Source organism: Clostridium sp. KNHs214, from assembly GCF_000744935.1.
Classification (GTDB): Bacteria; Bacillota; Clostridia; order Clostridiales; family Clostridiaceae; genus Haloimpatiens.
In genome coordinates this window covers 1,384,116-1,441,786 of the sequence record NZ_JQMW01000011.1, presented here as the reverse complement: position 1 = coordinate 1,441,786, position 57,671 = coordinate 1,384,116, and the positions used below count along the sequence as shown (strand labels likewise).

Genomic DNA, 57,671 nt, shown 5'->3' with positions numbered 1-57,671 from the left:
TAAAATCTGGAGACACTTTGTTTAGTATTTCTAGAAAGTACATGCCCTATATAGATACATCTAAAGCTATAAATACTCTAAAGGAATTAAATAAAATAGATGAAAATTGTCTTTTAATAACCGGCAAAACTATCAATATTCCAACTTATGACTCTCCTGAAGCACAAAATCCAAACATAACAAATAAGCTAGACACTTTAACCTATACAGTAAAACCTGGAGACACATTATTTAAAATTGCACGAGAATATATGAGTTGGTGCGATTCCCGAGATGGTGTAATAGAAATTATAAAATTAAATAATCTTAAGGAATCTAGTGTAATTAGAACAGGCCAACAGATATCAATACCTTGCAACACACAAAAAAGTACGAAATAAGATAAACTATTTATAATAAAAAATTTATCACCAACCTGTCAGCTCTAAAGCTTCAATTTATATAGGCTGAACTTCAGCTCCATTGCTGCACTAGATAACAAGTTCTAAGTTTCAAATAACAACACTAAGCTTGAAACTTAGAACTTTGCTTTATACCTGCATTTAATTTTCTATCTCAATTCCACATGACTAAATAATTTCTCACTCAAATACAATATAAGCATGACAAATATAAATCCTAAAACGCCCATGGATAGAAGTGAAATATATATCATTTTAGTTGCAAAATAAATAAGAATGCCAATTATAACTGGTACTAAAAATACAATATACTGAATTATTGCCTCTATTACTCCCCCACTGCCTTTATCATCTACTGGTATAAAAAAGTGAACCACTATCTTAGATAACCCTTTAGCTAAATTAACCATTAGCAATGCCACAATATATAAAAATGCTGTTAAAATATTTATCCTAGCCATAACTGCTAAAGGAATCATTACACTTACTAAAGTCATAATACATCTAATATAATCGTGAGAAATTATATATATTATTTTCTTCTTAACACTTCCAGGCATTAAATATATATAAGTCTTTGTTAATTCATATTTTATGCTAGAAACAGGATTAACACCCATAGAAACAGACATGCCCATTAAAGCTATTATTAACTGAAGCTCTTCTTTCTTAGGAAAGTTTCTAAGAGTATATCCTATCCCACCAAATATAACCGCTAAAATTAAATATGTCATTGTCCTTTTTCTTAAGGAACTTTTTCTACTAAACAATAAAGAATTTTTGTATAAAAAGGCTCCCTCTCCTGTTACTCTATGAAGAAAATTCTCCTCTACCTCTTTCACCTTTTTTTCATCTATATTTACAGATTCCTCTAAAGCCATTTTATCTATATTTATTTCTTCAACATTAATGTTATTTAATTCCACATTCTCACTTACAGCTTCATAATAATCTACTGCTAGAATAACAGACCCTACAAACAATAAAACTGTAATGATGGATACTAAAATAAATTGCGTTACAGGGAATCCATAAGTAGTTAATGGATAAATTATTATATCTTTCATCCATGATAATATAGGCACACCTGAACTTATGATGCTAACAGTTTGTAAAAAAGATTTATTTCCATAAAACCAAAATACCAAAATTACATATAAAAATATCCCTACCACAAGCAACTTGGATATTATTTTTACTATTTTTTCCGCATTGTACCTAACCTTAATGGAGTAAAGCATGAAATTTAAACTTTTAAAAAATAAATGTATTACTCCCACGGCCAATGAACTAATGACTAGCTTTAATAAGCTCACTTTTATAGATTTTAAAAATATCACCCATATAACTATTGCAATGAAAAAATAACTTACTATAAATCCTAACGCTCCAAATAGTATAGAAAAAATCCACAAGGATTTTTCACTTATAGGTGATGGAAATAAATAATGTACATCCTGTATACTAAAGTTTAAAGGTTTGTAATCCTGAGATGCTTTAAATAAAATATATAAAACTATTAAAAGCAATATTACTATAATAAATATTCCTATAAAATCTTTACCCACATCTTTAATGTATCTAATAGGTTTTCTTTTGCTTTTATTCCCCAATAAACTTATAAAAATAAAAATAAAGGGAAATATAAAAGCGCCAAATTCTCTAATAGCCGTTATAGGATTAGCCAAAGCATTTTTAACTCTATTTTTAAATTGCGCAAAATTCATAAATAATAGGGTTTTAAAGTCTCGAATCATTTTAAAGCCTCCCCATAAATTCCATATTTACTTTTGTTAATTATTTTTATATGAATGTACCTTACTCTTATTAACTATATTTATCAATTTTTCAAATATATAAATTCCTAAATTTTCACATACTCACAACAAGGTTTCTTCACTACTCTGAAATCTTTAAGAATATATCCTCTAGTGACATTTGCTCTTCTGCTCCAATTGCATCCTGCAACTCCTGTTTGCTTCCGTCAGCTATAATTTTTCCCTTCTTCATTATAATAATTCTATCATTTAGTTTATCCACTGAAGAGAGTATATGTGTACTTATAAGTATTGTTTTACCATCGTCTCTTAATAACTTTAAAATATCCTTAAAATCTTTAATTCCCTTAGGATCTAAACCTACAAATGGTTCGTCTATTAAAAATATATCTGGATTATGTAAAAGTCCCATACAAATAGATACCTTTTGTTTCATTCCTTTAGATAAATTTTTGCTTATTTGATTCTTCTTATCCCAAATGCCAAATAATTTTAGCATCTCCTCTGCTTTTTCTTCCCAACTACCTAATTTATAAGCTAAAGCTATAAATTTCAAATGCTCCCATACTGTAAGATATGGGTATATATCTGGCGTCTCCGGCATATAAGCTAACTTTTCTCTTATATTTTTATCCTTAATGCTCTTGCCACATATAAAAACTTCCCCTTCGTTTTTTCTTAAAAGAGATAATATACACTTTATAGTTGTGGTTTTTCCTGCTCCATTTGGACCTGCAAGAACTGTAATCTCGCCTGCATTTAACTTAAATGAAATTCCACTGACTGCCTTCTCTTTGCCATAATTTTTTGTTAGGTTTTTAACTTCCATTGAAACCATGCTTTTTACCCTCCTCCATCAACATATTTTATCCACATATTTTACTACTTGAAATTTTAATATTCTGCATTAAAAAAAATATTTATTTTATCTTCAGCATTGTGTTTCAGTAGATAACTTATCTCCTATTTTGTAATAAAACAATATCCACATATACATAGTTCAATAACTCTATCCTATATTGCCTTACACAACATTTTATTATAGCATTTAATTTATAGTCAATGTTTACATTTAATTTACAGCAATTATTTTGTAAATATTAATATAATACTACTTGACATTACATAGTAGTAGATATATTATATAATTTATAAAAGCTATTATGCAATACAAAGTAGGTGATTATGTGGCAAATACAACCCAAATATTAAAAGGTTTATTAGAAGGATGCATTTTAAAAATAGTTAGCAATAAAGAAACCTATGGTTATGCCATATGTGAATGTTTAACAAATTATGGCTTCAGTGAAATCTCAGAAGGCAGCGTGTATCCTATACTTATACGTTTAGAGAAAAAAAACTTATTATACTCCATTATGAAAAAGTCTCCCCTAGGCCCTATGAGAAAATATTATTATCTTACAGAAGCTGGAGAGAGCGAATTGCATGACTTCATGCTTTCTTGGAAAGAAATAAAAAGAAATGTTGAAACTGTATTGGAGGGGTAACCATGATATTAACATTGAAATTATTAAAATTAAGACTGGAACAAGAAAAAAAGCTAAATGCTGAAAATTTAGCTCTATATAAATCTATAACCACTTGCATCAAAAACAGCAATTTATCAGTTATAGAAAAAGAGGAAGTATTACAAGAAATTATATCTCTAATACTTGAAGCTCAGCTTGAAAATAAACCTATGAATTTATTTATAGGAAAAGATTATGAAAAATTTTGCATGTCCATAATAAACGAGTATAATGGAAATAAAAGCATCTACTTAAAAATACTAAATTTTATACAAAAATATTTATTAACACTTATTATACTTTCATTATTTATGGCTATAGTAAATAAACTTGTATATAAATATTCTTCATTTGGAATTACGGTTGATAATTTTATATTAGCTAATGCCATTTCATTAATACTTTATCCTATAAGTAGAAAAATTCGACAAAGAAATTCTTCCTATACTTTTTATCAAAGTATTTTTGCAAATAAAGAAAATACCTATGGCGAAATGGTTGCACTAGTTTTTTACGTAATTTTTATATTTCTTTCAAGATTTATTGTTGGCAAAATATTCGGTAAGGAAGTCTTTGATTATTTATTAAATCTAAACAATTGTATTTACTATTTAATATTAATATCTTTTATAGTAATCACTATTGAGTTTTTTAACTCAACTTTGGTTAAAATAAGAAATTTTAAGTAATAAATTTTATGTATAAATATATATGTGAGGTTCATTATGAAATTTGATATTGTTAATATAATTCAGTTCATGCTGCTTTTCATATTCTTAGCAAATTTATTTTATATAATGGTGGCATTTACCCAATGTAGGAAAAATTTTAATCTCTCATTGGTTAAAAATGTCCATATAGAAGCATTGGATTATGGAAAAAACTTAACTATAAAAAACTATCTATGTTATGAAAAGTATGACATTTGGAGGTATTGCGAACTTTTTTAATTAAAAATGATATTTATAAACTCAATAGTTAAAATGAAGTATTGTATGGTGGGATACACCATCAATAAAAAGGAGAGATTTGTATGAATATCATTTTTAATGCACTTAATTATATATTAAATTACATTTTCAATATTACTGGTGACTTAGGTATTGCCATAATTTTAATAACGATACTAGTAAGGATTTGTCTTATCCCTATATCAATAAAACAAAAAAAGAGCATGTACCATCAGCAATGCATGTCTAAAAAAATTGAAGATATAAAAAATAAGTATGGAAATAATAAAGCTAAACTCCAGCAAGAACTTCAAAAATGCTACACTGAAAATGCTAAATCTATGTTAGGTTGTTTAATAAGTTTATTGCAATTACCTATAATATCTTCATTATATTTTGTAATTATGAAAATGCCTATAAGTGTGGGTAGTATTCTTGTTCCTTGGGTATGCAGTATTAAACTTCCAGACCCCCACTTTATAATTCCAACTATATATTTATTCGTTTCAATTTGTCCAAATTTACTTTCATATATACCTTATCTAAATTATTTGAAATCTCCTTTGAAAAATGAAAGTGTTAAATTAAGCCTTTTAACCACAAGCATATTTAGCCTAGTCTTAACAGTAAAAGCACCTATTGCTTTAGGAATTTACTTTATTACTACTGGATTATTTTCATTATTTGAAGAAATAATTTATAGAATATATATGCGAAAAAAAGCTTTAATTAAATTCTCCTGTTAATTATTTAGAAGCTATTTGGAAAATATAAATTTATATTTTCCAAATAGCTCTTTTAGTTATCCTTAAATCCTAGTTATGTTTAAGCTGTTATTTATTTTAATTATTTCTTATTACCTATAATACTTATTCACATTTCATGTTGTAATTATACAATATATCCACATATATTAACTATATTCTATTATATTTATCATTAAAATATTCATAGCGTTAATAACAAAAATACCATAGATATCTATCATTAATATATTTTAGATTTGTTTGTTAATTATCCTTTTTATATGCTAAAAAATATGCTCCACCCACTAAAACTGCTCCCCCAAAAATATTGCCAAGAGTTACAGGTATTAAATTATTTATAAACGCTTTCCCTCCAACAAGAGCTAACTTATCTGCTCCAATTCCAGAAGCTTGTACATAAAGTGCATTAGTCTTAGCAAACATACCTATAGTTAAGTAATACATATTAGCTACACAGTGTTCAAAGCCACAAACAACGAATGCCATTATAGGAAACCAAGGCATTATTATCTTACCTATAACATCTTTGGCTGCATAAGATGACCAAACCGCAAGACATACTAAAATATTACATATTATCCCACTAGCAAAAGCTGTACTAAAGCTTAACCCTGATTTTTTAGCCGCCATTTTAATTAGTGTGGCTCCTACTTTTCCACCATTAATATCAAGCATCCCTGAATAAAAAATTAAAAATGCTATAATTGTGGCACCTATAAAATTAGATATATATATTATTACCCAATTTCTAAGCATATCTTTAAATTTTATTCTTCCTTCTAAGGCAGCTATAATCATAAGATTGTTTCCAGTAAATAACTCTGCTCCACAAATTAATACTAACATGAGCCCTACTGGGAATATTATTCCACTTACAAGCTTCGATAACCCTATGTTATTAACACTATGCGATGCCACAGCCGCTGCCGCTCCACCTATAGCTATAAAAGCACCTGCTAGGATACCTAAAATAATTCCACTCCCTAGTTTTATCTCTGCTTTTTCTTCTGCACTTTTTATGGTTGCCTCTCTTATTTCTACTGGTTTTAATATATTGCTGCTCATAATAATACTCCTTTTTTTACTATTTCGACATATATTAAACCATAGTTTTACCATATATGCAATACTAATGTTAATTCCTTTATTTCGAAAATCATATTTTTTATTGCCACACATACCCCTAATCAACAATTATACATTTTTAATTAACAAATAAAAAAACGTACCTCTAAAAGAGATACGTTTTTTGGTGATCTACCGGGGAATCGAACCCCGGACACCATGATTAAAAGTCATGTGCTCTACCGACTGAGCTAGTAGATCAAAATAAATAACCTGGCGACGACCTACTCTCCCACAGGGCTTCCCCTGCAGTACCATCGGCGCTTTGAAGCTTAACCGTCCTGTTCGGAATGGGAAGGGGTGTTACCTTCAAGCCATAATCACCAGATGCTATAGTTCTTAGGGCTTTAGACCTTAGACATATAGTACTCCTCAGCTTTGCTGAGCGAGTTTCCTTTAAAAGAACTTTATTGTTCTTTCAAAATTGCACAGTGTGGAAAATCTTTTAATTGTCAACTGTCAATCACTAATTGTCAGTTATATTTTGATCAAGCCCTCGACTTATTAGTATCGGTCAGCTGAACATGTTACCATGCTTACACCTCCGACCTATCAACCTGGTAGTCTTCCAGGAGTCTTACTAGCTTACGCTATGGGAAATCTAATCTTGAGGTGGACTTCACGCTTAGATGCTTTCAGCGTTTATTCCTTCCCAACATAGCTACCCAGCTATGCCACTGGCGTGACAACTGGTGCACCAGAGGTTGGTCCATCCCGGTCCTCTCGTACTAAGGACAGCTCCTCTCAAATTTCCTACGCCCGCGACGGAAAGGGACCGAACTGTCTCACGACGTTCTGAACCCAGCTCGCGTGCCGCTTTAATGGGCGAACAGCCCAACCCTTGGGACCGACTTCAGCCCCAGGATGCGACGAGCCGACATCGAGGTGCCAAACCTCCCCGTCGATGTGGACTCTTGGGGGAGATCAGCCTGTTATCCCCGAGGTAGCTTTTATCCGTTGAGCGATGGCCCTCCCACGAGGAACCACCGGATCACTAAGCCCGACTTTCGTCCCTGCTCCACCTGTATGTGTCGCAGTCAAGCTCCCTTCTGCCTTTACACTCTGCGCGCAATTTCCGACTGCGCTGAGGGAACCTTTGGGCGCCTCCGTTACTTTTTAGGAGGCGACCGCCCCAGTCAAACTGCCCACCTAACAATGTCCCGTGACCAGATTCATGGCCTCCGGTTAGAATTTCAATACTGTCAGGGTGGTATCCCAAGGATGACTCCACAGAAGCTGACGCCCCTGCTTCTAAGTCTCCCACCTATCCTGTACAGACAATACCGAAATTCAATGCTAAGCTACAGTAAAGCTCTACGGGGTCTTTCCGTCCAATCGCGGGTAGAAGGCATCTTCACCTCCAATTCAATTTCACCGGATTTGTTGTCGAGACAGTGCCCAAATCATTACGCCATTCGTGCGGGTCGGAACTTACCCGACAAGGAATTTCGCTACCTTAGGACCGTTATAGTTACGGCCGCCGTTTACTGGGGCTTAAGTTCAAGGCTTCGCTTACGCTAACCAATCCCCTTAACCTTCCAGCACCGGGCAGGCGTCAGCCCCTATACATCAGCTTTCGCTTTAGCAGAGACCTGTGTTTTTGCTAAACAGTTGCTTGGGCCTATTCACTGCGGCCTACTCTCGTAGGCACCCCTTCTCCCGAAGTTACGGGGTTAATTTGCCGAGTTCCTTGACAACAATTCTTCCGCTGGCCTTAGGATTCTCTCCTCATCTACCTGTGTCGGTTTGCGGTACGGGCACCATTTTCCTCGATAGAGGCTTTTCTTGGCAGTGTGGAATCGGATACTTCGCTACTAAAATTTCACTCCCCATCACACCTCAGACTTAAGACTGAACGGATTTGCCTGTTCAATCATCCTAAGTGCTTAGACGCACATCCATCAGTGCGCACATCCTATCCTACTGCGTCACCCCATTTCTCAAACGGATCATGGTGGTATAGGAATATCAACCGATTGTCCATCACCTACGCCTTTCGGCCTCGGCTTAGGTCCCGACTAACCCTGAGCGGACGAGCCTTCCTCAGGAAACCTTAGATTTTCGGCCAATGAGATTCTCACTCATTTCTCGCTACTTATGCCAGCATTCTCACTTCTGTACAGTCCACCGCTCCTTACGGTACGACTTCAACCCGTACAGAAAGCTCCCCTACCATATACATTGTATATCCATAGCTTCGGTGGTAAGTTTGAGCCCCGGACATCTTCGGCGCAGGATCTCTTGACTAGTGAGCTATTACGCACTCTTTAAATGAGTGGCTGCTTCTAAGCCAACATCCTAGTTGTCTTAGAAATCCCACATCCTTTACCACTTAACTTACACTTTGGGACCTTAGCTGATGGTCTGGGCTGTTTCCCTTTTGACCACGGATCTTATCATTCGTAGTCTGACTGCCAGGATAAAAGTAAATGGCATTCGGAGTTTGATAAGGTTCGGTAAGCTATATGCCCCCTAGCCTATTCAGTGCTCTACCTCCATTACTCATTACCTGACGCTAGCCCTAAAGCTATTTCGGGGAGAACCAGCTATCTCCGAGTTCGATTGGAATTTCTCCGCTATCCACAGCTCATCCCATGGTTTTTCAACACCAACGCGGTTCGGTCCTCCGCGGAATTTTACTTCCGTTTCAACCTGGCCATGGATAGGTCACTCGGTTTCGGGTCTACAGCATGCAACTAATCGCCCTATTCAGACTCGGTTTCCCTGCGGCTCCGCACCAAAAGTGCTTAACCTTGCTACATACCATAACTCGCTGGCTCGTTCTACAAAAAGCACGCCGTCACACATGTAAAGTGCTTCGACAGTTTGTAGGCACACGGTTTCAGGTTCTATTTCACTCCCCTCCCGGGGTTCTTTTCACCTTTCCCTCACGGTACTTCTTCACTATCGGTCACTAGGTAGTATTTAGCCTTGGGAGGTGGTCCTCCCAGCTTCCCACAAGGTTTCACGTGTCTCGTGGTACTCTGGAGTAGATCTTACTTATATTTCTTTTACCTACAGGACTATTACCTTCTGTGGTGGAGCGTTCCAGCTCTCTTCGATTAGAAAATCTAAGACATTATGATCTATCCTCAACCCCTAAATCCGAAGACTTAGGTTTGGGCTCTTTCCCGTTCGCTCGCCGCTACTTAGGAAATCGATTTTTCTTTCTCTTCCTCCGGGTACTTAGATGTTTCAGTTCCCCGGGTTTGCCTCTGTATACCTATGAATTCAGCATACAGTACTCAGCGTAGCTGAGCAGGTTGCCCCATTCGGAAATCTGTGGCTCACAGGCTATTTGCGCCTACCCACAGCTTATCGCAGCTTATCACGTCCTTCGTCGGCTCCTAGTGCCAAGGCATCCGCCATGCGCCCTTTGTAGCTTGACCTTTCGTTAGTTTGCTAGTTGGCCAGTGTGCTAGCGTGCTAGTGTTTAGCTTGCTAGTTTTAGTAACCTTCTAGAAACTACTTTTTATCAGTTTTCTAGTGTGCTAGTTGTCTAGCGACTAGTACTGATTGTTTATTTTAATTGATTCTCCAGTGAAATCATCACAATTGTAATAATTTCTACTTTTCTTCACTGTGCAATTTTCAAAGAACAAGTTTTTCAGTTGGCTAGTGTGCTAGCCTTCTAGCGTCTAGCTACTGATGAGAGATTTAATTCTACAACCAATCACTTAACTGATCATTACTAATTAATCATTGTTAATTGACCATTGTATCTGGTCTCTCAAAATTAAACAGAGATATCAGTGAACTTGTCATAATTTACGAAAAGGTGACTTCCTTTTCATGTTCTCCTTAGAAAGGAGGTGATCCAGCCGCAGGTTCTCCTACGGCTACCTTGTTACGACTTCACCCCAATCACTAATCCCACCTTCGGCCGCTGGCTCCTTACGGTTACCTCACGGACTTCGGGTGTTACCAGCTCTCATGGTGTGACGGGCGGTGTGTACAAGGCCCGGGAACGTATTCACCGCGACATTCTGATTCGCGATTACTAGCAACTCCAGCTTCATGTAGGCGAGTTGCAGCCTACAATCCGAACTGAGATCGGTTTTTGAGATTTGCTCCACCTCACGGTCTTGCGTCTCTTTGTACCGACCATTGTAGCACGTGTGTAGCCCTAGACATAAGGGGCATGATGATTTGACGTCATCCCCACCTTCCTCCTGGTTAACCCAGGCAGTCTTGCTAGAGTGCTCAACTTAATGGTAGCAACTAACAATAGGGGTTGCGCTCGTTGCGGGACTTAACCCAACATCTCACGACACGAGCTGACGACAACCATGCACCACCTGTCTCCAAGTTCCCCGAAGGGCACTACCGTGTTTCCACAGTATTCTTGGGATGTCAAGTCTAGGTAAGGTTCTTCGCGTTGCTTCGAATTAAACCACATGCTCCGCTGCTTGTGCGGGCCCCCGTCAATTCCTTTGAGTTTTAATCTTGCGACCGTACTCCCCAGGCGGGGTACTTAATGTGTTTACTGCGGCACCGAGGTTGGACCCCCGACACCTAGTACCCATCGTTTACGGCGTGGACTACCAGGGTATCTAATCCTGTTTGCTCCCCACGCTTTCGTGCCTCAGCGTCAGTTACAGTCCAGAAAGCCGCCTTCGCCACTGGTGTTCTTCCTAATCTCTACGCATTTCACCGCTACACTAGGAATTCCGCTTTCCTCTCCTGCACTCTAGATGCCCAGTTTGAAATGCAGCACCCAAGTTGAGCTCGGGTATTTCACATCTCACTTAAACATCCGCCTACGCACTCTTTACGCCCAGTAAATCCGGACAACGCTCGCCACCTACGTATTACCGCGGCTGCTGGCACGTAGTTAGCCGTGGCTTCCTCCTCTGGTACCGTCATTATCGTCCCAGATAACAGAGCTTTACAACCCTAAGGCCTTCATCACTCACGCGGCGTTGCTGCGTCAGGGTTTCCCCCATTGCGCAATATTCCCCACTGCTGCCTCCCGTAGGAGTCTAGACCGTGTCTCAGTTCCAATGTGGCCGATCACCCTCTCAGGTCGGCTACGCATCGTCGCCTTGGTAAGCCTTTACCTTACCAACTAGCTAATGCGCCGCGGGCCCATCTCAAAGCGGATTGCTCCTTTGATTACAGAACCATGCGATTCCATAATTTTATGCGGTATTAATCTCCCTTTCGGGAGGCTATTCCCCTCTTTGAGGCAGGTTGCCCACGTGTTACTCACCCGTCCGCCGCTAATCCATCCCCGAAGGGATTTCATCGCTCGACTTGCATGTGTTAGGCACGCCGCCAGCGTTCGTCCTGAGCCAGGATCAAACTCTCAATTTAAAGTTTAATCTCAAACTCAAATTCACTGACTTTATGATTTACATCTTTATCTCTGTTTAATTTTCAAAGACCAGTTTTCTCTGTCGCTTCAAGCGACTTAACCATTATAGCATTTAACTTTTTTCTTGTCAACGCATTTTTAGACTTTTTTCTTAACTTTTTAGTTCGTTTGAAACTTATAAGTTGTTTTAAAAGTTTATTTTGAGTTGAACTTCTTCGCCGTGTTTCAGCGACGTGTTTTATAATATCACGTATATATGCTTGTTTTCACTATATTTTTATGAATTTAACCACATTATTTTATTATTTCTGGCTTTTTATCTGTTTTTCAGCATATTTCTCATATAGACACGCTCGGTAAAGTTTTTATGCACTCCACGCATATATATTGTTCAATTTGTAATTTATGTTAATATTTATATATAATTCACCTTTCGCAGTTAAAAAATAAAAACATAAAATTTAAAATGAAGAATAAAGCTCTTTTAGAAACTAACTATAATTGAAATTTGCAGGTAAGTAATAGGTAATAGATAAGAAGTAAGAGTTAATGAAATTTTCAAGAAACCTCCATACTAGAAACCATAGCTATAGCGATTTTACTTTCTATAATAGAAAATAATTATAGAAATATATCTATTTAAGTGTATTGTAATTTTTATAGTTATTCTTATTATTAATTTTCCCACACACTTATATACATATAAAAAATATCATGAAAATAATTTAAAAGAAAAACAGTAAGAACCGTGAAGTACTTACTGCCTTTCTTTTACTTTTTATTTCATGGATACTTTTTTATTTATAACCAACTTAATTAGCTTTTAGTACTTATTAGTACTTATTTTTTGTATGCTATTTCAAGTCTATCTTTTTCTCTAAAAGATAGGAGCTAGATACAAAGAATATTACAAATAAAGCTATATCATATATACTACTAGCAATATTTATAGCAGTAACTTTTAATGGCAATACTATTCCATTTAGCCCCGTTATGTTATCCATAATATTTGATTCTATAACTGCATAATCTGTAATTCCCTTAGAACTTATATAGATTTCCTTAGGAAATGCTTTTGCTATTTTTGTCCCTAAATAACCTATGCCAACTAATATAGCTATAAAAATAACTCCAGACATAAATTTTCCTAATTTAACATTTAAATTAGCTAATCTTGGCAATATAGTACAGAGATGTATCAATAAAATGAATGAAGCCATAGAAAAAATAGCTCTAACTAAGTTTATTAAAATAACTGGCCAATATACATGATCACTAAAAGCCACATTACTTATGCCCATAATACCTGTAACTTTTTTCATATACATAATAAAAAATATAGCAATTATTATTGAATTTATAATTGCCCATATTAAATATACCACTACCTTAGAAGCTACTATCTGCGTTCCTTTAACTGGCAGAGTAAATGTTAAATAAGCTCGTTCGTCATATAATTCCTTCTCAAAATCACTAGAACAGAATATTAAAACCATTAGTGTAGAAGCAAAAGCCACTAAGAAAATAAACATTGTATTTAATGGCACATTATCACTATTCATTTTAAATAATATAATCGTATCTAAAAGTATTGTTGTTATAAAAAGTATAGCAAATTTTTTATATCCACCTTTCAGATCATATTTCATCAATCTTCCCATTATATATACCTCCCTAGATAACTAGATATTATAAATTTAATCTTTTTTTATTGAACAGGTACTTTTTATTCACCAAATATCTCTCTATATAGCTCATCTATAGACTTCTCTCTTTCCATTCTAAGCTCTTCTGCATTACCATAAAGAGCAATTTGACCATCTTTTAAGAATGCTACATCTTCAAAAACTCTTTCTATATCTCTAACCAAATGTGTTGTTATTATCATAGAACTTTCTTCATTACAGTTGCTTATAATGGCGTCAAGTATTTGCTCTCTTGCCACTGGGTCAACCCCTCCCAAAGGCTCATCTAATATATAAAGTTTCGCCTTTCTAGATAAAACTAAAGTAAGACTTAATTTTTCGTACATTCCTTTAGATAATTCCTTTACACTCATGCTTCTTTCTAACTTCATAAACTTTAGAAGTTCATCAGCTCGAGCTTCATCAAAATCTTCATAGAAATCCTTAAATAATTCTATTGCATCATCTATTTTCATCCATTTATACAGATGAGTTTTATCTGGCAAGTAAGAAACTATTGCCTTAGAACGTACACCTGGCTTTTCCCCATCTATTGTCATTTCTCCTGAAGATTGCCTTAATATACCTGCTGCTATTTTCATAAAAGTTGTTTTTCCGCTACCATTTGGTCCCAAAAGTCCTACTATTTTACCTCTTGGTATATTTAAATCTACGTCTTTCAATGCTGTCTTAGTGAAATAATTTTTAGTTAAATTTTTACAACTTAAAATATACTCCATTTACTTTTCCTCCCCTTGAATCTTTTCTAAAACTATGTCTTTTATATCTTCTAATTTAAATCCAAGTTCCTTCATCTCTTTAAAAAAGAACTCTATAACCTCACTAGCCATTTCTTTTCTTAAACTATTAATTTTATTTTCATCTTCTGTAACAAAAGATCCGGTACCCCTTTGGGTAAAAGTTAACTTTTCCTTGTCAAGCTCTCCATATGCCCTTTGAACAGTGTTTGGATTAACCTTTAAAATCGAAGATAGTTCTCTTACAGATGGCAATTTATCTCCTTTTTTTAATTCTGAAGATATAATTTGCTTTTTAATAATGTTTGCCACTTGCATGTAGATTGGAAGCTTCTCATCAAATTTTTCAATCATCTCTATTTACTGCCACCTCCATATTTTTTATTTTTACTTAAAATTCAATACCAATATTGATGTATTACTGTGTTACCAACATAATACACCAATACAATCTAAATGTAAACCCCTTTTATAAACATTTATACTTTTATCCATTGATTTATTTCTTACTAGATTGAATTATTAATAAATAAACTTCTAAGTTTTAGTTAAGGAAAAACTAAAACTTAGAAGTTATTATTAAAATTATTATAGAATTTTATTACACTCATCTCCCAGTTTAATAGAAGCTGAAATTTTTCTTTATCTATTTTTGGAATGCAACCTTTAAAGCTTCATAATTACATTTTATAGTATACTGAAGTTCTTCATCACCATGAGCAGCTGACAAGAACATAGCTTCAAATTGTGCTGGTGGAAGAAGTATTCCTCTATCTAGCATTTCCTTAAAGTATACAGCATATTTTTCTGTATCACACTTCATAACTTCTTGGAAGTTGTCAAAAGGCCCTTCTGCTAAGAACAGGCAAAGCATTGCTTTAAATCTAACCACTGTTGCCTTTATTCCTAGTTCTTTAATATTTTCATTTATTCCTTTTTCAAGCTTTATGGCCTTTTGTTCTAATTCTTCATATATGTGCTTATTATTTTTTAATATGTTTAAGTTTTTATATCCCATATGCATAGCTAATGGGTTTCCTGATAGAGTTCCCGCTTGATACACAGGACCTACTGGCGATACCATTTCCATTATTTCTTTCTTTCCTCCATAAGCACCTACTGGAAGACCTGCCCCTATTATTTTTCCAAAGCAAGTCATGTCTGGTTCTATACCATACACTTCTTGAGCTCCTCCAAAGGCAATTCTAAAACCTGTTATTACTTCGTCAAATATTAAAACTGATCCGTATTGTTTAGTTATATCCCTTAAGCCTTGTAAAAACTCTTTTTTTCCTGGAACTACTCCCATATTTCCACCTACAGGCTCTACTATAACTGCAGCTATATCATTACCATATTTTTTAAATACTTCCTTTACACTTTCCATATCATTGTACTTGCAAACTAAAGTGTCCTTTACTGTATCTGCAGGAACTCCTGGACTTGTAGGTACTCCAAAGGTTATAGTTCCTGAGCCTGATTTAACTAAAAGAGCATCTGAATGTCCATGGTAACAACCTTCGAATTTAACTATTTTGTTTCTATTTGTATATCCTCTGGCAACTCTCAAAGCACTCATAGTAGCCTCTGTTCCTGAATTAACCATTCTCACCATATCAACAGATGGATAAGCTTCTACTATAAATTTAGCCATTTTAACTTCTATTTCTGTAGGCACTCCAAAGCTTGTTCCCTTGCTTACAACCTCTTCAATGCCTTCTAGCAATTCCTCATTGCTATGTCCAAGCATCAAAGGACCCCAAGAGCATATATAATCTATATATTCATTTCCATCCACATCTTTAATCTTGCAGCCCTTACCTCTTTCTATGAATATAGGATTTAATCCTACAGATCTAAATGCTCTAACAGGGCTGTTAACGCCACCAGGTATGTATTTCTGAGCTTCTTCAAAAAGCTTCTCTGAATTGCAATGTTTCACTTTCTTCACCTTCCCCTTTCAATATATAATTTAAAATTTGCAGATAAGTAATAGATAAGAAGTAATAGTTGTAGTAAAATTTCAGCTTTGCTGAATTTTTTCAATAGCTCTTACTTTTTACCTATTACTTCTTACTTTTCACTTTTACTTCTTACCTTGTATAATCTAGAGCTTAAAATTTATATGCGAAAGTTGAGTTATTTATCTCTTATTTCTTTTGCCACATATTTTGCAAAATAAGTTATAATAATATCCGCTCCTGCTCTCTTTATAGAAACTAAAGATTCCATAATAGCTGACTCGTTTAAAAGTCCGTTATCTACTGCCATTTTAATCATAGAATACTCTCCACTTACATTATAAGCTGCTATTGGAATGTTAAAGGTATCCTTAACCTTTCTTATAACATCAAGATATGGAAGTGCTGGTTTTACCATAACTATGTCAGCGCCTTCCTCTATATCAAGTTCCACTTCTCTTACAGCTTCATTTATATTAGCAGGATCCATTTGATAAGCCTTTCTATCTCCGAAAGATGGTGCTGAATCCGCAGCATCCCTAAATGGGCCATAAAAAGCTGAGGCATATTTTGCGCTATAAGCCATTATTGGAATATTAACATATCCCGCCTTATCAAGGGCTTCTCTCATGTATCCAACTCTACCATCCATCATATCTGATGGTGCCACCATATCTGCTCCTGCCAAAGCATGACTTACTGCTATTTTACCAAGGTATTCTAAAGTCTTATCATTGTCCACATATCCATCCTCAGTTAAAATACCACAGTGACCATGACATGTATATTCACACATACAAATATCAGTTATTACATACATCTTAGGGGAATTAACCTTTATAGCTCTAACTGCCTTTTGTATTATTCCATTCTCGTCATAAGCATCACTTCCACACTCATCCTTATGCTCTGGAATTCCAAATAGCAATATAGATTTTATCCCCAATTCCTGAAGCTCTTTAACTTCCTCTAATAACTTATCTATAGAAAATCTATAATTATCTGGCATAGATTTAATTTCTTCTTTAATATTTTCTCCCTCTACCACAAACAAAGGATAAACAAGATCCTCAATGTTTACTTTAGTTTCTCTTACTATACTTCTTATAGTTTCATTTACCCTAAGCCTTCTAGGTCTCTTTACAATGTTCATTTCAAATTCCTCCTAATTTAAAATCTTCAATGTCATCCCTAAACTAATATCCCACTCTCAGTTATAGTTGAGAATTGGCAATTGACATACGTATCAACTCTTCGCTGAACTAACAAACTTCCAAATACAAACTAGCACTCTAGCCCTCTGACACTCTAGCACTCTAATACTGGACTGGCACCCTAGCCCACTAATACTGGCACGCTAGCAAACTAACTACTAGCCCCTTAATAGTATATTCCTCCGCTTCACTATAAACCTTAAGTCCAAATTCCCCTATTGTTTTAGACGTAATAGGTCCTATGGACATGAGCTTCACTTTATCTAATAAACTTAAATTTTCCTCACCTAGTATTTTGACTAAATTTTTAACTGTAGAAGAGCTAGTAAAAGTTATATAGTCTATTTTACCATTCTTTAAAAGTTTTATTATTTCTTCCTTATTTCCCTCTCCTACTATAGTATCGTATATTTTAACTTCTTTAACAATACATAATTTGCTTAGTTTTTCCACCAATATTTCTCTAGCTTCACTAGCCCTTGGAATAAGAATGTTATCTTCTTTGGTTATAACTTTTTCAAGTTCCTTAACTAATTCCTCTGCTACAAATTTATCTGGAACTATATCCGCTCTAAGTCCATATTTAGCAAGTTCTTTAGCAGTAGAAGAACCTATAGCCACTATTTTAGTATTTCCAAAAACTCTGCTGTCAAAATCCAAATTCATTAGCCTTTTAAAGAATATATTTACCCCATTTATACTTGTAAATACCACATAAGAATATTCCTTTAAATTTCTTATACTGCTATCTAATTGTTCATTAGGAGCTATTTCTTCTATTTTTATAGTTGGAAACTCTATAACATTAGCGCCTAAGTCATTTAGTTCATCCACTAATTTGCTACTTTGAGTTCTTGCCCTAGTAACTACTATGTTTTTACCGAATAAAGGCTTTTTCTCAAAGAAGTTCAGTTTATCTCTTAAAGCAACTACACCACCAACAACTATAAGGCTAGGTGGCTTTATTCCTTCCCTTTGTACCACTTCATATATGGTTTCTAATGTTCCTGTTACTACCTTTTGCTCTGGTCTTGTAGCCCAGTTTATTATGGCAACTGGTGTATTCTTGCATTTACCCTCTTTTATTAAGTTATTGCATATATTTTGCAAATTAGCCATACCCATTAAAAATACAAGGGTTCCATCTAACTTAGCTAGTGCTTCCCAGTTTAATTCCTTATCCTCTTCCTTTAAATGGCCTGTTATAACGTGAAAAGAAGATGCATAATCCCTGTGAGTTATAGGTATACCTGCATAGCAAAGCCCTCCAATGGCAGAGGTTATACCAGGAACTATTTCAAAATCCACACCTTTTTCTAAAAGAAATTCGCCCTCTTCTCCACCTCTTCCAAATACGTAAGGGTCTCCCCCTTTAAGTCTTGCAACGGTTTTACCCTTTAAAGCTTCTTCGGCTATAATTTCATTTATTTCATCTTGAGTTTTAGTGTGATTTTTAGACTCTTTACCTACATATATAAATTCACACCCCGGCTTAGTTTCCTTTAAAAAGCTATCATTAGCAAGTCTATCATAAACTACTATATCTGCTTTTCTAATACAGTTAAGCCCTTTTAAAGTAAGTAATTCATAGTCCCCCGGTCCTGCACCTATTAAATATACCTTACCTTTCAACTTTCCCCATCTCCTCTCTAATTTCTTCCGCCAATTTAAATCCTAATCTCCTAGCTTCTTCTTTTCTTCCTTTTACAGTTTTTCTAACCATCACACTTCCATCTTCTAAACCAAACAATCCATCTATACTAATCTCTTCTTCATTTACCGTACATAAAGCTCCCACAGGTATGTGACAACTTCCATCTATAGCCTCTAAAAATCCTCTTTCAGCCTCTGCTTGAATTTTACTTTCTTCATGATGAATAGGCTTTAATAACTCTTCTATTCTATGGTCATTTTCTCTTATTTCTATGGCAAGAATTCCTTGGGCTGGTGCTGGAAGTATTATATCTTCATCTACATAAAAAACTTTATTATTTATTTTATTTTCCATACCCAATCTATTTATACCAGCCGCAGCCAAAACCACTCCATGAAGATTTTCTTCTTCAATTTTTCTTATTCTAGTATCAATGTTGCCCCTTATAGGAATTATATCTAAATCTGGTCTATATTTTAAAAGCTGATATTTTCTTCTCTTACTGCCTGTACCAATTTTAGCTCCCTGAGGTAAGTCCTTTAGAGAATTATATCCTTCTTTGAGAATTATCACATCTCTAAAATCCTCTCTTTCTGGCACATAAGAAAACTTAAGCCCCTCAGGAACTATTGAGGGCATGTCCTTCATGCTGTGAATAGCTATATCTATTTTTCCTTCTAAAAGCTCCTGCTCTATTTCCTTAACAAAAATACCCTTATCACCTATTTTGTCTAAAGCTACATTTTGAATTTTATCTCCTTTTGTCTTTATCACCTTAAGCTCCACTTCCACATGTGGATTAGCATTTTTTATCTTATCTATAACCCAATTAGTTTGTGTAAGCGCCAATTTACTGCCCCTAGACCCCACAATTACTTTCATAATTTTAAAATCTCCCTTCATAAATTAGAATATGAATACCAAAAAATGAATTAACACCACTCATATAATCAAAAGTTTACCAAATAAGGCATCTATAACTATAAGGATTTCCTTAATTGCTCATAAAACTCCCTAAGCTGTTTTAAATTCAAATTCACCAAATTATTTAAAATATTTTTCTTCTCCTTATTATCCTTACAAGTTTCTAAAATATGTTTTCTTACTTCGCCTAATAACTTAACGTATTCTTCATACTCATCACCATAAGTTTCTTCCAATTCTCTTCTTATTTTACCACAGAGGGATGGACTATTCCCTAAAGTGGACACTGAAATTAAAAGGTCGCCTCTTTTCACTGTAGAGGGTACTATAAAATTGGACTCTTCTATATCATCAACTACATTACAAAGTATGTTTTTTTCAACACAAAAAGATGCTATTTTACTATTTACCTCCTTTGAATTAGTTGAGGCTACTACTAAAAAAGCATCTATTACATATTCACTTTTATAATTATCTTTAACTAAACAAAGCTTTTCTGCATAAGCTTCTTTTAAAACAAAAAAATCTTCCTGAAAGCTAGGAGCAACAACATAAACTTCAGCTCCATACTCTAAAAACTTCTTACTTTTTCTAAGGGACACCTGTCCCCCACCAATTAATACTATTTTTTTATTATCCAAATCTATCATAAGTGGATAAAACATAGCTTCTCTCCTTAAAAATCAAATAATTTATTCACCATATCTATATAATTATCCATATGCTCAGTTTCTTTTATATCCTTAAGGTTCTTTATAGGTTCTCTTATAACCCTTTTTAAAGCAGAACCCAACATCTTCTCTATTATCTTCTTTTCCCTACAATCTAAATCTAATTTTCTATTTATGTAATCTAAAGTGTCTTGTTGAATTTCACTGCATCTGTCATTCAAAGATTTTATAACAGGATCAACCTTTACCTTTTCAAGCCATTCTATAAATTCTCCCACATCTTCTTTTATTATTTCCAAAGCCTCTTCAGCCAATTCTTCTCTTCTTATTAAATTTTCCTCTGAGGTTTTCTTTAAATCGTCTATATCATAAAGATGTATATTTTTAATTTTCTCTACCTTTTCCTCCACATCCCTTGGAAGAGCCAAATCCATTATATAAAGTTCTTTTTTAATATCTGGCATATCCTTTTTAGTAAATATTATATGTGGCGCTGAGGTAGCTGTTATAATAATATCTACGTCATTTAAAACAGAGTATCTGTCTTCATATTTTATAGCTTTTAGCTCTGGAAACCCAAAACACAAATCCTTTAACTTCCCATGAGTTCTGTTGGTTATATAAATTTCATCTAAACCTTCCTCTTTTAAATATTTCAAACTTAGGCTACTTATTTTACCTGCCCCTACTATAAGAGCCTTTTTACCATTTAAGGATTGTAGTTGTTCTTTCAAAAGTTTAATGCCTATATAGCTAGTGGAAAGAGGTATTTCAGATATCTTAAGCCTACACTTTATATCTTTAGCAGCAGTTATAGCTTCCCTAAAGAGCTTATTTAATATTTTTTTACTTCCGCCAACTTCCATAGAAAAATCTAAAGCATCTCTAACTTGTCCTAAAATTTGATCCTCTCCTAATACCAGTGAATCCATGCCTGCTGCCACCATATAAACATGATTTATAGCTTCTTTACCTTTTTTGACAAATATATAGTCATGTATATGGTTTATATGAAAGAATTCCTTGTAGAATTTTTCTACATCTTTTATTCCATCATTTATCTTATTACTGCATATGTATATTTCACTTCTATTACAAGTGGATAAAATAACCGCTTCATTAATGCGTCCGTCCAGTAAATAATTTATTCCTTCTATCTTTTTAGTTTCGGTAAAAGAAACTTTTTCTCTAACTTCTATAGGAGTAGTATTGTGGTTAACTCCTACTACCGCTATTTCCATATTGTTCCCTCCAATATTTATAGAAACTTTCCTCATTTTTAAACAAAGGCACATGCAAATTTTTGTGAAGCTTCACAAGCCAAGGCTGATTTAGACCAGCTTCTTTAAGAAGCTCCTCCTTTGTAAATACTTCCTCTACACTTCCTTCTCCTACTACTTTTCCCTTACTAAGCACATACACATAATCGCATATGTCATATATGGAATCCATGTTGTGGCTAGATATAACTATCTTTTTACCCTCTTCCCCTAACTTATGTATTATTTCAGTGACACTTTCAGTCATCACTGGGTCTAATCCTGCAGTAGGTTCATCCAGTAATATTATATCACTATTCATAGCTAAAACACCTGCCATAGCTACTCTTTTTTTCTGACCATAACTTAAAAAATGTACCGGTTTTTCCTTAAATTCGTAAGCTCCTGTTTTTCTTAATGCATGCTCTACCCTTTCCTTTATTATATCCTCAGGAAAGTCTAAATTTCTAAGGGCAAAGGCCACATCATCATATACATTAGAATAAAATATTTGTTTATCTGGATCTTGAAAAACTATACTTACCTTTTGTCTAAATTCTCTTAAAAACTTTTTATTATATTGGATTTTTTCATCTTCATATATTACTGAACCTTTTTTAGGTTTTAATATTCCTATGATATTCAAAAAAAGTGTTGACTTTCCACAACCATTGGCCCCTATTATTCCTATTTTATTTCCCTTGTCCATATCTATGTTAATATTATCTAAAGCTACAGTTCCATCCTCATACACATAGGTTAAATTTTCTGTCCTAAGCATATTTTCCTCACCTTCTTTTATCCATTAAGATACATGAAAAGAAATAACATACTCAACTTTCACACATAAACTTCAAGCTCTGTATTAAATAAATAAACATTTTTAATTTAAAATTTAGAATGTAAAATGTTAAATGAAGGCTGAAATTCCAAAAGAATTTCATAAATTTAAATTTATGAAAACTCCTAAAGGAGTTTTATCCTTCATTCTAAATTTTCAATCTTAAATTTTACATTTTGAACTCCCCGTCATAAAGCTTACTTTCTAATGATATAATTAACTCTTCATGTTTTAGCATAACTCTTACAAATAAGCATCGTATTAAAAGAGAAAGAGATTTATAAGAATTTTTTCTATTGTTATAGCCAAATCTCATTTCTTGAGCAGTGTGTATTTCCTTGCACTCTTCTAAAAATATAAATATAAATCTATAAATCAATATTAAAAGTTCAATAAATACCTTAGGCAATCTAAATTTTTTAAAAACCACTATAAGTTGATTCATAGGTATAGTTAATGCCATAAAATATGTAGCAGCTACACAAGCCATAGCTCTGAAAAACACATGTCTGCACGTAACAATCGCATCTCTAGTTATACCTATGTAATTTTTTGACAGTGGCAGTGCCCATAAAAACAATTCTCTATTAGGAGAACAGGATATTAAGATAGTTATAAGACTCACAATTAAAAAAGCTATGGGAATACAAAGGAGTTTAGTATATTTTTTAAAAGGAATTCCAGCAACTCCTACTGTTAGTATCAGTAGAAATAGAAAAATACATAGATTAAATCTATAATCCCTCATATTTAGGGATAAAATTAGTATTCCTATGGCAAAAAAGAATTTTGCCATAGGATTAAAATCTCTTAATCTATTTGTATATGCATATTTATCTATCAGAAGCACTTTTTTTCTTTCCTTTAAAATAACCTAATGTATATCCTATAACTCCTGCACCTATAGCTCCTTGTGCACAGAAAAGTAAACTTTCTATTTCTCCACTTGGTGGTTCCCAAATGCTTTCAAACCATGGTTTATATCCTGGATTTATTTCCGTTATAGCTCCCTCTGCCTGATCATCAGCACCTGCAAATTCTGCTCCACTCTTTACTACTAATGGAGTTATAATAAGTGCCAATGTTATTAGAAGTAAAATTATATTCTTCTTTTTTGTTGAAGCGCCCGTATTAGTTGATGCTTTCATCTTTTAACACCCCTTCACGTTTATAATCTAAAAGTAGGTTGTAAACTACAGTAGTTAAAAGTCCCTCTGCTATAGCTAAAGGTATTTGAGTTACTGCAAAAATTCCTAGGAATTTTACAAGTGAAGCCCCTATGCCTCCTGACGTAGCTGGAAAAGCTATAGATAACTGAGTAGCTGTAACCACATATGTAGCTAAATCTCCTAACGCTGCTGCGAAAAATACGCAAGTTGATGTCTTAACATTATTTTTCTTTAAAAGTTTAAATATTGCATAAGATACTAAAGGTCCTACTATTGCCATAGAAAATGTATTTGCACCTAATGTAGTTAGTCCACCATGGGCAAGTAATAATGATTGAAATAACAAAACTATTATGCCTAGTACACTCATAATTGTAGGTCCAAATAAAATTGCTCCAAGCCCTACTCCTGTTGGATGTGAACAACTTCCTGTAACCGAAGGTATCTTTAAAGCAGATAGCACAAAGACAAATCCTCCAGCTAAAGCAATTAAAATCTTTTTGTTAGGCTGTTCTTTAAATATCTTGTTTAAATTTTTAATTCCCATTATTAAAAATGGTATTGTAACTATAGCCCAGAAAATACACCATTTTGCTGGCAAAAATCCCTCCATTATATGCATAGCTTGTACAGTGGAAGGCGTTATAACTGCTAGTAATGCAAAAGCTGCAGCTAATTCAAATTTTTCTTTACGCATTTTATATCCCCCTCTTAATTTTTTATATTTATTTTAAATAAATCACAGGATTTAAATAGTAGACAGAGCTAATAAATATATTTAATAATTGAGGTGGGAAGATGCACACAAATAAAAAACCCTAACCAATAGGTTAGGGAATTTTTTCTTATAATCATCTATTTAACAGAATTAATCCATTAAAATTATACAATAAATTATAAGTAGTCTCTTCCCTCCGAAGGCACACTTTAAAATCTTAGGCAGGTCTCCTGACTTGAGTTCTCTCTACTTGTTGGCCTTCCCGTATAATACAGTGGCGTAGTCAACTTTCGTCCCTCTTACAGTAGCGGGGGCTGTATTGGATTTTCACCAATTTCCCTTTTAATATTAATAACCTAAATTTTCATTTTTTCAATTTTACAATCTAAGAATACCACAAAAAGTCAAAATATTCAATAGTATATAAAAATTTCCCTTATAAGTTGTCCACATTAAAACTCATAAAGTACTGAGCACATGGCAACTCCTGCCCCTACAGAGCAAAATACTGCTTTAGATCCTTTAGGCATATCCTTATCTTTAATTGCATGATGAAAAGCTACTATTGGACTAGTAGTGCCAGTATATCCATATTTATCTCCAATATAAGTAAATTTATCGCTATAATTTTCTATATTTAAATACTTTGCAGTTTCAATAATAAATTGCTTTGAATATTGAGATAACAAGAAAAGTTCTATATCATCAATGGTAAAATCAAACTTTTCTGAAAAATATTCAATTGCTTTAGCCCATTCGGGAGCAAAGAAATCTAAATGAAATCCTCTCCATCTTTGCTTTTTTTCATATTCCCCTACATCATTACACCTAGCTTTTGTCATGCCACAGGCTGGAGATACTATTGTATCATAATATTTAGAAACAGTAGTGTATTTTGAATCTAATATTCCTCTAAGAGTTTCTTCCTCTTTAGCTTCTAGTATAAGAGCTGCCCCAGCATCTCCAGAAGCAGGATATGTATACTTACAATCTTCTCTGGCTATTGAAGACACATATAATCCGCCACATACCAAACAGTATTTTATATCATCGTTTGTTTTCATCATTCTAGATGCTTGATCTAATGCAACAACCATTCCTACACAATTAGAATTTAAATCATATACTATATGAGCATTATTAGCATTTAATTCTTTATTTATTATCAATGCATTAGATGGTGTTAAATATTCTGGCGTATCTGATGAAAATATTATCATGTCCAATTGTTCCGGTGATATATTTGCACTTTTTAACGCATCCTTAGAAGCTTCTAGAGCCATAGTTAATGCGTTTTCTTTGTTATTATCTATTACGTATCTATATTTCCTACCCAAATTATCTAAAAGTGCCCTTATGTCTATATCTTTATTGTCAAAATGTTTGATAAAAAATTCGTTTCCTACCCTTTTTTTTGGATGGTACACCCCTGTGCCTATGATATTTACGTTTCTAAACCCCATATATGTCACTCCCATTCGTCTATTTTAAATTAGTATACTTATTGTTTAGACTAAATATTTAATTAAACTAAATATACCTTTTAAAAATATATTATCAATTTTTTCAATATTATTCAATAACTATATTAACTTCTCATAAATCTACTATTATATTGCAAAATCGTTAAATTTTTTATAATGTTATACGATAATACTATTGTTTGTTGTTATTAATATTAATAAATAAAGAAAGGATGTAAATTGATGAAAAATGAAAAAACTATAATTTCATATCAGAAAGATACGTTAAAATTTGTAATACTAATTTATTCTCTTAGTTGTATACTTTCTCTGATTTTTTTTACATTTTTAAAAAAATTCGGAATAAACGAACAACTAAAATGGCCTACATTGATTAAGTTAGGTATTTTAACCCTTGTAGAAATATCCGTACTATTTTCAATGTATAAAATCACCATAAAAGAAGGAGTATTGATACAAAAAAACTTTAAGTTTTTAAAAGTAGCAATACTTATAATTACATATGTACACTATTTATATTTAACTTTTACAATTCCATCTAAAGATTTGTGGTGGTTTATATTTTATTTTGTAATACTAGGAGCACTGTTTTTAGACTTAAAAATGTTAACAACCTCTATCATAATGGCAGTGATAAGTGTATCACTTGTTTGGAAATTTAATTCCAGCATTCTTCCTCAGGGAAATCTACGTACTTCAGAATTACTTATAAGAGCAATAACTGTTATATTAACCTTATTGGGCATTTATGCATTTGCCTACTTTGCTGCTAATCTGTTGAAAAAAATAGATGAAAATGAAAACGAACTAACAATAGAACGTAATAACATGAAGAATATACTAGACGAATCCTCTGACTGCTCAAAATCCATCCTTGAATCTAGCAAAGTTTTAGCTGATATTGCAAGTCAAGAAAGTCTTTCTATTCAAAATATAGCTAATACAGGTTATACTTTAACAGAAGATTCTAAAAGTATATTAGATAAAACCTCAAGAAATATATCTATACTAAACAATTTTCTTGAAAATACCAAGAGCATATCCTCTAATATAAGCAGTACTAGCGAAACATCATCAAAACTTATTGAAGTATCTAATGAAAATCAAAAATCTTTAGGACAAACTTTAGATATAATACAAGAAATTGCTTCAAGTATAAATGTAACTTTAGATTCTACAAATATACTTCAACAAAAATCTGCTGAAGTGGATAATATACTATTAATTATTAGAAATATTTCTGAGCAAACTAATTTATTAGCATTAAATGCTTCAATTGAGGCAGCAAGAGCTGGAGATTTAGGAAATGGTTTTGCTGTAGTGGCAGATGAAATAAGAAAGTTAGCTGAAAATACTAAAGCTTCTCTTGAAGATGTAGAAAAAATTATAAGTGAATTAAAAATACACATTCAAGAAGTAGAAGATCACATGATAGGTAATAATGATAAAATTAAAAACGGTAATAGCATACTAAGCACTACAGTGGCCAGTCTTAATAATATGGTTGAACAATTGAAATCATCTAATAAGGATATACATTCAATAGATGAATTCACAAAATCTATGGTATGTGAAACTAACAATGTTGTGAATTTCAATAAAGAAATATCTACTACAACTGAAAATGTCATAAATAAGTTTAAAACCATATCTGACTCAGTAACTGAAACCGCCGCAACCAGCGAGGAATTATCTAGTAATGCAGAAAACCTCAAAAACGTGGCTCACAAAATCAATGATATTATAAAAATTTAATAACTTTAACTCATTACATCTAAACTCCTTTTAATAAGCTATAGGCAAATAACAAGTCATTATGCTAGTATATTTGACTTGTTATTTCTTTTCATATACCTAAGTGATTACTTTTAGCCGCTCACTACATTTACTAAAAGGAGTTTTCTTTTACATTTTATATACTCTAAAAACCTTTTTAAAACTTCCTTTACCTTTCAAAACTCTCTTTACCTTTTAAACCTATATTCACCTTTAATTTCCCTTGTTTTGTTATATAAAAAATATCAGCTTATTAGCTTTTTTATACAACAAAAAACCCTTAGATAAATCTAAGGGTTTTGGTGGCTGGACCAGGAATCGAACCAGGGACACGAGGATTTTCAGTCCTCTGCTCTACCGACTGAGCTATCCAGCCAAATAACCTGGCGACGACCTACTCTCCCACAGGGCTTCCCCTGCAGTACCATCGGCGCTTTGAAGCTTAACCGTCCTGTTCGGAATGGGAAGGGGTGTTACCTTCAAGCCATAATCACCAGATGCTATAGTTCTTAGGTCTTTAGACCTTAGACATATAGTACTCCTCAGCTTTGCTGAGCGAGTTTCCTTTAAAAGAACTTTATTGTTCTTTCAAAATTGCACAGTGTGGAAAATCTTTTAATTGTCAACTGTCAATCACTAATTGTCAGTTATATTTTGATCAAGCCCTCGACTTATTAGTATCGGTCAGCTGAACATGTTACCATGCTTACACCTCCGACCTATCAACCTGGTAGTCTTCCAGGAGTCTTACTAGCTTACGCTATGGGAAATCTAATCTTGAGGTGGACTTCACGCTTAGATGCTTTCAGCGTTTATTCCTTCCCAACATAGCTACCCAGCTATGCCACTGGCGTGACAACTGGTGCACCAGAGGTTGGTCCATCCCGGTCCTCTCGTACTAAGGACAGCTCCTCTCAAATTTCCTACGCCCGCGACGGAAAGGGACCGAACTGTCTCACGACGTTCTGAACCCAGCTCGCGTGCCGCTTTAATGGGCGAACAGCCCAACCCTTGGGACCGACTTCAGCCCCAGGATGCGACGAGCCGACATCGAGGTGCCAAACCTCCCCGTCGATGTGGACTCTTGGGGGAGATCAGCCTGTTATCCCCGAGGTAGCTTTTATCCGTTGAGCGATGGCCCTCCCACGAGGAACCACCGGATCACTAAGCCCGACTTTCGTCCCTGCTCCACCTGTATGTGTCGCAGTCAAGCTCCCTTCTGCCTTTACACTCTGCGCGCAATTTCCGACTGCGCTGAGGGAACCTTTGGGCGCCTCCGTTACTTTTTAGGAGGCGACCGCCCCAGTCAAACTGCCCACCTAACAATGTCCCGTGACCAGATTCATGGCCTCCGGTTAGAATTTCAATACTGTCAGGGTGGTATCCCAAGGATGACTCCACAGAAGCTGACGCCCCTGCTTCTAAGTCTCCCACCTATCCTGTACAGACAATACCGAAATTCAATGCTAAGCTACAGTAAAGCTCTACGGGGTCTTTCCGTCCAATCGCGGGTAGAAGGCATCTTCACCTCCAATTCAATTTCACCGGATTTGTTGTCGAGACAGTGCCCAAATCATTACGCCATTCGTGCGGGTCGGAACTTACCCGACAAGGAATTTCGCTACCTTAGGACCGTTATAGTTACGGCCGCCGTTTACTGGGGCTTAAGTTCAAGGCTTCGCTTACGCTAACCAATCCCCTTAACCTTCCAGCACCGGGCAGGCGTCAGCCCCTATACATCAGCTTTCGCTTTAGCAGAGACCTGTGTTTTTGCTAAACAGTTGCTTGGGCCTATTCACTGCGGCCTACTCTCGTAGGCACCCCTTCTCCCGAAGTTACGGGGTTAATTTGCCGAGTTCCTTGACAACAATTCTTCCGCTGGCCTTAGGATTCTCTCCTCATCTACCTGTGTCGGTTTGCGGTACGGGCACCATTTTCCTCGATAGAGGCTTTTCTTGGCAGTGTGGAATCGGATACTTCGCTACTAAAATTTCACTCCCCATCACACCTCAGACTTAAGACTGAACGGATTTGCCTGTTCAATCATCCTAAGTGCTTAGACGCACATCCATCAGTGCGCACATCCTATCCTACTGCGTCACCCCATTTCTCAAACGGATCATGGTGGTATCGGAATATCAACCGATTGTCCATCACCTACGCCTTTCGGCCTCGGCTTAGGTCCCGACTAACCCTGAGCGGACGAGCCTTCCTCAGGAAACCTTAGATTTTCGGCCAATGAGATTCTCACTCATTTCTCGCTACTTATGCCAGCATTCTCACTTCTGTACAGTCCACCGCTCCTTACGGTACGACTTCAACCCGTACAGAAAGCTCCCCTACCATATACATTGTATATCCATAGCTTCGGTGGTAAGTTTGAGCCCCGGACATCTTCGGCGCAGGATCTCTTGACTAGTGAGCTATTACGCACTCTTTAAATGAGTGGCTGCTTCTAAGCCAACATCCTAGTTGTCTTAGAAATCCCACATCCTTTACCACTTAACTTACACTTTGGGACCTTAGCTGATGGTCTGGGCTGTTTCCCTTTTGACCACGGATCTTATCATTCGTAGTCTGACTGCCAGGATAAAAGTAAATGGCATTCGGAGTTTGATAAGGTTCGGTAAGCGATATGCCCCCTAGCCTATTCAGTGCTCTACCTCCATTACTCATTACCTGACGCTAGCCCTAAAGCTATTTCGGGGAGAACCAGCTATCTCCGAGTTCGATTGGAATTTCTCCGCTATCCACAGCTCATCCCATGGTTTTTCAACACCAACGCGGTTCGGTCCTCCGCGGAATTTTACTTCCGTTTCAACCTGGCCATGGATAGGTCACCCGGTTTCGGGTCTACAGCATGCAACTAATCGCCCTATTCAGACTCGGTTTCCCTGCGGCTCCGCACCAAAAGTGCTTAACCTTGCTACATACCATAACTCGCTGGCTCGTTCTACAAAAAGCACGCCGTCACACATGTAAAGTGCTTCGACAGTTTGTAGGCACACGGTTTCAGGTTCTATTTCACTCCCCTCCCGGGGTTCTTTTCACCTTTCCCTCACGGTACTTCTTCACTATCGGTCACTAGGTAGTATTTAGCCTTGGGAGGTGGTCCTCCCAGCTTCCCACAAGGTTTCACGTGTCTCGTGGTACTCTGGAGTAGATCTTACTTATATTTCTTTTACCTACAGGACTATTACCTTCTGTGGTGGAGCGTTCCAGCTCTCTTCGATTAGAAAATCTAAGACATTATGATCTATCCTCAACCCCTAAATCCGAAGACTTAGGTTTGGGCTCTTTCCCGTTCGCTCGCCGCTACTTAGGAAATCGATTTTTCTTTCTCTTCCTCCGGGTACTTAGATGTTTCAGTTCCCCGGGTTTGCCTCTGTATACCTATGAATTCAGCATACAGTACTCAGCGTAGCTGAGCAGGTTACCCCATTCGGAAATCTGTGGCTCACAGGCTATTTGCGCCTACCCACAGCTTATCGCAGCTTATCACGTCCTTCGTCGGCTCCTAGTGCCAAGGCATCCGCCATGCGCCCTTTGTAGCTTGACCTGTTATCAGTTTACTAGTTTGTTAGTTGTCTAGCGACTAGTTACTGATTGTTTATTTTAATTGATTCTCCAGTGAAATCATCACAATTGTAATAATTTCTACTTTTCTTCACTGTGCAATTTTCAAAGAACATTAGTTAAACACTAACGTATTTAACTTCATTTGAGAGATTTTCTTCTACAATCAATCACTTAACTGATCATTGCTCATTGTTAATTGACCATTGTATCTGGTCTCTCAAAATTAAACAGAGATATCAGTGAACTTGTCATAATTTACGAAAAGGTGACTTCCTTTTCATGTTCTCCTTAGAAAGGAGGTGATCCAGCCGCAGGTTCTCCTACGGCTACCTTGTTACGACTTCACCCCAATCACTAATCCCACCTTCGGCCGCTGGCTCCTTACGGTTACCTCACGGACTTCGGGTGTTACCAGCTCTCATGGTGTGACGGGCGGTGTGTACAAGGCCCGGGAACGTATTCACCGCGACATTCTGATTCGCGATTACTAGCAACTCCAGCTTCATGTAGGCGAGTTGCAGCCTACAATCCGAACTGAGATCGGTTTTTGAGATTTGCTCCACCTCACGGTCTTGCGTCTCTTTGTACCGACCATTGTAGCACGTGTGTAGCCCTAGACATAAGGGGCATGATGATTTGACGTCATCCCCACCTTCCTCCTGGTTAACCCAGGCAGTCTTGCTAGAGTGCTCAACTTAATGGTAGCAACTAACAATAGGGGTTGCGCTCGTTGCGGGACTTAACCCAACATCTCACGACACGAGCTGACGACAACCATGCACCACCTGTCTCCAAGTTCCCCGAAGGGCACTACCGTGTTTCCACAGTATTCTTGGGATGTCAAGTCTAGGTAAGGTTCTTCGCGTTGCTTCGAATTAAACCACATGCTCCGCTGCTTGTGCGGGCCCCCGTCAATTCCTTTGAGTTTTAATCTTGCGACCGTACTCCCCAGGCGGGGTACTTAATGTGTTTACTGCGGCACCGAGGTTGGACCCCCGACACCTAGTACCCATCGTTTACGGCGTGGACTACCAGGGTATCTAATCCTGTTTGCTCCCCACGCTTTCGTGCCTCAGCGTCAGTTACAGTCCAGAAAGCCGCCTTCGCCACTGGTGTTCTTCCTAATCTCTACGCATTTCACCGCTACACTAGGAATTCCGCTTTCCTCTCCTGCACTCTAGATGCCCAGTTTGAAATGCAGCACCCAAGTTGAGCTCGGGTATTTCACATCTCACTTAAACATCCGCCTACGCACTCTTTACGCCCAGTAAATCCGGACAACGCTCGCCACCTACGTATTACCGCGGCTGCTGGCACGTAGTTAGCCGTGGCTTCCTCCTCTGGTACCGTCATTATCGTCCCAGATAACAGAGCTTTACAACCCTAAGGCCTTCATCACTCACGCGGCGTTGCTGCGTCAGGGTTTCCCCCATTGCGCAATATTCCCCACTGCTGCCTCCCGTAGGAGTCTGGACCGTGTCTCAGTTCCAATGTGGCCGATCACCCTCTCAGGTCGGCTACGCATCGTCGCCTTGGTAAGCCTTTACCTTACCAACTAGCTAATGCGCCGCGGGCCCATCTCAAAGCGGATTGCTCCTTTGATTACAGAACCATGCGATTCCATAATTTTATGCGGTATTAATCTCCCTTTCGGGAGGCTATTCCCCTCTTTGAGGCAGGTTGCCCACGTGTTACTCACCCGTCCGCCGCTAATCCATCCCCGAAGGGATTTCATCGCTCGACTTGCATGTGTTAGGCACGCCGCCAGCGTTCGTCCTGAGCCAGGATCAAACTCTCAATTTTAAGTTTAATCTCAAACTCAAATTCACTGACTTTATGATTTACATCTTTATCTCTGTTTAATTTTCAAAGACCAGCTTTTGTCGTTTTAAGCGACTTCTTTTATTATACCACTTAAACTCGACCTTGTCAATTTTTTATAAAATCTTTTTTATTAGATTTTCCTGTCGTTTCTTAGCGACAAGTGATATTTTATCATAATATTTCATGTGTTTACGCATTCAATACTTTAATAATTAAAATTAAACTCCTTTTTCGGATTATTTCTAGGTTTTTCTCAATATATCTAGTATTGATACACCAGGCTACTTTGTAAAAGCTTTTGCTTTAATTCGCATTCTACTAAACTATACCGCAAGGTTTTACAATATAATGATTATCCCACAAAAAGTATCACATTACTTGAATTATGAATTTTCTCTGTAATGACTTGCATAAGAGACAAAGGAACTGTTTAAATTTATTGTTCCGAGCTCCTATGCAAGTCATAGAGAAGGAATTTCATAATTTCACTACATTGTACCTTTTTGTGGTTTAATTATATAATTTATATTATTAGTGATTATATTCCATTCCACTTAACTCACTAGCAGCTTCCTTATCAATTATAAATGTTACATCTTTATGCAATTGAAGAATTGAAGCTGGTACCTCTGGAGTTATTTTACCCTCTATGGTTTTTCTTATAGCCGCTGCCTTTCCTTTTCCATTTGCTAATAATATAACCTTTTTAGACATCATTATTGTCTTTATTCCCATGCTTACTGCTGTTGTAGGAACCTCATCCATAGAGTTAAAAAATCTTGAATTATCTTTTATTGTTTTTTCATCTAATTTAACTAAATGTGTTTCAGCTTCGAATGTATCATTAGGTTCATTAAATCCTATGTGTCCATTTCCACCTATACCTAATACTTGAATATCTATGCCACCGGCTTCTTCTATTCTTTTATCATACTCAAAACATTCTCTTTCTATATTTTCTGTCATACCATTAGGTATATTAATATTTTCTTCTCCTACATTTATATGATTAAACAAATTTTTATTCATATAATAGTGGTAACTTTGTTCATTCTTTTTTTCTAAACCATAATATTCATCTAAGTTGAAAGTCTTTACACTAGAAAAATCCACTTCTCCATTCTTATACATATTAATTAATTCATTATACATACCTATTGGGGTACTGCCTGTTGCTAACCCTAGTATACTATTAGGCTTTAATATAACATGACTTGCCATCATTATAGCTGCTTTTTTGCTCATTTCTTCATAATTCTCCACAATTATTATCCTCATACTTTATTTCACTACTCCTTTATATTAGTTATTCAACTTTTATAGCTCTACAATCTTAATCGTATTTTTATTTACTACTTGTACTTTAACTTGTAATTTATAAACTATGCCTTAAAAACCACTATACCTTCAACTATAGTAGTCCTAATATTAAATTCTTCATCAAAAATAGTCACATCTGCATCCTTTCCTATTTCTATACTTCCCTTTCTGTCATCTACGCCTATAACTCTAGCTGGGTTTATACTAGCCATTGCTACTACTTCTTGTATTTTTAAATTTGTATTTTTAAATATATTCTTTATTCCATTGTTTAAATTCAAAATACTCCCGGCTAACGTACCATCTTCCAACCTCGCAGAATTCTCCTTTACTATTACCTTCTGTCCTCCCAGATCATATATACCATCATTTAAATTTCCTGCTCTCATACAGTCTGTAATTAATACCACTTTGTTAAAACCCTTTATATTTATAAGAACATTAAAAGCACCTGGATGTATGTGTATTTTATCTGCTATCAATTCACAAGTAACATCACTGTTCATTATTGCTCCTACAACTCCTGGTTTTCTATGATGTAGTGGTGTCATAGCATTAAATGTATGTGTTCCATGACTAATTCCTAACTCCATAGCTTCAATGGCCTGTTCATAAGTAGCATCTGTATGTCCTATAGACAATACTATGTCAGTATCTCTTTTAACTCTTTTTATAAACTCATATTTCTCATCCATTTCCGGTGACAAAGTTATTATTTTTATTGTGTCTAAATAGTCTTTAATAAAATTATAATCAGGCTTTTCTATGTATCTTTCATTTTGTGCACCCTTGTATTTTGGATTTATAAAAGGCCCCTCCATGTGTGCACCCAGAACTCTAGACCCCTTACCTATGTTACTCATACTTTCTCTTATTGCATTTAGTGCTTTGTAGATTTTTTCCTTAGCCATAGTCATGGTAGTAGGTAAGAACGCTGTCACTCCATTTTTGCACACATTTTCACTTATGGTTTCTATATCTTCTAAAGTTCCGTCCATGGTATCACTACCCCCACAACCATGAACATGTATGTCTATAAATCCTGGAGAAATATAATTGCCTTGAGCATCCATAATCTCATCTTTTTTTATATTATTTTTATTTATATACTGTTGTAAATTTTCTTCATCTATTATATCTAAAATCTTCCTTTTAAAAACCAATACTTTATTTTTTAAGACTTTATCCTTAATTATTATTTGGCCATTCTTTATTATTTTCACACTACCATCTCCCATTTTAAGTAAGTACTATCTCATATTTATATTTATCACTTCTATATATTTCTCTAGTATGTTCTATAGGCATATCATTTTCTAAATAAGTTGTTCTTTTAAAAACTAATGCAAGAGAATTATCCTCCTGATTTAATAATTTACTTTCAAACTCATTTAGCATTATCGGTTCTATTGTTTGTTTTGCAAACTTTAAATTAAAATTATATTTTTCTCTTAATATTTCATAGAGCGACTTCCCCTCTAAACTCTCCTTTGTTAAACCTGGACACATATAACAAGGTATAAAAACTTTTTCCAAAGCATAAGGGTCCTGTTCAATAATTCTTAATCTATTTATTTCTATTACTTCTTCTTGATCTTTCGGAAGTTTCAAAACACATTTTATTTGATTTGTAGCTTTCTTTACATTGAAGGATATTATCTTCGAACTAGACTTAAGTCCTTTTTCCTCCATTTGCTCTGTAAAACCCTTTAGTTGCAATTGTTGTTTCTCCTTAGGACAGGCAACAAAAGTTCCTTTCCCCTGCTCTCTATATAAAACTCCCTCATTTACTAAAGACATTATTGCTTTATTTACAGTCATTCTACTTACTTCTTGAAGTTGACAAATTTCTCTTTCAGGAGGTATTAATTCTCCCGGAATTAATTCTCCATCTTCTATCATGTCAAGCAATAATTGCTTTATTTGATAATACAGTGGAAGTGGACTATCCTTACAAATTTTTCTCAAAATATTACCTCCCGCTATAAATAAATATTATCATATTCACATGTTGTTATGTTGTATATACCAATTATAATATAAAATGATGTCGAAATTCAACATCATTTTAAAATTTATATGCATTTACCATGGAATAAACAGTTAACAATTGTACTTATTCATGGCAAACATCGACTATTGTAATGCTTGGATTATCCAAAAGATTCATATCATATGTATAAACATTATTCTTTTTAGATTCCCCACATGTAACTCTTATTATTGGTCTATCTGGGAAATTTTCATTTTGACCTACTACATACCCCTCTAAACCATTAGACAGTACTAATTTACATCCTAAAGGGTATATAGCAAAGCATTGTCTAAACTTTTCTACATACTTTGTTTCAAACATTATACCTGAATTACTAAGTATTAATTCATAAGCCTCATTAGGAGAAAATCTATTTCTATAGCTTCTATTAGAACTTACTGCAGTAAAAACATCGCAAATACTTATTATCTTTGCATAATCACAAATTTCATCTCCCTTTAATCCAAAAGGATACCCTGTACCTGAGACTTTTTCATGATGCTGCAAAACACCTAAAATGATATCCTCAGAAAAAATACCTTTACTCCTTAATATCTCTCCTCCAAATATAGGATGCTTTTTTATTATATTTAATTCATTTTTAGTTAGAACTCCCTTTTTATTTATTATACTATTAGGAATTTTTGTTTTTCCAATGTCGTGAAGAATACCACATATGCCGAGTTTTTTAACTTCCTCCTTATTCCATCCCAATTTAACTCCTAAGTATGTAGCCATAATTCCTGTGTTTAGAGAATGTATATATGTATAATCATCATATAATTTTACTTCATATAAATTAGTATTTACATTCTTTTCTTCAGAAATGTAATTGATAATGTTTTCAATATTTCTGAGACTCTCCTGTATTTGAGTTTTACTACCTGATAATATATTTTGAAATAACAAAGGCATTTCATTTAAGCTAGAAGATTTTAATTTATCAATTTCTTTGTTTTCTTTAGTATCTATATCGGGAAATCTGTCATCTTTTATGTATACAAGGTATATTCCATTAGCCTCTAACTGCCTTATATAATTTAAAGTTAATCTAATCCCCTTCTTTAAAAGTACACTTCCATCACTAGAAAATATACTTCTGGCTAAAACTTCTTTTCCACTTAGATTTTTTATAAATTCTAACCTCATAATTCCCTCCATAAACTCCAAATTTGAAATACTAATTTACATATTATACAATATTTCTATAAATTTGTAGTAATTCCTTTGTAATGTGTAAAAATAATTGATATTATATTTTTACACAGTTATATTTAAAGGAGGTTGTCCCATGAATACTAGCTTTATAAAAATACTTTCTTGGTTTTTTATAATTAATGCATTAATATCTATAATAGTAATAATTCTAGAACGAAGAAGACCTGAAAAAACCATAGCTTGGCTATTAATATTAATAATATTACCTCCTATAGGCTTATTTTTATACATATTTGCGGGAAGAAATTGGAAGAAGCATAAACTAAATACTGAAACTACCCAACGTACTCATAAACTTGTATCTGAAGCATTGTATAATATAAAAGATGTTAAATATCCTTCTCTTATACATTTGATAATGAATAATAATAATTGTCCTGTTTTTATAGATAATGATATATCCATACTTACTAATGGTGAAGAGAAATTTAAAATATTAAAAACTTGTCTGCAAAATGCAAAACATCATATACATCTTGAATATTATATAGTTAAAAATGACACAATAGGAAATGAAATAAAAAACATATTAATAAAAAAAGCTAAAGAAGGAGTGGAAGTTCGTTTTATCATAGATAGAGTTGGTTCTCCTACAATAAAAAAAGATTTTATAAATGATTTAAAATCTGCAGGAGTAGATGTAGTTTTTTATACTTACTTTCTGGCACCTTTATTTAAAAAGATAAACACTCAATTAAACTATAGAAATCATCGTAAAATAGTTGTCATAGATGGTAAAATAGGATTTTTAGGTGGCATAAATATTGGGGATGAATACTTAGGAAAAAGCAAATTAGGCTACTGGCGAGATACTCATATAATGATTCAAGGTGACTCTGTGCTTGGGCTTCAAGCTTCATTTTTAGATGATTTTTTTATGGTTAAAAAAAGTCAAAATACATTTCCTTGGCATAATGATTTTGAATCTTATTTTCCTACTCCCAATAATTCTAAAGGAAAAGTAATGCAGTTAGTCAAAAGTGGCCCTGACTCTGAAAATGCATCTATCATGCAGGTAATTATTAAAATGATTTCTCTAGCAGAAGATCATATTTACATAGCCACACCATACTTTGTGCCAAATTATAGTGTAATGAATGCCTTAAAAATAGCTGCTTTAAGTGGCATTAAGATAAAGATTTTGTTTCCTGGTCGTTATGACCACTTTACAGTTTATTATGCCTCCAGAACTTATCTTTCAGAGCTAGCTAAATACGGTATTAAAATCTATCTTTATAAAAATGATGCCTTTATGCACTCTAAATTTATGACCGTAGATGGAGAAATTTCTACGGTAGGTACTGCTAATATGGATATTCGCAGCTTTGAGTTAAACTATGAGATAAATGCTGTTATATACGATAAATCTTCTACAGAAGAATTAGAAACGACTTTTATAAATGATTTAAAAGAAAGTACTTTAGCTGATTATAGCTCTTTTGAAAACACTCCCTTTTACAAAAAGTCTATAGAAGCTATAGCTAGAATTTTTTCAAACCTTCTTTAATATTTTTAAATACACATTAGGCACATTCAAATGAACAATAAGTCAGTATGCTAGTTAGTCTATTTGGCGTAATACTGCGTCATCAGTACCCGCCAATAGTCTACTAGCGACGGAACCCCTTGTCTGACACAAAATATACTAGCAGCTTTGACTTGTTATTTCTTTTCATGTACCTTAATTTGTAAAAATAATCTTAGTGAAGTTACTGTAAATACAATAAAATAGTATTGAAAGAAAAGAGGTGCCCCTTTAGTATGACTCTTGAAGAGATAAAAGATGCAATTAAGACTATATCTGAGAATTATAAAGAAGAACATATAGGTGGATGGATAACTGGTGATGGTCCTGTGCCTTGTGATATTTTATTTGTAGGTGAAGCTCCTGGTAAAACAGAAGTGGAAACAGGGAAGCCCTTTGTAGGCATTGCTGGTAAAACTTTTGAAAGCTATCTAAATTCCATAGGCATTAATAGACAAGATATACGCATAACAAACACCTGCTTTTTTAGACCTATAAAAAAGAAACTTTCAAAAAACGGAAGAGAAACTATAAGCAATCGTCCTCCAAAAACTTCTGAGATAAATTTGTTTAGACACCTATTAGATGAAGAAATCAAATTGGCCAATCCAAAACTAATAGTAACCCTTGGTAATGTACCACTTAAGAGACTTACAAATTTTAGCAGCATAGGCATCTGCCATGGGGAACTTTATTTTAATGAAGAGATAGAAAGATATATTTTCCCAATGTATCACCCTTCTTCACTGACATATAATAGAAATGAAGAGTTTAAGGCTATATACTCTAAAGACTGGGAAAAACTATACACTGCTTTAAAAACAGTTGCCACGCAACAAAAATATATTACAAAGCAAGTGCCATAAGAAAAATCTGTCTTTAAGTTCACAATAAATATATTTTTTAGACTGTTCACAGTACGCCAAGAAATTCTAATGTTTTCAAATTTCAATACCCTAAAGCTTTCAAACTCGCTTCTGACGGCGCTCAAACATGAAAGCTTCTTAACGGGTATTAAAATTTCAAAACAAAGAATTTCTAAGGCTAGCTCAATAGTCTAAGAAAATATATTTATTGTTACCTTAAAGACAGATTTTTCAGTTCATGCGTACATTGCTTCTGGGGGAGGAGACCGACTAAAGGATGATTTTCCTCCCCTGCGCTACTGAAAATCTTTAATCTATAAATAAGAAAACGCTCATAATATTTCTTTAGGCGAAGCCTTTCATTTAGTCCCTAGTCGCCAAATGTTTTTTAGTACTAGGTTCTAGATGTTAGAATTTGTTGTTATAATACATATTTATGTTTCTTAACCTATATGCTGATCATTCATTATAAATCAACAGGCTCACGCAAAAAAAACTTTATAAAGCACTAAATAAGGTCTAATATATTTTGCCGTGAGGCATTGATTTATATAAATCTTAATCATGCCTATGTATTTAGGCTGGCTGCCGCCAATAAAAGATTTTCCATAACGTAGTGGAGGAAAATAATCCTTTAGTTAGCTGTATTCCCCCATAGATAGCTTATGTGTTAACCGAAAAATCACACTTTAAGGGAGTGAAACAATTGGAATTGGGGACTATGGAACTAGCTTTAAAAATTCTTATGTTTGCAGATTTCAATTCCCGTTAAGAAACCTTCTTGTTTGAGGGACGCAAGGAGCGAGTTAAGGTTTTAGGGGATTGAAATCTGCAAACATGTAGAAGTTCTTAGCGTATTGTGATTAGTCCCAAATTACAATTGTTTCACAGACTTAAAGTGTGATTTTTCTTACGGCACTTGCTTCACAATATTCTTATACTGCTGATTCTTTCTTGCTTTCAAGAAATTTAATTTCATCTGCTACAACACTGGTATAATATCTTCTAGTTCCATCCTGCTGATCTTTTGAGTATACAGAAATTCTACCACTCACAGCAATCAATCGTCCTTTTAGTAAATATTTTACTAAACTATCATAATGCTTTGTAAAATAAATAACTGGAATAAAATCTGCTTCCCTTTCTCCATTTACATTTTTGTGTCTCCTATCTACAGCTAAGGTAAATCCAATGCCCTTCCTATCACTTTCATTTAAGTCTATCAACTCTGAATCTTTAGTTAATCTTCCAATTAATGTGACTTTATTCATCGTATTCTCCTTTCTTGTTTTTAAAACATTTTCTCTATACAATGAATTCTATCCATTTAATTGGTAATTATTCAATTATATTGTATTCACTATAATTATTTATGAAAAATTAGCGGTGTCGTCTTAAGCACTAAAAATTTTCTTCCTTTTATACCAAAATATACTGATAATAAATCTAAATACCTGATCTACACATATGATAAACCAAATGTATACTATATCCATATGAAATATATAAGTTAGTATAAGGGTGAGTGGTATTCTAACTCCCCAAAGACCTAGTCCTGCTACTATCATAGGTATTTTAGTAAACCCTGCTCCCTTTAATGCTCCATTATAAACTCTTGCTAAATTTTGAGGTACTTGAATTAATCCCATTAGCCTAATGTATATAGCTCCAAGTTCTATAACTTTAGGATCATCTGTGAGTAATCTCATAATTTGGTTAGGAAAGCAAATAAGAAGAATGCTTCCAAAAGCCATTACTAACAAACCACCTTTTTTAATTACTCTTATATACCTTTTTCCAAGTTCTTTATCCATAGCTCCTAGGGATTGTCCAACAAAAGTCGTAGCTGCAACTCCAAAACCCAAGGCTGGCATTTCTGAAATAGTTTCTGCTTGAAGACCTAGCTGATATGCAGAAAAAGGTTCTTCACCAAAAGATAGCATCACTCTTGTAAGTATTATAGCTGAAAACTGCCAAAATAGTGATTCAAAAGCTGATGGTATTCCAATATTAAGTATTGATGAAGTTTCACTAAAGTCTAATTTAAATATTTTTGTTCTTTCTGACCTCTCCAGTAAACCCTCTTTTTTAAATAGTACATACAAACCCATTAATGCTGCAACAATTTGGGCTATTACAATGGCAATAGCAGCACCTTTTAGTCCCATAGGGTTAAATCCAAAACTTCCAAATATCAACGGATATCCAACTAGTATATTTATTCCGTTCATAAATAAAGATATAATCATTGGAGTTTTTCCATCTCCCACCCCCTGAAGTATGCCTGTTACTGCAATCATAATAGCTTGAAATGGAAGTCCAAAAGAAATTAATCTTAAATATGGTACGGCCATTTTCATTATTCGGGAACTAGGATTAAATATACTTAAAAAGACTTCTCCTTGCCACAATAGTATTAACTGAAAAACAATGCCTAATATAAGAGAGAGCAATAATGTTTGTTCTGATACACTTTTTATCTTATTTTTATTATTGCCTCCATATGCTCTAGCTACTAAAACTGTTGCTCCAATAGATACGCCTTTAAATATACACCATAAAATCCCTATAAGCCTTGAACATACTCCTTGAGTTGATATGGCTGTAACATCTATCCTCCCTATCATCCCTGCCGAAACAATCCCTGCAGTCATTTCCAGAATATTTTCTATTATTATAGGTAGTATCATTGAATATACTCGTTTTTTAATCTCTTTATCACTCACTTTAAACACATCCATACTTCATAATTACTAAAAGTGAACTCTCCTTACACCTGCTTACGCTGAAGAAGGTTCTTCTTGGTTAAATAATCACTTAAATGTATTAGTGTATTAATATTTAGTATTCATTTTCATTTTACTATTTATATTTCTTAAGACATGACTTTCAATTATCTAATGTTTTGTAATATTTTTATTCCATAGCTACTTAGTTCTAAAGTTTTTCCCACCTTCTTGCCAGTTTCCATATCTTTAAATATCCTTTCCCTTAAATTCACTTGCTTTTTATCCTGCGTAAAATTAGAAATAAATATAAAATCTTTTTCTCCATCTGTACGCATTTGCGCAGTAACTCCATATGGCAATTGAGCATCTATTGCTCTTTTTAAATTACAATCTTTAGCTATTTTTTCATAGAAATTTAAAAGAAAATCCTCATTACTTCTAAAAGCTATATAGTAAGCCTTTCCATTATGGAAAAGGTTTTCTGTAACAGCTGGCATTCCCGCATAAAAATCATTTTTATATGTGGCAAGCACTTTAGCCGTTTCTGCGTGAATTAAATCGCAGAATATACTAGCTTGATATTTTCCTGACATACCAAATTCATTATTATTTTCAAACTCAACATAATTCACTTCATCATCATATAATGCATCTATTTCTTCAGACCAAATTCCAGTAACCTTTCTAAGTGGTCCTGGGAAGCCTCCAAGGAAGCATAAATCATTTTCGTCTACTATGCCACTCCAGTATGTAGTTACAAAGGTACCACCATTTTTCACAAACTCCTCTATTCTTTCACCAACACCTTTTCTAACCATGTACAGCATAGGTGCTACAACTAACTTATACTTTGAAAAATCCACATCCATGCTTACTACATCTACAGGTACTCCCATGTTCCAAAAGGCCTTATAATGATTTACGCAGGTTTCAAAATAATCTTTTTTTTCTTTTCTTGGCCCCTGTGCATCTTCCATTGTCCAACAATTTTCCCAATCGTATATTACAGCTACCTCTGCCTTTACTGAGGTTCCAACAACAGAATTAAGTTTAGATAATATTTCTCCAACCTTTGAAACTTCCTTAAACACCCTAGTATTTTCATGTCCACAGTGATCAACTACTGCTCCATGAAATTTTTCGGAGGAACCTCTGCTTTTTCTCCACTGGAAATATTGAACCGTATCTGATCCGTGTGCTATAGCCTGAATTGAGCCTAAAACATGCATACCAGGTCTTCTTAACTTAGCCACTGGCTGCCAATTAGTTGCACTAGGAGAGCTCTCCATCATCATAAATGGCTTACCACCCTTTAAGGATCTATTTATATCATGTATAAACGCTCTTCTGGCTGCTTCTAAAGGTTCTGGACGCTGACCATGCCAATAAGGGTAGTTGTCCCAAGAAATCACATCTAAGTAAGGAGCAAATTCCCAATAGTTTATACTATTTGCTATATCTACATACTCATGAAAATTTGTTGTTATAGGTATATCTGGTGTAATTTCTCTTAATGGGATAGTTTCCTCCTTAAAGAAATCTAATGTTTTATATGTGACGAATCTTCTCCAATCTAAATTCAATCCATGCAAATTAGTTTCTCCCTGTAGTGACGGCGATTCTACTTGAGACCAATCAGTATATGTGTGACTCCAAAATCCCGTCCACCATGCTTTATTTAGCTTATCTAAATCACCATTATATTTTTCTTTAAGCCATTGTCTAAACTCCTGTTGGCATAATTCACAATGACATTCTCCCTCATATTCATTGGATACATGCCACAAAATCAATGCGGGATGATCTTTATATCTTTCCGCTAACTTTGTATTGATTATGCGAACTTTCTCTCTATAAATTGGAGATGTATAACAATGATTGTGACGCTCTCCATGAAGATTTCTAATTCTATCTTCTTTAACCCTTAATACTTCAGGGTACTTTTGCGACATCCAGGCTGGTCTAGCCCCGCTTGGAGTGGAAAGTATTACATAAATTCCATTGCTATGTAATTTGTCCATAATTTCATCCAGCCATGAAAATTCAAATTTTCCTTCTTCCGGTTCCAGTGAACTCCAAGAAAACATTCCTATTGACACTACATTGCAATTTGCAAGCTTCATAAGTCTCATGTCTTCATTCCAAATGCCTGGAACATGCATCCATTGTTCTGGATTGTAGTCCGCTCCATGTAACATAACATTACATTTTTTACTTACAGGTTCATATCTTTCCATGAAATTTACCCCCTTATAAAAATTGAAATTTATTCATAGCTATCTAATGTAACACTCCCTTTGTAACAAAACAGTATGTAGTTACATATAATCCTATGAACAATACTTTCTAAGTTTTAACTGAAATGAAATTCTACCTAAAGCCAAGAACTTCATTGCCTTAGGTCATGTATATTCTTTCTTAAATATTAGCTTTACAATAAGTTAATATCTTTCATTTTTTTAATCTGAAATTCACTACCATATAAGAATTGTACAGTATTTTCGGAAAAATTTCTATATTACTTAATATTTTTAACAAAAATGAACAAGTAATTTAATTAAAATAAAAGCACATCCATTCCTGTTAAAAATAGATGTGCTTTAACAAATAACTATTTCTTATTTTTATCTGCTGGGAAAACCAAACCAATTTTCTGTCTCACAGAATCCATTATCTCCATAACCCATTTAGAATTATTATAAGAATTAATATATGACTCAGTTTTATTTTCATTTATTAAATTTATAAAATGCTGTGCCTCATAATACATATCTTCTTTTATTTGAAGCTGCGTCAAGTCCTCTTCTGCTCCATTTTTAAATAGCATTTCCACCTTTTGGAAGTTATTCACTGTCTCAATTATTATACTACCATTTTCTCCTTGGATTTCTGATGGCACATACGAATTAGCAATTTTTGAATACATAATTACAGCATCCATATGATCATATTTAAATAATACGCTGCCTTCTCCATCTACTCCGGATTCTAACATTAAAGCATTAGCTTTTATTTCATTTGGCTTTCCAAACAAATTTACCATTGGATGAATACAATAGACTCCTATATCCATCAATGCTCCATTAGATAATTCAGGTTTAAATGCATTTAATACTATTCCCTCTTTATACTTATCATACCTGGATGAGTACTGACAGTAGTTTCCAAAGTATCTTCTTACTTTACCTATTCTATGTAGATTTTCCTTAATCACTTTAAAGTTAGGTAAATGAGTTGTTTTCATAGCTTCCATTAAAAGTACATTATTTTCTCTAGCAGTTTCTATCATTTCTTCAACTTCCATACTGTTAGATGCAAAAGCTTTTTCGCACAATACATGCTTTTTATTTTTTAGAAACAATACACTTTGTTCTTTATGGAGAGCATTAGGTGATGCAATATAAACAGCGTCTATTAAATTGCTCTTAGCCATGTCTTCTAAATTTGTAAACACATTGGTTACTCCATATTTCTCAGCAAAATTTCTTCCCTTTTCTTCATTTCTTGAATAAACTGATGTGAAACAAAAGTCTTCTAATTTTAATGCTCCATTTAAAAACCATTCTGTAATTTTGTTTGTACCTATAACACCAAACCTTATTTTTTTACTCACATTTTCATTCCTTTCTCTTAACAAATTTACCTTCCTTCATTATAACTTCCATTTTATCAGTAGCTACATCATGAATGTCCTTTAGTGGATTGCCATTAATTACTAAAAGGTCAGCAAATTTATCCTTTTCTAAAGTCCCTGTAATATCATTTATTCTAAGCATTTCAGCTCCATTTTTAGTAGCTGCCATAATTGTCTCCATCTCTGTTAGTCCCGATTTATTAAGTGTATACATCTCTGTGATAGCATATTTACCATAAGGAGTCAAGCTACTACAGAAAGAGTCAGAACCAACAGTAATTCTAATCCCTTTCTTATTTGCTTTCTGTAAATTGTCTATTATACGATTTAGCTCTTTTTCAGCAGTGGTTTTACCTGGATAATTATCATGAACTGGTCTGTATGGTGGCTCATACACGGTAAACCATTCATAAAAGAACTGTAGCGTTGGACAGAAGGTTATATCCTTTTCCTTCATTATTTCGAGGCACTCATCATTTAATTCTTGTCCATGTATTATTGCCGCAACCCCCGCCCTGCAGGAATTAAGTGCTCCCTCATACCCTTCAGCATGAGACCATACAGGTAATCCTACCATATTACACTCATCAACTACTGCTTGAATTTCTTCCATACAATAATGTGAATCAGCCTTTGCATCATGTCTCCAAATACCTCCACCAGTAGACCATATCTTAATGGCATCCGGATTTTCACGAATTCTTCTTCGCACTGCTTTTCTAAGATCCCAAGGTCCATCTACACGCTCAGCCCATGGATGAGAATCATTGTTATATTCTAATGGTAATTTGTGCGAGTCCCCATGACCTGCTGTTCTGCAAAAACCAAGTCCGGATGTAACCACACGAGGTCCTTCAATAATCCCCTCTTCAATCATGTTACGAATATGTATTCCTGAACGAGAAATTTCACCTACAGATGTTAATCCATGTTCAAGGGCTTCACGAGCTTGTGCCACTGCCACAATTGTCTTTTGTATAACAGGCTCAAGCACCCATTCTGTATCATCATCAGTTCTATTTCCACTAAAATGAAGGTGAGTGTCAATTAATCCAGGCATTATAGTTTTTCCTGTAATATCAACCTTTTCTAATTCTTCATCAATGTGCTTCATAACCCCAGCATATTGAATTTTTTTGTCCTCAACAATTACTAATGAGTTTTCTATAGGTTCTTTTCCAGTACCATCTATTAGTAATCCCCCTAGAAATGCAATTTTACTCATAGCTTTCCCCCCTAATATTTTATATATACTATTCTATATTTAACAATCTATAGTTTATGCTTTTTAGAAATCGTTATCAAGCTACCTATGACCTAAACAACTATAAAATTTAAATTTTAAATATATTTTTCTTCTAAACTCTTGGCTTTATAACTAATTTGCTCTGTCATATTTCACTCAATATTTTTATCATATTATACCAAATGGTTCAATTGTGCAAAATAGTTAGTGATGTTATAATTGTAACGATTAAATATTATTTAAGGGATACGTGTCCCTTTTTTATTAACGGTAATGTTATAGCTATTAAATATAAATTTTAGGGAGATAACTATGAAAACACTATTTGCTAGACATAAAAAGTTTCAACTTAATAAATTAGATAAAGTATATCTTTTTTCTATAACTATTATGGGCATATTAGCTCGTATTACTTTTATATTAAATGTACCTTGTAATCCTGTTTCTGATTTTAAAAAATATCAAATTATAGCTACAAATATTTTTATAGGTAATGGTCACTCCTATTTAGGAAAACCTACTGCTTTTCAGCCAATGGGCTATCCATATACCTTAGGTTATTTTTATAAACTGATGGGGTCTAATAATATATTCTTAGGCAAAATATTAAACCTTTTATTATCTTCTATAACTCTAATAATTATTTTACTTATACTACTTAAATTGTGTAAAAATATACTTTCAGTACATATAGCATATACAATAATAACTTTTATTCCAAACTATATTGCCTATAATAATGTTTTGGGTTCAGAAATACTAATAACATTTTTACTATCAGTAATAATCTACTTACAATTATGTAACTTTAATGTTATCATCCGATACATAACTATGGGAATTTTTATTGGATTTGCTGCCTTAACTAAACCTTTCTTTTTAGTGTACACCATAATGATTTCATTGATTTATTGGCTAAAAAACAAAAATAAAAAAGAAACTTTTAAGTTGTTTTTTATTACCACTATATTCATGCTTATAGTCGTGGCTCCTTGGACTTATAGAAACTACAAAAAATTCAATTTGATAATTCCCGTGTCTCACAATGGTGGCTATGTATTATTTATTAATAATAATAGTAACAACAAAAACGGCGCATGGATGTCTGTAGAAAATATAAACGTATCTAATGATTTAAAAAAAGATTTCTATACACATAATTTTAGCTATGGAGATAAATCTAAAAATGAAATAGATCAAATTATGTTAAATCCATCATTAGACAATTTATTTAAAAAAGAAGCAAAGAAATGGATATGGAATCATCCCCTTAGATTTTGTCAATTAGGCCTTCTTAGATTACGCAATACCTTTTTTCACGGTGCAGGAGACATATATCAATGGACAATGGCTAGTAACCAAACGACAAAATACTCAACTTTTTTAAAAACTAAATTTATCAATACTATTTTTAACGGATATGTTCATATACTAAATTTCTTTGGTTTTATTTTCGTTATATATAATATAAAAAAAATATTAGTTGGTTTATTTAAAAAAGGAACTAAAATTGATTATGTAACTTCTATACCATTTTTTAATATCGCATTCTTTATACTAATAGCTTTTGTTTTTGAGGGACAGCAACGATACAATTTTCCTATACTATTTCTATGTTCACTATGCATAGTCTCCTTCATAGAAAAACTTAATGTAGGCGATTCAACTTTAGCACATAAATTTCAAGCTCTACATTAGGCACATTCAAATAAATAAAGTAAATACAAGTATAGTTTTTAATTTTAGATTTAGAATGTAAAATTTAATATTGGGGTTGAATCTTCATTTATGGAATCCTATACACTGAAAATAAAAATGTAGATGTATCTTATATAGACACATCTACATTTTTATTTTTCTTGCTTACACTTTTTATACCAGTTATAAGTTCAGAATAAGGAATATAACTAATAAGCTTAACTAATAAAGGTGCTACTAATGATGTACTAACCCAAGTCAATAGTCCTATAACTAACCAATTCGTTAAATGAAAAGTTCCCATTAAAATTGAAGCAATACGTTGTATTACAGGCACATGAATTATATAACCAGCAAATGAGTACCTACCAATAAAATTAAATAAACTATAAATCCTAACTTTATTTGATAAATATAGTGATATTACATACCAAAACAAAATTGAGAAAACAAAATAAAGCAAACCTAGGCACCTATTATATTTAATTATTTTAATCTCGTTTAAATAAGCATATATAAGTAAACTTATATATATAAGGGTAACTGGAATTTTAATTTTTGAAATATTTTTCTTAAAGCTTTCATAATTCAATCCTATATATATACCAATTACAAAGTATAAATACCAAAATAAAGGAGATACATTTATAAATTTACGCTGAACCTTTGTAGGATTTGTAAATATAGTTTGTATACATTTATTAGAAATTACATTTTGATATTTAGAAATATAGTAATATCCTATAATTAATGTTAAAAAAGTTAGTACCCTTAATCCCATTTTTTTATTATGTATGTTATTTGCAATAAATAAAATAATAGGCAAATATAAATATATTCGCATTATCATTCCCATATACCATAAGTGATAGTATGCATTACCTGATAATATTTGTCCAAATAAGTTAGTAAAACCTTCGTACTTTCCATACCTAAATATAAATATTATAGACCAGATCATATATGGTAAAATTATTTTTTTAATTCTCTTTGTATAATATATTTTACAATCAAATTTTTCAGAATAGGATTTTAAAAGTGTTATTGCACTAATGCAAAAAAAAGCTGCCGCTGCAGGTTTAGCCATAGTGTAGACAAATTTAAATATTTTAAAATAAGAATAACTAATCCCTTTTATATTGGAATACCCGCCCATAGAATGTTGTTCTACTACAAAAATAAATGCAATAACCCTTAAAACATCTATTTCTTTTAACCTTTTACTTTTTCCTGACTCATACAAAAAAAACGCCTCCAATAAATTCAATATATGCCAACCTAAGAATTTTTATCCACTAGTATATTAGCATATATCTGAACTTATGTCAAAATAATACATTGAACACGTTTTTCTATATTAATTAGAACTGTATAACATCTCTACATGTGGAATATTATCCTCTAAATAAACCTCAGAAACTTCTTTAAAACCTAAACTTTTATAAAATTCCTTTAGGTATTCCTGAGCTGAAATTCTAATTGAATTCTCTCCTAAATTTTCTTCTATAAAATTTATTGCTTTTAGCATGCCTTTCCTTATTAAACCTTTATTCCGGTACTCTTTTTTAGTTAAAACCCTTCCTATAGAAATTTCCTTATAGGATATTCCTTTCTCTAAAATCCTTAAATAAGATACAATTTTACCCTTATGGCTATAGAACAAATGATATGAATGTTTATCTTTACCATCACAATCCTGATAAGCACATTTTTGTTCTACAACAAAAACTTCATTTCTTATTTGTAATATCTCATATATTTCTTCTATACTTAATTGGTTAAATCTTTTTATATTCCACTCCATTTAACTCTCCCTCTATTCTTCATTTTATTAATATATAGGTATGATTATCTCACAAAAATCATTATATTACCTGAATTATGAAATTTCTCCGAAATGACTTTCATGAGAAGTAAAGAAACTATTTAAATTTATTGTTCCGAGCTCTTATGCAAGTCATGGAGGAGAAATTTCATAATTCCACTGTATTGTACCTTATTGCGGGTTAATCATAGATATACTTTAAATAAATTATAGACAATAATTATTATGTCATCAATTAATTAATGTAAAAATTATAACTACCACTTAATAAAAGCTCCTGTGGATTTAAACTGTAGTTTTTTAGTATAATAGGTTTAAAGTATGTGTTTAGTATTTAAAACTATTATAAAAATTAGCCTACTTATAAATTAACGCATAAAAGGATATACTTTACATATACGTATACGTATTTGAAATCAGGTACTTATTTACTTGATTACATACTACTAATCTTTTTGTGGATTAAAAATTAGAATTTACAAATTGATAATATGATAAGGGGAGAAAACTATGAAAAAATTATTATATTCTTTGATTTTAGCTTTAACCATAATATGTTCAATAAATTTGTTTATGACATTAAAGTATAAAAAAAATAATTTAAATATAGAAAAAACTAACGATAAAATAGAGGTAACTAACAGTTACAAATAAGTTATAAAAAGTTATAATTCACTGAGGAGTTTTATAACTTTTAACTTAGAAAATTGTTGACAGCCTCCCATGTTCGTAAAGAGCATGGAGTGATGTATTATATACATCCAAAATCCTTTGAATTGCTGGAAACCCCTAAAGCTAACTAAACTACAACGCAAGGATGAAAAAGGCCTAAGCGTGATAGTTGCGAAAGCAGAAAAAATTAGTTAGATGGCATAAGGTTAAATCCTAAGTGCACCAATCTTATGGTTAAAAACCGTTAGGTTGCGATAATGGGCAATCAGCAGGTAAGCCTCGAAAAGGGGAAACTTCAACGACTATCCTGTGATGGGAGTACACTACAAGCTATTGGTAGTGGAAGTGGAGGACACCTTAGATTAATTGAGAATTAAGAATTGAAAATTGACAGTTGATAATTTTTAATTTAATTAAGGTGATGATATAGTCTACGCTTATATGAAAGTATGAGAAGTTCATGAGTTTTACAAGACTTTGAGAACTGCTTAGTATTAGCGATATTAGGTGAATATGCGTAAAACTTGTAAGAAGTTATAAATATATAATGCAATGACTAATTTTAATACATTGCCAATTAAAAAACTTACCACTTTATATTATTGGCGTATAAACCTAATAATATAGGGAATACTAATACTATAAAGGAAGGTGAGAATTAGCATAATATCACCTAAAAGATAATGCTAATGTGTACCCTGCGTTGTGGGGGAATTCAAGTCCTAGGAGAGTTACACAAACTAGAGTAGAATAATTAATTATTCAAAATAGAACTCTATGAACAGGAAATGTTATTTGGTAACAAATAACGCAAATAAAATTTATATATTTATAACTTTTTATAAGTTTTATGCAACGGTTCATCATACCAATAACACAAAAGATGTTAGCAGTAATCAAATAAATAAAAAAATAAATATTCTTTTAGTAAATGACAATAATAAATTAAGTAAATCATATATTCCCGAAAATCTTGTAACCCCAAAGGTAAAATTTATATCTTATGCAGATCCTAATGTAAAAAAATTAGATGCAGAAGCTGCAATATCTCTAGAGGAGTTATTTCTTTCTGCTTCAAGGGATAATATAAAATTACTCGCCGTATCGGGCTACAGAACTTATGAGTATCAAGATAGACTTTATAAAGATAAAAAAAATACCCGTTGTTCAACCAATAAAGACCGTGATAAATATGTCGCTAAACCTGGAGCCAGCGAGCATCAATCTGGTTTAGCTATGGATGTACTCTCAACTGAATATTCCTCATTAGATGAAGGCTTCACTAAAACAAAAGCTTATGCCTGGCTTAAAGAAAATTGTTATAAATATGGTTTCGTAATTCGATATCCTGAAGGAAAGGAAAACATTACTGGATATTATTTTGAACCTTGGCACATAAGGTACGTGGGTTTACCTGCCTCTAAGGAAATTATGGAATCAGACATTACTTTAGAGGAATATTTGATTCCCAGTGAAAAATAGGTGTAAAATATTGCCCTTACCAGAGATCAGCTCCTAGAAAAAGTATGAGGATTTGACTATGGTGGCGAAACAAGAACCGTAGATATCCATATTCAAAGACTTAGAGATAAGTTAAATTTAAAAGATAACATTAGAACTATATTTAAAATTGGTTACAGATTACAAGATTAACTTCATATTAGTAATTAATTTATGTTTTTCCACTTTATTGTTATACTAAATTTATTTTCTTTAAGCTCTGAAGAAATACTATTACCCATTTTCTCAACCAATGACTTTGTTATGGCAAGTCCAAGGCCTGTACTTTTTCCGCTTCTAGTTCGATCTTCAGTAAAAAATCTTTCAAATAAATGACTTGCATCTTCTTCGCTTAAGTATAAAGCATCATTAGTAATAGTTGTAACTATAACTTCTTTCTCTTGCTTTAACGATATGTGTACAAACTCCTTTGCATATTTCAATGCATTCTGAATTAAATTAGAAATTATTCTTCTTACTGCGTTTTCATCAGCAATAATTAATTTTGCCTTTTCATCTACTTGAACCTTAGGCTCTATACCTTTATTTACAAAGTCATAATAGAAAGCTGCCATGGTATCACACATTATGTTACATAAGTTCAGTGCCTTAAGCTCAAGTACATACTCATCAGATTGAAGCCTTGATAAATCATAGAATTCTGATATCAAAGTCTGTAAAGATTTTGTTCTATTTTTTATCACATCTATATATTGTTTCCTTTCACAATCAGATATATGTTCATCCTCCATAAGCTGCATATATCCCATTATGGATGTAAGGGGAGTCCGTAAATCATGAGAGATATTTGCTATTGCCTGCCTAAGCTCTAAATCCATTCTTTTATATTCTACTTTAACCTTTTGTTTTTCCTCTAAATTTTTATTTATTTGCAAAACCAAACTCTTTAAATGCTTATTGCACCAAGATAATTTTATCTTTGAATTAGTATTAGAATTATTTATCATGTGCAGTTGTTCATTTATATTTTTAATCTCTTTACAAAATAAAGTATAAAGGGTGGCAAAAATTATCACCAGTACCATAAGAAAAATTGTAATAATCCACTGCATGTTTTGTCACCCATCCTTTTTAACTAATTTCTTTATTTTTTAAATATACTAAACTTAAAGCGGTAAAAACTAATGTATAACCTATACCTACTAAAATTGCCCAACGTATATCTTCACTAGTAAGGCTAGGTTTAGCAAAGTTATTTAATTGAATTGTAATAAGAAAATCATAGACATATTTAAATTTATCCCAAACTACTTGTGAAAGTATAGAAATTATCCTTTTTAAAAATAAAAATATCATGGCATATGAAAAGCCTAGCATATTGCTACTTTTACATGTTAACCCCATAAAGTTTCCTATTGTTATGACCCCAATCCAAAGAGGCATGGCTATAAATAATTTTTTTATAACCTCTCCTAAAAGACTTATGGAAAAATTTGCTCCAACTCCAAATAAAGCTAGTCCACTTCCTAAAAATGTAATCAATATAATACTCCATGATAAAAAACAAAGTATTATTGATACTATAATTTTTGATAAAACCACTTTATTTCTTGAAACACCAAAACATACAATATTTTTCAAAGTATTATTTTTATTTTCTTCTGATATGACTATGTCAATAATCCCTACTGCTAAAAACACTGGTAAACTAAATAAATGAGGAACTATACTCAATAATTCAGTAAAATTAATAAAATTATAGCCCTCCTTTACTCCCATAATTATATTTAATGCCAGTGCTATAATAGCCACTCCTCCTGTATACACCCAAAAATACAATCTATTAAAATTTCTATAAAGCTCTGCTTTTATATAATTAAGCATGATATCCACCTCCAATTAAATTTATAAAATAGTTCTCTAATTTATCACCAACTACACTACAAGAGGATACCATTACTCCATTCTTTACAAGAGCCTGTACTACTATTTCAGGTTCATTTATATATTTGTACAGCCTTATTTCATTTTCATTTAAAACCTCGTAATCATTGCATTTTAAATTATTTTCAATTACAACAGTAGCCATTTCTTTATTTTTAACTCTAATTGATACACATTGCCTGCATTTTTCTTTTAATTCCTCTGCTCCTATTTGCTCTATAAGCTGTCCATTATGTATGAAACCATAAACCGTAGCAAGCTGAGAAAGTTCTTCCAATATGTGGCTAGATATTATTATGGTAGTATTTTTTTCCCTGTTAAGTTTTAATAAAATTTCTCTAAATTCTACAATACCCATAGGGTCAAGTCCATTTATAGGTTCATCTAGAATAAGCAAATCTGGGCTCGCCATTATACTAAGAGCTAAACCTAGCCTCTGTTTCATACCAAGGGAAAATTTCTTAAATTTCTTATTTCCTACATCATGAAGTCCTACAATTTTAAGAGCTTCATCTACACATTCTTTTTCTGCAATTCCCCTTTGAATTCTGTAATACTCTAAGTTTTTCTTTGCTGATAAATATGGAAAGAAACTTGGTGTTTCTATTATGCATCCAGTCCTCGTTCTAGCTTTATTTAATCCATTTTCAGAAGTTTCACCAAATAATTCCATATGCCCATCAGATTTTATTGCCGTTCCACTTATCATTTTAAGCAAAGTGGTTTTACCCGCTCCATTCTTACCAATAAGGCCATAAATATCTCCCTGTTTTACATCTATATTTACACTATTTACAGCAATATATTTGTGGTATCTTTTTGTAAGTTTATTAGTTTTAATAACTGTTTCCATAAATATTTCAACCTCCTTTTCTTTATAGCTACATATTAAAACATAATTTACAAGATAGCTTAAAGAAAGTCTTAAGAAAGTCTTAAGTTTTATCACTCATCTTAAAACCAATACCCCATACAGTATGAATATATTCTGTATTCTTATCAATTTTATATATTTTGGATCGAATGTTGCTTATATGAACATTAACTGTATTATCATCACCTATAAATTCGTCATTCCAAACATGCTGGAACAAATTGGCTTTTGTAAATACCTTATTAGGATAAGTCATAAGAAGCTCTAGTATGGAAAATTCCCTTGAAGTAAGGGATATGGCCTTGCCCTTAAGCGTAACTTTTATTTTCTCTTTGTCCAAAATTAAGTCTTTATAAGCTACTATATTTTTCTTTTCAATATTGTTAGAAAATATCATGTACCGTCTTAACTGAGCTTCAACTCTTGCCACCACTTCATTAATATCAAAAGGTTTTGATACAAAATCATCTGCACCAAGTTTTAATACTTCTATTTTAGTATCCTGCTGAAGCTTTGCAGATATAACTATAATAGGCATCGTCTTAACTCTTCTTATGTACGAAATAAGTTCCTCACCACTGACACCTGGTAACATCAAATCTAGCAATACCAGTTGAAAATCATACCTTTCAAGACACATTCTTCCCTCTGAACCTGAATAAGCGCCTGTTACCTTGTACCCTTCCTTAGTAAGTATTTTACACAAAAGATTATTTATATCCACGTCATCTTCCACAACCAATATACTTATATCATCATTCATGTCCCTATCACCACTTTATTTATAATATTATTAACTTAACCTTCGTACGTAACTTTCAAGATATTTATTTCATATGTACTTACCATCTTTATAACTAGATAAAAAAATAATTATACTTTTATATATGAATAAGTTAAATTATGATTAACCCACAATAAGGTAGAATGTAATGGAATTATGAAATTTCTCCTCCATGACTTGCATAAGAGCTCGGAACAATAAATTTAAATAGTTCCTTCGCTTCTTATGCAAGTCATTCCAGAGAAATTTCATAATTCAAGCAGTGTAATACTTATTGTGGGTTAATCAAATTATTAATTATTTCTAAATTACGTTTCACATTAATATTACCATAATTTATCGTATTTTAAACAAAAAAATATGGGCTGTAGACTAAATTTAGTCCACATACCCATATATTCCTCTAATAGATACTTCCCCTGAAATAATTTTTTCTTCTTTTTCATCTTCATGACT

43 protein-coding genes, 2 tRNA genes, 6 rRNA genes, 1 pseudogene and 1 riboswitch (2 of these 53 cut by a window edge) are annotated in these 57,671 nt (G+C 33.4%); of the genes and pseudogenes, 11 read left to right on the top strand and 41 right to left on the bottom strand.

All coding sequences use genetic code 11. The annotated features are described in order from the left end of the window. Nucleotides 1–380, top strand: the 3' portion of a protein-coding gene (locus CC89_RS15310) for a LysM peptidoglycan-binding domain-containing protein (RefSeq protein WP_035293439.1). The gene continues 325 nt to the left of window position 1, outside the view; only the last 380 of its 705 coding nucleotides appear in the window; its start codon lies beyond the left edge, outside the window; its stop codon occupies nt 378–380. A gap of 170 nt (nt 381–550) precedes the next feature. On the opposite strand, the gene CC89_RS15305 is transcribed toward CC89_RS15310, so the two are convergent. Further along, nucleotides 551–2,158, bottom strand: coding sequence for a putative ABC exporter domain-containing protein (locus CC89_RS15305; RefSeq protein WP_035293434.1), 1,608 nt, complete (start codon nt 2,156–2,158; stop codon nt 551–553). Nucleotides 2,159–2,300: 142 nt separating this feature from the next. Beyond that, the gene (locus CC89_RS15300) at nt 2,301–3,017 is read right to left on the bottom strand and encodes an ABC transporter ATP-binding protein (RefSeq protein WP_035293433.1); all 717 of its coding nucleotides are present in this window, start codon (nt 3,015–3,017) and stop codon (nt 2,301–2,303) included. Nucleotides 3,018–3,366: 349 nt separating this feature from the next. Between CC89_RS15300 and CC89_RS15295 the strand changes: the two genes are divergently transcribed. From CC89_RS15295 to CC89_RS15285, 3 genes are all read left to right on the top strand, one after another. Then, nucleotides 3,367–3,687 carry a PadR family transcriptional regulator gene (locus CC89_RS15295; protein ID WP_207641515.1) on the top strand — a complete coding sequence of 107 codons (321 nt, stop codon included), beginning with the start codon at nt 3,367–3,369 and terminating at the stop codon, nt 3,685–3,687. Between the two features lie 2 nt (nt 3,688–3,689). After that, on the top strand, nt 3,690–4,397 hold the full coding sequence (locus tag CC89_RS15290; protein ID WP_035293429.1) for a hypothetical protein: 708 nt from the start codon (nt 3,690–3,692) through the stop codon (nt 4,395–4,397). 344 nt (nt 4,398–4,741) lie between these two features. Next, nucleotides 4,742–5,404 (top strand): YidC/Oxa1 family membrane protein insertase, encoded by a 663-nt coding sequence (locus CC89_RS15285; protein WP_035293427.1) that lies wholly within the window; start codon nt 4,742–4,744, stop codon nt 5,402–5,404. A 264-nt stretch (nt 5,405–5,668) separates the two neighbouring features. Here the strand turns inward: CC89_RS15285 and CC89_RS15280 are convergent, their stop codons facing one another. The 19 genes from CC89_RS15280 to CC89_RS15190 form a co-directional block, all read right to left on the bottom strand. Continuing rightward, nucleotides 5,669–6,490, bottom strand: a complete 822-nt coding sequence (locus CC89_RS15280; RefSeq protein WP_035293423.1) for a formate/nitrite transporter family protein — start codon at nt 6,488–6,490, stop codon at nt 5,669–5,671. Between the two features lie 185 nt (nt 6,491–6,675). Continuing rightward, nucleotides 6,676–6,751 (bottom strand) — tRNA-Lys (locus CC89_RS15275). A gap of 10 nt (nt 6,752–6,761) precedes the next feature. Beyond that, nucleotides 6,762–6,878: ribosomal RNA gene (gene rrf, locus CC89_RS15270) — 5S ribosomal RNA — on the bottom strand. Nucleotides 6,879–7,034: 156 nt separating this feature from the next. After that, a 23S ribosomal RNA gene (locus tag CC89_RS15265) occupies nt 7,035–9,939 on the bottom strand. A 416-nt stretch (nt 9,940–10,355) separates the two neighbouring features. Beyond that, a 16S ribosomal RNA gene (locus CC89_RS15260) occupies nt 10,356–11,866 on the bottom strand. The 16S, 23S and 5S rRNA genes sit together here with 1 tRNA gene alongside, the layout of an rRNA operon. An 855-nt stretch (nt 11,867–12,721) precedes the next feature. Further along, on the bottom strand, nt 12,722–13,528 hold the full coding sequence (locus tag CC89_RS15255; RefSeq protein WP_035293421.1) for a hypothetical protein: 807 nt from the start codon (nt 13,526–13,528) through the stop codon (nt 12,722–12,724). 65 nt (nt 13,529–13,593) lie between these two features. Continuing rightward, nucleotides 13,594–14,292 carry an ABC transporter ATP-binding protein gene (locus tag CC89_RS15250; protein WP_035293419.1) on the bottom strand — a complete coding sequence of 233 codons (699 nt, stop codon included), beginning with the start codon at nt 14,290–14,292 and terminating at the stop codon, nt 13,594–13,596. Continuing rightward, nucleotides 14,293–14,664 carry a GntR family transcriptional regulator gene (locus tag CC89_RS15245; RefSeq protein ID WP_035293416.1) on the bottom strand — a complete coding sequence of 124 codons (372 nt, stop codon included), beginning with the start codon at nt 14,662–14,664 and terminating at the stop codon, nt 14,293–14,295. It lies immediately after the preceding gene. 292 nt (nt 14,665–14,956) lie between these two features. Further along, nucleotides 14,957–16,261 carry a glutamate-1-semialdehyde 2,1-aminomutase gene (hemL, locus tag CC89_RS15240; protein WP_081897070.1) on the bottom strand — a complete coding sequence of 435 codons (1,305 nt, stop codon included), beginning with the start codon at nt 16,259–16,261 and terminating at the stop codon, nt 14,957–14,959. Nucleotides 16,262–16,449: 188 nt separating this feature from the next. Further along, the gene (gene hemB, locus CC89_RS15235; protein ID WP_035293413.1) at nt 16,450–17,424 is read right to left on the bottom strand and encodes a porphobilinogen synthase; all 975 of its coding nucleotides are present in this window, start codon (nt 17,422–17,424) and stop codon (nt 16,450–16,452) included. A gap of 190 nt (nt 17,425–17,614) precedes the next feature. After that, complete coding sequence (cobA, locus tag CC89_RS15230; protein ID WP_035293412.1) at nt 17,615–19,117, bottom strand: uroporphyrinogen-III C-methyltransferase; 1,503 nt, start codon at nt 19,115–19,117, stop codon at nt 17,615–17,617. After that, complete coding sequence (gene hemC, locus CC89_RS15225; protein WP_035293411.1) at nt 19,107–20,021, bottom strand: hydroxymethylbilane synthase; 915 nt, start codon at nt 20,019–20,021, stop codon at nt 19,107–19,109. The genes cobA and hemC overlap by 11 nt, the downstream gene beginning before the upstream one ends. Nucleotides 20,022–20,119: 98 nt before the next feature. Further along, nucleotides 20,120–20,713, bottom strand: coding sequence for a precorrin-2 dehydrogenase/sirohydrochlorin ferrochelatase family protein (locus tag CC89_RS15220; protein WP_286161363.1), 594 nt, complete (start codon nt 20,711–20,713; stop codon nt 20,120–20,122). 26 nt (nt 20,714–20,739) lie between these two features. After that, nucleotides 20,740–21,975, bottom strand: coding sequence for a glutamyl-tRNA reductase (gene hemA / locus CC89_RS15215; protein WP_035293409.1), 1,236 nt, complete (start codon nt 21,973–21,975; stop codon nt 20,740–20,742). Further along, a complete protein-coding gene (locus tag CC89_RS15210; RefSeq protein ID WP_035293408.1) occupies nt 21,950–22,774 on the bottom strand; it encodes an energy-coupling factor ABC transporter ATP-binding protein in 825 nt (274 codons plus the stop codon). The genes hemA and CC89_RS15210 overlap by 26 nt, the downstream gene beginning before the upstream one ends. 229 nt (nt 22,775–23,003) lie before the next feature. After that, the gene (gene cbiQ / locus CC89_RS15205; protein ID WP_035293407.1) at nt 23,004–23,684 is read right to left on the bottom strand and encodes a cobalt ECF transporter T component CbiQ; all 681 of its coding nucleotides are present in this window, start codon (nt 23,682–23,684) and stop codon (nt 23,004–23,006) included. Beyond that, nucleotides 23,668–23,982 (bottom strand): energy-coupling factor ABC transporter substrate-binding protein, encoded by a 315-nt coding sequence (locus tag CC89_RS15200; RefSeq protein WP_035293406.1) that lies wholly within the window; start codon nt 23,980–23,982, stop codon nt 23,668–23,670. The genes cbiQ and CC89_RS15200 overlap by 17 nt, the downstream gene beginning before the upstream one ends. Beyond that, on the bottom strand, nt 23,966–24,700 hold the full coding sequence (locus CC89_RS15195; RefSeq protein WP_035293405.1) for an energy-coupling factor ABC transporter permease: 735 nt from the start codon (nt 24,698–24,700) through the stop codon (nt 23,966–23,968). The genes CC89_RS15200 and CC89_RS15195 overlap by 17 nt, the downstream gene beginning before the upstream one ends. Before the next feature lie 224 nt (nt 24,701–24,924). After that, nucleotides 24,925–25,096: riboswitch (cobalamin riboswitch) on the bottom strand. Between the two features lie 77 nt (nt 25,097–25,173). Next, complete coding sequence (locus CC89_RS15190; RefSeq protein ID WP_035293404.1) at nt 25,174–26,184, bottom strand: ketoacyl-ACP synthase III; 1,011 nt, start codon at nt 26,182–26,184, stop codon at nt 25,174–25,176. 243 nt (nt 26,185–26,427) lie between these two features. Between CC89_RS15190 and CC89_RS15185 the strand changes: the two genes are divergently transcribed. Further along, nucleotides 26,428–27,960, top strand: coding sequence for a methyl-accepting chemotaxis protein (locus tag CC89_RS15185; RefSeq protein WP_035293403.1), 1,533 nt, complete (start codon nt 26,428–26,430; stop codon nt 27,958–27,960). Nucleotides 27,961–28,281: 321 nt separating this feature from the next. On the opposite strand, the gene CC89_RS15180 is transcribed toward CC89_RS15185, so the two are convergent. The 8 genes from CC89_RS15180 to CC89_RS15145 all read right to left on the bottom strand — a co-directional run bounded on the left by CC89_RS15180 (nt 28,282) and on the right by CC89_RS15145 (nt 37,888). Next, nucleotides 28,282–28,357, bottom strand: a tRNA-Phe gene (locus CC89_RS15180). 5 nt (nt 28,358–28,362) lie between these two features. Next, nucleotides 28,363–28,479, bottom strand: a 5S ribosomal RNA gene (gene rrf / locus CC89_RS15175). A gap of 156 nt (nt 28,480–28,635) precedes the next feature. Further along, nucleotides 28,636–31,540, bottom strand: a 23S ribosomal RNA gene (locus tag CC89_RS15170). A gap of 312 nt (nt 31,541–31,852) precedes the next feature. After that, nucleotides 31,853–33,363 (bottom strand): 16S ribosomal RNA (locus CC89_RS15165). Nucleotides 33,364–33,915: 552 nt separating this feature from the next. Further along, entirely contained in the window at nt 33,916–34,662 is a 747-nt protein-coding gene (nagB, locus tag CC89_RS15160) for a glucosamine-6-phosphate deaminase (protein WP_035293402.1), read from the bottom strand. A gap of 104 nt (nt 34,663–34,766) precedes the next feature. Then, a complete protein-coding gene (nagA, locus tag CC89_RS15155) occupies nt 34,767–35,927 on the bottom strand; it encodes an N-acetylglucosamine-6-phosphate deacetylase (protein WP_035293401.1) in 1,161 nt (386 codons plus the stop codon). Nucleotides 35,928–35,943: 16 nt separating this feature from the next. After that, nucleotides 35,944–36,675, bottom strand: coding sequence for a GntR family transcriptional regulator (locus CC89_RS15150; RefSeq protein ID WP_185750782.1), 732 nt, complete (start codon nt 36,673–36,675; stop codon nt 35,944–35,946). A 145-nt stretch (nt 36,676–36,820) separates the two neighbouring features. Next, nucleotides 36,821–37,888 carry an HD-GYP domain-containing protein gene (locus CC89_RS15145; RefSeq protein WP_035293399.1) on the bottom strand — a complete coding sequence of 356 codons (1,068 nt, stop codon included), beginning with the start codon at nt 37,886–37,888 and terminating at the stop codon, nt 36,821–36,823. 142 nt (nt 37,889–38,030) lie between these two features. On the opposite strand from CC89_RS15145, the gene cls reads away from it, so the two are divergent. Both cls and CC89_RS15135 read left to right on the top strand, forming a co-directional pair. Continuing rightward, complete coding sequence (gene cls, locus CC89_RS15140; protein WP_035293398.1) at nt 38,031–39,464, top strand: cardiolipin synthase; 1,434 nt, start codon at nt 38,031–38,033, stop codon at nt 39,462–39,464. Nucleotides 39,465–39,718: 254 nt separating this feature from the next. Continuing rightward, a complete protein-coding gene (locus tag CC89_RS15135; protein WP_051931828.1) occupies nt 39,719–40,348 on the top strand; it encodes a uracil-DNA glycosylase in 630 nt (209 codons plus the stop codon). A gap of 935 nt (nt 40,349–41,283) precedes the next feature. Here CC89_RS15135 and CC89_RS15130 read toward each other — a convergent pair. The 5 genes from CC89_RS15130 to CC89_RS15110 form a co-directional block, all read right to left on the bottom strand. After that, nucleotides 41,284–41,619 carry a single-stranded DNA-binding protein gene (locus CC89_RS15130; RefSeq protein ID WP_035293397.1) on the bottom strand — a complete coding sequence of 112 codons (336 nt, stop codon included), beginning with the start codon at nt 41,617–41,619 and terminating at the stop codon, nt 41,284–41,286. Between the two features lie 123 nt (nt 41,620–41,742). Beyond that, nucleotides 41,743–43,074: an MATE family efflux transporter gene (locus CC89_RS15125; RefSeq protein ID WP_185750770.1), complete on the bottom strand. Its 1,332-nt coding sequence runs from the start codon at nt 43,072–43,074 to the stop codon at nt 41,743–41,745. A gap of 167 nt (nt 43,075–43,241) precedes the next feature. After that, on the bottom strand, nt 43,242–45,314 hold the full coding sequence (locus CC89_RS15120; RefSeq protein WP_035293395.1) for a beta-galactosidase: 2,073 nt from the start codon (nt 45,312–45,314) through the stop codon (nt 43,242–43,244). Nucleotides 45,315–45,688: 374 nt separating this feature from the next. Continuing rightward, nucleotides 45,689–46,690 carry a Gfo/Idh/MocA family protein gene (locus CC89_RS15115; protein WP_035293691.1) on the bottom strand — a complete coding sequence of 334 codons (1,002 nt, stop codon included), beginning with the start codon at nt 46,688–46,690 and terminating at the stop codon, nt 45,689–45,691. Between the two features lie 4 nt (nt 46,691–46,694). Continuing rightward, the gene (locus CC89_RS15110) at nt 46,695–47,936 is read right to left on the bottom strand and encodes a metal-dependent hydrolase family protein (RefSeq protein WP_035293394.1); all 1,242 of its coding nucleotides are present in this window, start codon (nt 47,934–47,936) and stop codon (nt 46,695–46,697) included. Nucleotides 47,937–48,269: 333 nt separating this feature from the next. Between CC89_RS15110 and CC89_RS15105 the strand changes: the two genes are divergently transcribed. Then, complete coding sequence (locus tag CC89_RS15105) at nt 48,270–49,655, top strand: glycosyltransferase family protein (RefSeq protein ID WP_051931826.1); 1,386 nt, start codon at nt 48,270–48,272, stop codon at nt 49,653–49,655. A 130-nt stretch (nt 49,656–49,785) separates the two neighbouring features. Here the strand turns inward: CC89_RS15105 and CC89_RS15100 are convergent, their stop codons facing one another. Both CC89_RS15100 and CC89_RS15095 read right to left on the bottom strand, forming a co-directional pair. After that, a complete protein-coding gene (locus tag CC89_RS15100; protein WP_035293393.1) occupies nt 49,786–50,898 on the bottom strand; it encodes an acyltransferase in 1,113 nt (370 codons plus the stop codon). Between the two features lie 114 nt (nt 50,899–51,012). Further along, nucleotides 51,013–51,459, bottom strand: a complete 447-nt coding sequence (locus tag CC89_RS15095; RefSeq protein WP_035293392.1) for a GNAT family N-acetyltransferase — start codon at nt 51,457–51,459, stop codon at nt 51,013–51,015. A 531-nt stretch (nt 51,460–51,990) separates the two neighbouring features. Here CC89_RS15095 and CC89_RS20640 point away from each other — a divergent pair. From CC89_RS20640 to CC89_RS20060, 3 genes and pseudogenes are all read left to right on the top strand, one after another. Beyond that, nucleotides 51,991–52,134, top strand: a complete 144-nt coding sequence (locus tag CC89_RS20640; protein WP_185750769.1) for a hypothetical protein — start codon at nt 51,991–51,993, stop codon at nt 52,132–52,134. 795 nt (nt 52,135–52,929) lie between these two features. Next, nucleotides 52,930–53,634 (top strand): M15 family metallopeptidase, encoded by a 705-nt coding sequence (locus tag CC89_RS15090; RefSeq protein WP_081897068.1) that lies wholly within the window; start codon nt 52,930–52,932, stop codon nt 53,632–53,634. Between the two features lie 6 nt (nt 53,635–53,640). Next, a pseudogene (locus CC89_RS20060) lies at nt 53,641–53,805 on the top strand (winged helix-turn-helix domain-containing protein); the annotation flags it as partial. 14 nt (nt 53,806–53,819) lie between these two features. On the opposite strand, the gene CC89_RS15085 reads toward CC89_RS20060, so the two are convergent. From CC89_RS15085 to CC89_RS15065, 5 genes are all read right to left on the bottom strand, one after another. Next, nucleotides 53,820–54,725, bottom strand: a complete 906-nt coding sequence (locus CC89_RS15085; protein WP_035293391.1) for a sensor histidine kinase — start codon at nt 54,723–54,725, stop codon at nt 53,820–53,822. 19 nt (nt 54,726–54,744) lie between these two features. Further along, nucleotides 54,745–55,497: an ABC transporter permease gene (locus tag CC89_RS15080; protein ID WP_035293390.1), complete on the bottom strand. Its 753-nt coding sequence runs from the start codon at nt 55,495–55,497 to the stop codon at nt 54,745–54,747. Then, nucleotides 55,490–56,410 carry an ATP-binding cassette domain-containing protein gene (locus tag CC89_RS15075; RefSeq protein ID WP_035293686.1) on the bottom strand — a complete coding sequence of 307 codons (921 nt, stop codon included), beginning with the start codon at nt 56,408–56,410 and terminating at the stop codon, nt 55,490–55,492. The genes CC89_RS15080 and CC89_RS15075 overlap by 8 nt, the downstream gene beginning before the upstream one ends. Before the next feature lie 82 nt (nt 56,411–56,492). Next, a complete protein-coding gene (locus tag CC89_RS15070) occupies nt 56,493–57,194 on the bottom strand; it encodes a response regulator transcription factor (protein WP_035293389.1) in 702 nt (233 codons plus the stop codon). A gap of 399 nt (nt 57,195–57,593) precedes the next feature. Beyond that, nucleotides 57,594–57,671 carry the final stretch of a biotin--[acetyl-CoA-carboxylase] ligase gene (locus CC89_RS15065; protein WP_035293388.1) on the bottom strand. Its footprint extends 912 nt past the window's final position, so only the last 78 of its 990 coding nucleotides appear in the window; its start codon lies beyond the right edge, outside the window; it ends in the stop codon at nt 57,594–57,596.

Bases quoted from the DNA above. Each gene is read 5' to 3' on its own strand.
- CC89_RS15305 (WP_035293434.1), bottom strand. From the start codon at position 2,158: ATGATTCGAGACTTTAAAACCCTATTATTTATGAATTTTGCGCAATTT.
- CC89_RS15300 (WP_035293433.1), bottom strand. From the start codon at position 3,017: ATGGTTTCAATGGAAGTTAAAAACCTAACAAAAAATTATGGCAAAGAG.
- CC89_RS15290 (WP_035293429.1), top strand. From the start codon at position 3,690: ATGATATTAACATTGAAATTATTAAAATTAAGACTGGAACAAGAAAAA.
- CC89_RS15285 (WP_035293427.1), top strand. From the start codon at position 4,742: ATGAATATCATTTTTAATGCACTTAATTATATATTAAATTACATTTTC.
- CC89_RS15280 (WP_035293423.1), bottom strand. From the start codon at position 6,490: ATGAGCAGCAATATATTAAAACCAGTAGAAATAAGAGAGGCAACCATA.
- CC89_RS15255 (WP_035293421.1), bottom strand. From the start codon at position 13,528: ATGGGAAGATTGATGAAATATGATCTGAAAGGTGGATATAAAAAATTT.
- CC89_RS15250 (WP_035293419.1), bottom strand. From the start codon at position 14,292: ATGGAGTATATTTTAAGTTGTAAAAATTTAACTAAAAATTATTTCACT.
- CC89_RS15245 (WP_035293416.1), bottom strand. From the start codon at position 14,664: ATGATTGAAAAATTTGATGAGAAGCTTCCAATCTACATGCAAGTGGCA.
- hemB (WP_035293413.1), bottom strand. From the start codon at position 17,424: ATGAACATTGTAAAGAGACCTAGAAGGCTTAGGGTAAATGAAACTATA.
- hemC (WP_035293411.1), bottom strand. From the start codon at position 20,021: ATGAAAGTAATTGTGGGGTCTAGGGGCAGTAAATTGGCGCTTACACAA.
- CC89_RS15220 (WP_286161363.1), bottom strand. From the start codon at position 20,713: ATGATAGATTTGGATAATAAAAAAATAGTATTAATTGGTGGGGGACAG.
- hemA (WP_035293409.1), bottom strand. From the start codon at position 21,975: ATGGAAATAGCGGTAGTAGGAGTTAACCACAATACTACTCCTATAGAA.
- CC89_RS15210 (WP_035293408.1), bottom strand. From the start codon at position 22,774: ATGCTTAGGACAGAAAATTTAACCTATGTGTATGAGGATGGAACTGTA.
- CC89_RS15200 (WP_035293406.1), bottom strand. From the start codon at position 23,982: ATGAAAGCATCAACTAATACGGGCGCTTCAACAAAAAAGAAGAATATA.
- CC89_RS15195 (WP_035293405.1), bottom strand. From the start codon at position 24,700: ATGCGTAAAGAAAAATTTGAATTAGCTGCAGCTTTTGCATTACTAGCA.
- CC89_RS15190 (WP_035293404.1), bottom strand. From the start codon at position 26,184: ATGGGGTTTAGAAACGTAAATATCATAGGCACAGGGGTGTACCATCCA.
- CC89_RS15185 (WP_035293403.1), top strand. From the start codon at position 26,428: ATGAAAAATGAAAAAACTATAATTTCATATCAGAAAGATACGTTAAAA.
- nagB (WP_035293402.1), bottom strand. From the start codon at position 34,662: ATGAGGATAATAATTGTGGAGAATTATGAAGAAATGAGCAAAAAAGCA.
- CC89_RS15145 (WP_035293399.1), bottom strand. From the start codon at position 37,888: ATGAGGTTAGAATTTATAAAAAATCTAAGTGGAAAAGAAGTTTTAGCC.
- cls (WP_035293398.1), top strand. From the start codon at position 38,031: ATGAATACTAGCTTTATAAAAATACTTTCTTGGTTTTTTATAATTAAT.
- CC89_RS15135 (WP_051931828.1), top strand. From the start codon at position 39,719: ATGACTCTTGAAGAGATAAAAGATGCAATTAAGACTATATCTGAGAAT.
- CC89_RS15130 (WP_035293397.1), bottom strand. From the start codon at position 41,619: ATGAATAAAGTCACATTAATTGGAAGATTAACTAAAGATTCAGAGTTG.
- CC89_RS15120 (WP_035293395.1), bottom strand. From the start codon at position 45,314: ATGGAAAGATATGAACCTGTAAGTAAAAAATGTAATGTTATGTTACAT.
- CC89_RS15110 (WP_035293394.1), bottom strand. From the start codon at position 47,936: ATGAGTAAAATTGCATTTCTAGGGGGATTACTAATAGATGGTACTGGA.
- CC89_RS15105 (WP_051931826.1), top strand. From the start codon at position 48,270: ATGAAAACACTATTTGCTAGACATAAAAAGTTTCAACTTAATAAATTA.
- CC89_RS15095 (WP_035293392.1), bottom strand. From the start codon at position 51,459: ATGGAGTGGAATATAAAAAGATTTAACCAATTAAGTATAGAAGAAATA.
- CC89_RS20640 (WP_185750769.1), top strand. From the start codon at position 51,991: ATGAAAAAATTATTATATTCTTTGATTTTAGCTTTAACCATAATATGT.
- CC89_RS15090 (WP_081897068.1), top strand. From the start codon at position 52,930: ATGAACAGGAAATGTTATTTGGTAACAAATAACGCAAATAAAATTTAT.
- CC89_RS15085 (WP_035293391.1), bottom strand. From the start codon at position 54,725: ATGCAGTGGATTATTACAATTTTTCTTATGGTACTGGTGATAATTTTT.
- CC89_RS15080 (WP_035293390.1), bottom strand. From the start codon at position 55,497: ATGCTTAATTATATAAAAGCAGAGCTTTATAGAAATTTTAATAGATTG.
- CC89_RS15075 (WP_035293686.1), bottom strand. From the start codon at position 56,410: ATGGAAACAGTTATTAAAACTAATAAACTTACAAAAAGATACCACAAA.
- CC89_RS15070 (WP_035293389.1), bottom strand. From the start codon at position 57,194: ATGAATGATGATATAAGTATATTGGTTGTGGAAGATGACGTGGATATA.